The organism is Blastopirellula marina (assembly GCF_002967765.1).
GTDB classification, from domain to species: domain Bacteria; phylum Planctomycetota; class Planctomycetia; order Pirellulales; family Pirellulaceae; genus Bremerella; species Bremerella marina_A.
In genome coordinates, this window is record NZ_PUHY01000012.1 from 461,372 (window position 1) to 519,042 (window position 57,671).

Consider the following 57,671-nt stretch of genomic DNA (forward strand, 5'->3'; position numbering starts at 1 on the left):
CAGATTCCGGGGAATTATAATAACCCACCCTTCCACGATGGCAAAATCTTCCTAGATTATCAATATTGCCACTAAATTTCGCAATTGGCGTTAGCGGTGGCATCAGGCCGATCTAGGGAAGGTAAGTGTCGACCGATATAAAACAACAGTCAATCTTTCGCGATCGCTTCAGGAAAGCCAAGCCAACGGATGCCGTCCTCAATCGAAATTGTGATTACCGGAACCGGGATTGTCAGTCCCATCGGAATTGGCAATGAGGCCGTGTGGGATAGCCTTGTCCAGGGTAAATCTGGCATCGCTCCCCTAACGGAATTTACTGCGCCGGAGTATCCCGTCTCGTTTGGGGGTGAGCTCAAGGACTTTGACGGCAAGAAGTACGTCAAGCCGCGCAAGGCCTTGAAGGTGATGTGCCGCGAGATTCAAACCGGCTTCGCCGCCGCTGCCTTGGCGATGGATCAAGCTCAGCTTCAGCCAGGCAGTATCGATCCTGATCGACTCGGTGTCGTTTACGGCAGCGAAATGCTGTATAGCGATTTCGAAGATCTGCGAGCCGCCTACGAACAGTGCGTCGAGGAAGGCTGGTACAAGCACGATCGCTGGGGCCCTTCCGCGATGAGCGAAACCAATCCGCTCTGGATGCTTAAGTACCTGCCGAATATGCCCGCCTGCCATGTTGGAATCTACTACGACGGCAGGGGGCACAACAACACGATTTGCCTGGAAGAATGTAGCTCGCTGGGAGCCATATCCGAGGCTCTTTCTCACTTACGACGTGGCACGATGGACTGCATGATCACCGGTGCAACCGGCTCGCGGCTCAACATTAACGTGCTCATGTATCGTGGTGACTCGTTGCTCTCGCACCGCAACGACGCTCCCGAGAAGGCCTCGCGACCATTCGACCAAGATCGCGACGGCATGGTCAGCAGCGAAGGCGCAGCCGCATTCGTGCTCGAGCCTCGTGAGAAGGCCGAAGCACGAGGTGCTCAGATTTTGGGGCGTGTCCTGGGTGCTGCTTCGACATTTGGTCGCATTACGGAAGAAGCCGTCGTCTCGCCGACCGCAGTCAAAGCATGCCTCGAAACCACACTTCGCGATGCTGGCATCACCGCCGACGATATCGCTTGCGTATTCGCCCACGGGACGAGCATAGCGGCTGACGATCGCCTGGAAGCTGAAGGAATTCATGCGGCTTTGCCCGGCGTACCAGTCGCTGCCATGAAGAGCTACTATGGTCACACTGGCGCAGCTGGTGGAGCTCTGGATGCAGCCATGGCCGTTCTGTCTCACCAACATGGTCAAGTGCCTCCTACGCTGAACTACGAGACGCCTGATCCGGCCTGTGAGATCCCCGTAATCCATGGTCAGCCACTGTCCATCGAGAAGCCAGTGATTCTCGTCCTCAGCCAGACTCGCCGGGGGCAATGCACCTGCGTGGCAATCGCACGATAGCATTTCGCACAGCCGGAAATTAAACTGTCGCGTGCGTGATCGACGCGTGATGTTCTTTCTGAGGTTGTGTGGAACAACGACGATGCTCAAAGGGTGTGGTCTGGCGTTGCTACTGCTGGCTGGCTTGGTCGGTGGTTACATGTTCTGGTTCGATCAGTATTTCAAACGCCCTGAAGGGCTCATCTTTGGCGGTATCGCCGGGCTGGTCGTTTTTTTCTGCGTAGGTGCCTTGGAAAATGCTTGGCGAGCATGGAGCGATTGGACACTTGTTTCTCGCGCCCAGTTTGGTTCGCAAATGTATCACGGCTACAAGACCGCCGTCACTGGTCGCATTCGACCGGAAGGAGAACCGCTGACCGCACCTTTCTCGGGCAAGCCGTGCGTGATCTGCGAATATGACATCGCACGCCCACAGCCAAAGACCTCGGACGGCAGCAACGACACCACAGGTTCCGACTATGCCGGGTTCATGATGACTCCTTCAAAGATTGATACATCGACGGGCGAAGTCCGCTTGTTGGGGTATCCTTCGCTGGAAAACATGAAAGAACAAAATATCTTGTCGATGGACGCGGTCGCGAATGCTCGCCGGTTTATGGACAACACGACCTTCGAGGACCGATCGGGCTTGAAGATGATTTCGATCATGTCGGTCTTCTCCGAGCTATGGGCGGATGATGACGGCAAAGTCGAGAAGCACATGTGCTTGCGCAGCGTCCCTGCCGACGAGATCCTTCCCGCAGGTTTGGAAAACGACGTGGCTTCGCTTCACCAAGCCATCGCTGAAGAAGAACAGCGAGAACGGGAGGACGAGGCGGAGGATGAAGACGAGCAGTTCGACGAGGGGCGAGTTTTCATCGCCAACCCCAAACTTACCGAGAAGCGAGTCGATGTTGGGGAAGCTGTTGTCGTAATTGGCATCTACGACGAAATGCGACGAGGACTGTTACCTCCTCCAGGTTCGCTAATTCCAAATCGACTCATGATCGGTACTTCGGAAGACATAGAGTCCCGCCTACGTACCAGCATGCTCGGCCTCTCGATCGGTGGCATTCTCTTCTTGCTGCTGGTCCATGCGGCGTTCTATTTTGCCCTTCAACTTCCTGATGCACGTAGACCACCGCCAGGAGACAACAAGGCGGCATTGCAACAACAATTCATTGGTAAGCTGAATCATTCGCTTTTATAATCGTGGCGGTTGTTTTCTTCGTCTGTTCGTTGTGTGGGATTATTCATGGAGACCTCGCCGTTTCAATCTCCCACAACAACCGAGGCCTGTCTCGAATCGATATCACCTTGCGACGAGCGACTTCTGCGGATCGCCAGCAATCAGCGTTGGCTGTTTCTATTGCTGGGGCTTCGCCTTCTTTCAGCGATGTTGGCGATGGCCTTGTATGAATCACCTTCACTGCGTGAAGCGATTTTTGGTGAGTCCTACGGTTTTGCCGTCGCGAACCTCTTTCGCGGATTGCTTTACTTTCTAATGATCGCGTCGATCATCGCTTGCTACGCTCTGTCGCGACAATTCTTACCTCGGCCACCGTCCATCTTGATTGCCCTGACGCAGTTCTTCCCACCTTACTCGTTCCTGCCTCAGTTTCTGCTAATTGCGATTGCGTTTCGTGCTTTGAAGCAACACGGCCTGAAGCCGGGCTGGTTCGGCCTGAGCGAATCGTCGATACATTCGCAACTCGCCGCTAGGGAATCTTCGGAGACATTGTTCCTATGATCGATACGCGTGAGCTCGAATCGCCATTTCGCACGCCGGCTGCGGATGACGATGCCACGATTCGGGAATTGATCGGGGAATCAACTTTCGAGCTGACGCAACGCATCACTCCGTTAAATTATGCACTTCTCATCCAACTAGGAAGCTGGGGTGGCTTAATCGTACTAGCCGGTATCGCTCGATTTCAGATCGATCAGGAGCACTTTGCAATGCTCTTTCCTGCGATCTGCTTGGGGATTGTTGTTCTCATTTACGCCTACGGAATGTGGTGTTTGTTTCGAGTAAGCGCCCCGCTTCAATGGCCTTGGCATCAAACGCTTCTCATCTGTGGACTGGGGATGATTCCCTTGCTGGGGACTATTGTCCTGTGGCAGGTCACGAACAATCTTCGAACCATGCTGACACTTGCTGGCGTTCCTTTCAAAGAAGTCTGGCCTGATTGGAAGCAGCTTCATCGAATTGCTGCCGAGCGCGAGGAACTTGCCGGACGAGACTCACTCGCTGCGATCCCGCTCAGCGAATGGTACCACCTTGTCTTCTGCGACAACGTTGACGAAGTTACGAAGATTGAACACTCCGCTAATCCAATCCCTTGGATCGCGGTACCGAGTTCCTTAGAGGACCCTGCGAAATTGAAGGCAACCGTTACCGATCGAACGGCAGATAGCCGCAGTCGAATTCTGGCCGCTCGCCAATTGCTCTCCATTTCAGACGAAGAAGTACCCGAGGAAATCTTGGGCATTGTGTTCGAGGCAACACACAAAGAAGGAATGTATGTCGTTGCCATCTATTCTGATGGCGGCATGGTCAGTTTACGGGGCCAGTCCGAGTTTCGAGTGCTACCTCCTGGTAGCGAAGGCCTCGCTGCTCAAGTTCAAGACGTGTTCGCTCAAGTCATGAAGGTGCGTGAATCCTTTGCGCCTCACTATCTGGCCCGTCCCAGGCGTCCATCGCCCAGTGAAGCGCGCATAACGCTATTAACGGCTCAAGGAACACGACTCTCGCAAGCGTCGTGGAAACTCTTCTACAAGCATCCAGCGACGCGAATCGTGGCCGACGCAGCGGTGATATTGGTTGATCAACTCTACGGTTTTGATCCTCCACGTAAGGATCCCGAAAGCGACTTACTGACCGGACAATCGACCGACATTCCTCAGATTTGGCCAGCCGTTTATCAACATCGAGCATCCGTTCAAATGGCGATCGTAATCAATACTGTCGCCACGCTTGCGACGCTTCTATCAGGCTTCATCGTGGTAGCCATCTTCTATTTCGGCGTTATCCTGTTCTGCAGTTATGCTGTTTACCGTCTCATGAAATCGATTGGCGAAACCTCGCGAGGCATTATCTACGCGATTCTTCAACTCGTACCTGTCGTCAACATTTTCGTGCTTGGACTGGCGCACTACCACTCAGATCGGCTCCTCCAACAGAACAGTCGTCGTGATGATGTATGATAGCGATCCCCAGCCTCACCATAGCCACAGTTCCCGGATAGAAGATCTACCAACACCGCTCGCGTCGTTGCGAAGGGATCGTCGTTTGGCGATTTGGGCCTGTGTCAGCTTACTTTTGGTATACGGCTTGACGTTTTTCATGGGATCTTTGCTAGGCGAGATCCTTGTAGGAGACCTCCCTTCACCTGACTGGGTCGATCCGGTTTACTTGGGACTCTTTTGGTTTCTTGTACCAACCCTGCCGGTAGCCCATTTGTTCGGGAGCATCGCTGGTTATCGCCTTACCCGGCACTGGCACGCAGTTTTCGCTTCGCTTTTGATCGCGGTTCTTTCCGGCATTCCTGGTGTGTCAGTTTTTATCCTCCTGTGGTTGATCCTTCGAGTTCCTCAAAAACCACGGACCGAATATTAAGAGTTATCGAAGCCCCGACCGTACTAATAGACTTGCCTTTCAGCTGAAAATAGACTGGCAGCGGTTAAAGCAACCAAGTTCGTTTCTACTCGCTTCGATCTCGTGGGAGTCTTGCTCATGATCCGTCGGTTCTTGCTTCTCGCATTACTAGCCTGCTTGCCCGTTAGCTCCCTTTTCGCTGCCGAGAAGTCGAAGCACGTCTTGCTGCTCGGAATCGACGGTTGTCGCTTCGACGCACTGACGAAAGCGAAGACACCGAATCTTGATAAGTTGATGGCCAAGGGCAGCTACTCTCCCACCACGCTCATTCTGGGCGATCGGTATCAGAAGAACGATACCGTAAGTGGTCCTGGCTGGGGAAGCATCGTGACCGGTGTATGGGCTGACAAGCACAACGTGCAAGACAACGGCTTCAAGGAACCTCATTTCGACAAGTTCCCTCACTTCTTTCATTACGTGAAGAAACGCATGCCGGACGCGAAAACGCTTTCAATCATTAATTGGTCGCCGATCAAGACTTTCATGGTTTCGTCAGCCGATATTTCCATCGACACGACCAGCATCCCCAAGGCATATAAAATGTGGGATGACGCCGCGGCCGCTTACGCCGTTGATTTAATCGATAAGGAGAAGCCAACAGCGATGATGCTTTACTTTGGCGAGGTGGACGAAACGGGCCACGCTCACGGTTTCCATCCGACGGTGCCGCAGTACATCGAAGCGATCGAACATGTCGACTCGCTCGTCGGTAAGGTTCTCGAAGCGATCGACAAGCAAAACGACCAAGCGTGGCTGATCGCCGTCACCAGCGACCACGGTGGACTAGGCACCGGCCATGGGGGCGGACATGATAAACCGGAGATTCTAAACAGTTTCCTGATCGTCAGTGGCCCGGCGGCTGAGAAGGGGAAGTTCGACGAGCAGGTTTACATTGTCGATGCGGTACCGACCTTGTTAACTTACTTAGGCGTTGAAATTGACGACGCCTGGCAGTTGGACGGGCACGCAGTTGGTTTGAAACGCGAAGATAAGTAACGCATCGCGCCGAGATAAACATGCATGACGAAGACTCTCCCTATCGTTCGCCTACTCTCGATTCATCCGGCGAGCAAATGGACGAGCGCGTTGTCACGCTGACTTGGCTTCTTGGTTGGGTGCAGGTCGCGTTGTTTGTCTACATTTTAGCTTATGGTGCAATTTTTCTGGCGAGCCAGTTTCTTGCGCCGTTGGCCAACTCGGTAAACAATCTGGCACCAGATCCTTTTCGGGAAGCGACTTTAAAATGGTTTATTGTCCCCGTGGTACTTATCTTGAATCCCGCTGCTGTCTTGTTCGGTGGGACGGCCGTGTTCTTACTCTGGCGGCAATGGGAGAACTGGCAGGGGGCCACGATCGTAGCGCTGCTTTCACTGATCCCGCTTCTTTCCTTGCTGGTGCTCGCCTATTCTTTATGGCGCGGTTCTCAGGAGATTCGTAAGCTTCAGCGGCAAGAACCTACCAAAGAAAAAGCCACCGGCTAACCCGGTGGCTTTTCAATTTCTGATTTGGCAAAACCAAGCGTTACCACTTCAAACCGAACTTGGAACCTTCGCTCTGGTCGTTGGTGATACCACCCTTGAGCGGCTGGTTCGAGTTCTTCTTGACCGAGACTTCGCGATCGATGTCGCCTTCGAAGTCGTCCTTCTTGCGACCCCCTTGGCGGGCGTCGGCCGGTGGTGGCTGGGTCGCTTTAATCGACAAGCTAATACGACGCTTGGCTTGATCAATGCTGAGGACCTTCACTTCAACTTCTTCGCCCACTTTCAACACCGACGAAACACGACTGATGCGGCTGTAGCTAACTTCGCTAACGTGGACCAGGCCTTCGATGCCTGGGGCGATTTCAACAAACGCACCGAATTCCATCAGCTTGGTCACCTTGCCAGAGATCACCTTACCGACAGCAAATTCGCTGGCCACCTTTTGCCATGGATTTTCCATCGTGTCACGAATCGAGAGGCCGATCTTGCCAGTCTCGGGATCCATCTTGGTGACCTTCACCTTAACGATCTGGCCTTCTGCCAAGACGTCGGAAGGATGCTTCACGCGGTCCCAGCTGATCTGGCTGACATGCACCAAACCGTCCACGCCACCCAAGTCGACGAAGGCACCGAAATCTTGGATGCGGGTCACCTTACCGTCACGGATCTGGCCGACCGTCAAACTGCCCAGCAGTTCCTTCTTGTTATCTTCCTGTAGTTTCTCTTCAACGGCCCGAGCGCTGAGCACCAGGTTGCGTTTCTCGGGGTTGGCTTCCGTCACCAAGCACTGCAGCTTGCGCCCGAGGAAGTCTTCCAACTTGTCGACGTGATAGGTCGCAGCTTGGCTGGCTGGAATAAATCCACGCACGGTGCCAACGGCACATTCGAGGCCACCTTTGTTGACACCATCAACCACGGCATCAACGACAACCCCTTCGCGGATGTCACCCCAGTCTTGAACACTGATCGACGAACCAGGGATGCCGACTTCGTACAAACGTTGACCGGACTGGAAGTTGCCAATCGAGACTTCCATCTTGTCACCCACTGCTGGTGGAGCGACGAAGTTGCGAATTGATGCAATTCCTTGATTACCGCCAGGCAGATCGAAGAAGACGTCTTCGCGATGCACGCGAATAACTACGGCATTCACGCGTGATCCTTCCTCCAGCGGAGAAGCGGACGGCGCGGTGGCCTGCGGCCCCATTACGTCGTCGAGTGAGCGATCACCCATCGCAGCGGCAATCTCTGCTTCGATGTCGTCCATCGTTTCACGACGATTGGGAACATGAACCTTGCCACCCTCTACCGGCAGGCGATAGTCTGGCTCGCCCGCTTCTGCTTCCGAAGCTTCCGCCAGCGTTTCACTCAGATCAGCCGGGATCTTGGTTGGATCGTCCCCGTCTTCCTGTGGTCGAGCTGGACGAACCGGTTTTTTTGGCTTTGGCGGCTGCGGCTTCGCGGGCTGCTGCGGGGCATCTCGCTGCGAGCCGATCAGCACTTTCTTGCGATCGCCATCGTCCGTGCTGTCCGAGGAAGGCTCGGTAGCGGAGGGCTCTGGGGTTGCAGGAGTGGATTGGCCTTCTGCCGAAGCTTCGGGATTCTGCTGGGTGGGGTCCGCGGAAGCGGGATCCTTTTGAGGATCGGTCGACATGGGTAACGCCTTGGACGAGATACGAAAAATCGAAAGCGGATGTAACTATTAGCGCCCTCCAGGTCACCATTAGTTTGGAAGGCGAAACATCTGAGTTTATCAGCCAAAAAACGGCCTGAACAGGGAATCTAGCCGCCATCGACCGTGGTAGCCGAATTTTCGATTTGCAGGTCGCTAGCTGAGAAAAACTTGTTAAGCTTGGTATACGGAAAATTCCGTAGTTTCCTGGTTTTCCTGACTTCCCCATAATTGCATGACGATTGATCAATATCCAACAGTAATCGCAGAACTCCTCCAGAACGCTCAACCCATACCATTGGGGCCCGGCAATCCGGTCAAGGACGTTTACAGCCAGTTGAAATCACTCAGCGTAAACTCCTTGAGCGAAAGGACTTTGATGGATCAAGTGATGGCTGAAGCCTGCCTAAGCGGCCTTTGGCTACGTTTCAATTACCTGGACGAATCGCACACGATTAGCCAGGATTTGCACGACAGCACTGGCAGCTATTGGCACGGAATCATGCACCGCCGCGAGCCAGATTACTCCAACGCAAAGTATTGGTTCCGTCGGACAGGGCATCATCCAGCGATGGAAACCCTGGCCGAAAAAGCTAATTCACTTGCCGCGGAAGAAGAATTGGATCGGGCAACCGAGTTCCTGACAGAGGGGACTTGGGATCCCATGGCGATGGTAGACGCCTGCCAGGCAGTGGCACGCGGAAATTGCGCCAAAAAGGAATTACTCGAAAAGGTTGCCCTCCTAGAGTGGGAAACCTTATTCGATTATTGCTATTCCCGAGCATTTTAGCGCGGAACGACCGAAACAAGGCACAGAGAAGCAGGCTGACTCGTCTAATCCTTATCTTATCGACAGCCTCGAACCTGAAGAGAATAAAATGCTCCGTTACGACTTTGAAGACAGCATGGGCTATTGGGTGTTTAGCGTTGCTCACCTAATGACGCGTGCGATGAACGACGAGCTCGGTAAGCTTGGAATCACTTACCGCCAATGGGAAGTCCTTTGCTGGCTTTCTTACATGGGTGAGATCACGCAAAGCGAATTAGCCGACCATATGCGCATTGAGGCACCTACTTTGGTCGGTGTGATCGATCGCATGGAACGCGATGGCTGGATTGTTCGCGAGACCGACCCCACCGATCGTCGTAAAAAGATTATTCGGGCTACCGAGAAGGTAGAACCGATGTGGGAGCAAATGGTCGACTGTGCCAAAGACGTCCGTGCGAAAGCGCTACGGGACGTGGCTCCTGAGGATGTGAAGAAGACCAAAGAAATCTTAAAAATGATCCGCAGCAACTTGCTGTCAGAGCTTCCCGGCCACATCCCGCCCGAACCGATCGGCCAGAAACAGCCCTCAGAAGCAGGCTCGAATCCGTAAACAAGCCTACACAAGGTCTTTGATCGCACATCGCAATTAGCCACGGGGTTCTTCGACTGTCGGGGGTCCCTGTGAACGTGTAGCGGAAGGGATTTCTCTTTCCTTACGACCGCACGGTGCGATCATTGATTATGCTGTAGGTACGCGAAACGGAGCGTATCGCGATTTTATTGGCGAACCGCCCTGGCTGTTTTTCCCTGTCTCTTGATGACCACACATCGACTTCACACTCAGCACCAGCGAACTTTCGAAGGAAATCGTTTCGTCTATCCTGTCCTTTCCCGCCGTAGCAAAGGGCTGTCGATTGGCGTCAATTTGAATCCTGACAAGATCTGTAACTTCGATTGCATCTATTGTCAGGTCGATCGACGCACTGAGAGCGAGGTTCGCTTCGTTGAAAGCGAACGGTATTTTTCCGAGCTAGAGGAAATGCTCGATCTGTGTGCCTCCGGCGAGATCTTCCAGACGGCAAAGTTTTCGGAAACGCCTCAGCACTTGCGACGCGTGAACGACATCGCGTTTAGCGGTGACGGCGAGCCGACAACCTATAAAAACTTCGATGAGCTGATCGCTCGGTCAGCGGAAATCAAACGTCGACATCGATTAGACGACGTGAAGATGGTACTGATCACCAATGCCACAATGTTCCATCGCGAGCACGTTCAGCGAGGACTGGCCACTTTGGATGCGAACCAAGGTGAGATCTGGGCGAAACTTGATGCCGGAACCGAAAAGTATTACCGCACGATCGAACGCACAAAGATTCCTTTCCAACGCGTGCTCGACAATCTTCTGCTCGCGGCGAAGGTTCGACCGATTGTGATTCAGTCGATGTTCCTCAAACTGCTCGGACAAAGCCCATCTGCGGAGGAAATCTCGGCCTTCTGCGATCGTTTGACCGAGATCGTTGATGGCGGAGGAGAGATCAAGCTGGTCCAGGTTTATACCGTGGCCCGCAAGCCAGCTGAATCGATCGTCTCGCCACTGGAAGATCGAGAAGTGGACGCAATCGCAGAACAAGTTCGCGAACGTACCGGTCTTGCTGCGGAAGTTTATTACGGCAGTTCGGACTATTGATCGGCAACCACCATGGCCTCGCAACAAAAACAAGCAACCTACCTGATTGGCGGTATCATCGCCGCCTTGGCATTGTGGGGCGTCTACCTTGCGATCGGTTCCTATTTGGGCTTGGCGGAAGGCACGCGCCAGTTTGACTTGCGACGCGGTTTGATTGTCTTCACGTTCATGGGCGGGTTCCTCCTCTTCTGGGGAGCGTTGCTGTGGCATCGAAGCCGCAACATGCCTTCGGATGACGAATGACCCCCTAGCGGTTCGGGCTGGCTTCTTTGATTTACTTTCCTAGAATGTCGGCAGAAGGTCCACGTAGCCAACCCTTGCAGTGAAGGATCGGAATATGTCCGAAACAAAGATTCGCATCCGAGATAACGGCCCGTTCTTGGTGGAAGGTCCCATCACGTTGGAAGATGCCGACGGCAACTCTTACACGATCGATAAGCCGACCATCGCCCTTTGCCGTTGTGGTGCCTCCGACAACAAGCCCTTTTGTGATGGGAAGCACAAACACTGCGGCTTCGCTTCTGAAGAGCGCGCCGCAGCCGAATAATGCGAAAGGGGGAACCAAGTTGGTTCCCCCTTTTTTATTCTCATCGCAGATGAATCACCGTCACAGATCGGCAAGCTCAGCTTTGTAACATTACACTTCGAACTGCGCTACCAGCGTTTGTAATTCGTGGGAAATGCCCCCTAGAATTCCGCTGCAACTCTTCGTTTGTCCGGCTCCATTCGAGACTTGTATCGAGCTTCGATCGACGGAGTTGACCGATCGAGCAATCTCTTCTCCGGCCAAGGCCGATTCGTTAACCGATTGCGTCACTTGCTGGACGACCGTGTTTGCCTGTGCCACGTTGTTGGCAATCTCTTGCGTCGTCGCTGACTGCTCTTCTACCGCAGAGGCCACATTTTGCGAAAGATGGTTCAGTTTTTCGATCACCACACTGATGTCATCGATCGACAGCACCGACTCCGACGATGCTTGTTGAATGCTATTCACCCGTCGCTCGATGTCGCCGGTGGCATTGCTGGTTTGCCGAGCGAGTGCTTTGACTTCTTCGGCAACCACGGCAAAGCCTTTCCCAGCCTCGCCAGCACGAGCCGCTTCGATGGTGGCATTAAGAGCCAAGAGATTGGTCTGTTCAGCGATGTCCTGAATCAGTTCGATTACGCCACCAATTTCGTTCGCAGCGACGTTCAATTCATTAAGACGATTTCGACTGGAATCGGCTAAACGATTGGCTTCCGAAGCGACGTGATTGGCTTCTTCCATGCTTTCAGCGATTTGCGTGATACTAACCGACATCTCTTCCACCGCACTTGCAACCGATTCCATATTCGTGGACATCTGACTTGCCGCGGTGGCCATGCTTTGCATGTTAGTCGACAACTCTTCGGCAGCCGCAGCGGCGGTTGTTGATTGCGTCTTCGTATCGCACGAAACTTGCGACATGTTGTCGGCCGTTGTATTCATCTCCTGAGCCGAATCGGCAAGTGACTTGCTGTTAGCCAACAGGGCAGTCATTGCCTTCTGCAGATTCTCGACCATGGCATTCACGGAATTCGACATTTTGCCGATTTCGTCCTGGCTGGTGACTTGCAGTCGCTGACGCAGATCCCCTTCCGAAACTAAACCTAAAATGGTCATCACCCGACGGATTGGAAGAACGATCGCCCGACTTTGCAAGACTGCGATCACCAAACCGATCAGCAGCGCCCCCACACTGACAACGGCAACTATGATGAGTGTTGCCTGGTTCGATGCTTCAAGTTTAGGACCGAGCGTGTCTTGTTCCGTCGTAATGGAACTGTTGAGTTGATTGGCCAATCCGGCGACCTGAGGTCCTAGGACGTCGAGACGGTCGTCCACGAGAGATCGCTCTTCCGTTAAAGCAGCTGCCATTTGGCCGTAAGCTTGCTGGTAGGAATCGCTCCGCGACTTGGTTTCTGCGAGCAATTCTCGGCGTTTTGGATTCTGCAATTGTGAATCGAGCTCGCTAAGATCGGAACTTAGCTTCTGAAAGCAGTCTTGCGTCGCTTCGTTGAACTTCTGATCGATCGTGTTCAAAAACTTGTAAACATTCAAGCGAACGAGCATCAGGTCGTTTAACGTTACGGCGGCTACATTCACAGCTTCCGCGTCTCCGTCGGCACGTGCACTCTCCATGATTTGCGACAGCCGATTGACCATTTCTGGGCCAAGCACATCAAGGCTGTTCTTCTGCTTATCGTCACGCGTTTGTCGACATGCAACGATCGAAGCGAACGCATCGTAATAGCCCTGAATGGCCGTGCCCATTTCGTTCAAGATCTGCTGTCGGTCTGGGTCGTTGATGCGTTGGTCAGCATCGCGAAGCAAACCATCGATCTCTCCTCGCACATCGTTAAATCTGGCAATCTGAACCGAGTCGCCAGAAACGTCGAAGTTCTTCGCCGTCATCCGTAGCTGCATCATACGGTTGGTGACATCGGAGCAGAAATTTGAGTCACGGGCCAGCTTGCGATACTGCTGAAAGCCGGTTGCCGAGCCAGTGAGCCCATTCCATGAAACACCAGCGGATACCGCCATCAATAGTAATACGATCGCAAACCCTGCGATCGTCTTCTGCATGATACTGAGTCGATTCAACATCGTACGAATCCAGTCTGAGCTTGAAACAGGTTTGTTCGCATCTTTATTGGCAACCTGCCGTCTAGATTTTTCAGATGATGGTTCTGACGGTGCAGTGCGATGCGTCGTTCTGCAAAGCTAGGTCGATACGGGTGACCGCACCCCGAATATGCGGCTAACCGCACAGCTCACAAGTGCTGTATTCGAGGTGATTTCGACAAAGACACGGCATTTCGACGGACAAGCCCTATGACCGCAATAAGCAAGAAAACCCCCTAATTTTGCCTGTTAATCATAGCTTTCTGTCGTCGTCAATCTGGCGAAGATGCTTTCCAAATGCCACGGAGAACATCGACACGCCGCCGACAAGTTATCCCCAGTGCTCACGAGTCGAAAGAGAGTTTTTGTGAGGGCCTAACTTGTTGCAGGGCAATTGGTTCTCGTCTGCACGCTAGCAAAAATTGTGCTACCTGCTCCGCAGTCGGTGGAACCTTGCCCAGGGCTGTGCGTAGAATTCGTGCCGCTTTGAAATTGCCCCATATCGCTGCAAGAAGATTTGCGTGATGTACGGGGAAACCCTTGGATAACGTTTCGAGAGGATAGGAAGCCAACTCCGCATGGAAGAACCAACAGTCGATCAAGCTACCGAAGAAACTCAAGCACCCGTCTCGTCCCCAGAGGAAAAAGCTGCGTCCGACTTCCCCTTGAGCGACGAGCTGTTAGCCAAGCTGGAAGAGGCCTCGGCACCTTATCTGGGGCAGTGGAATACGCTGATCAGCACGACGAACTGGGATAAGGGGATGATCATCCACAAGTGGCGTACTTCGCTACAAGAAGCAGGCGCACCAGCTGCTGAGTATGCGGACGAGGCATGGGCTCGGCGTGTGGGTGGCGTTACTGGGCAACATGTCGGCCGCCTGCGTCGTGTGTTCGAGCGTTTCGGCGATAACTATCCCACGTACAACGGCCTATATTGGAGCCACTTCCAGGCCGCTATCGAGTGGGACGATGCCGAAATGTGGCTGGAAGGGGCCGTCGAGAACACCTGGTCGGTCGCCTCGATGCGAAATCAACGCTGGGAGACGATGGGCAAGCTCGATAACGAGCGTCCTGACGAGAAGGACATTATCTCCGCCGAGGTAGACGAGGACTTTGAACCAGCTCAAGGGCAGGATGGCGAAGTCCGAGGCAGTATCGACGAGATGGACGCTCCCACCGGTCCCACGCACGAAGGCCCCGATTTCGGCGATGAAGAGCAGGGTGCCCAGGCACGCGAATCGAGCGGTGTGGCCGAAGGAGAAGTTGGAGACGTCTCGTCGCCACCTTCGCTGATCAAGCCATTCGCCGAGATTGGTAACCTACCGGACGACGTGCTGGACGCTTTTGAGGCATTCAAGCTCGCCGTCATTCGCCATCGTGCCGCCGGCTGGGAAGAAATCAGCCAGGAAGACATGATCAGTTGCCTCGAGTCGCTAAAGGTTTTGGTCAACGCTCCGAGCGGCGAGCCAGACAAACCGAAACAACGCGCCGAAGGGGAATCGGCTCCCTTCTAATGCTTGTTCGATCGAGCCAGATCAAGCGTGGGTCTCTCCCACACCCAAGACGGGAGAGACCTAACAAGAACACCTGCCTGTAGCAATTAATCCGCATCTGCCGTCATTGCGGCTTAATTAGTTTACCCAAGCTGGTAACCTATCGCTTGCCACAGGGTCGGACGCGACCAAGGCTTCCAACAAACACTCGTCTTTGTTGTTGGAAACGTCGCATGTCCTACGTACTCGTATTCGCTGGTTTACTGGCAACCACGCTCTATCTCGACCTCAGCTTTGTCTTTTCCGCCGGGATCATTCTCGCCGGGATGACCATCTGGGCCGTGCTTCTTAACCGTAAGCTGCCGATCCCAAAATGGTAATGAGGTTCTAGTCCTCTTCTTTTAGCCAAGCCAGCAGAACCTCTCGCTTGGAACTGACCTTCGCTTTCACACCACGATTAACAGCGACGGTTTCCCAAAAGAAGTCAATATTCTCGGTCCGATCTTGGACGGCGATTCGCAAGCCTGAGCTGAACGTCTTGCCCATGGCAACGCCCAAATTGTAACGCTGCATCGGCTGGGGCGCCGAATCGCACCCTTGGACGTCTACCAAAACGCGACGTTGCTTGAGCCGTTTACAGTCTGCCTCGACGCGGTCAATGAGCCCCATCCACTCTTCATTGTCAGGCGAACCGGTTACGACATATTCGAGATAATCAGGATGTTCTATTTCGTCGAGTTGAAACAAGTCTGAACTCCAATTCCGTGGCGAGTTACTCAGCGTGTGTCTGGATGATCGTTAGTCAGGTAGTTCGCCATCTTAATCACCCTCGGACAGCCACGCGACGAGCGCTGCACGATTCTTGTCGACTTTGATCATCGCACCGCGATTGGTAGCCACGGTTTCAAAGAAGGAGTCTTCGTGCGCGACTGGGGACTGAATGGCGATTCGCACCGAGACACCGAACGCTTCGGCGGTACGAAGGGCCATACGATAGATGACCATTCCTTCGACGCGTTCACTAGGATCTTGAGCAGGTCGCTGAACGAGAATTCGAGTCTTCCCAGTTTGCTCGACGGTCGCCACCATCGACTTCAGGAATTGGGACCAATATGCCTCGTCATGTTTACCATCGGGGACAACGAACTCGAGGTAGTGGGAATGCTCGATCAATTGGGGAAGTTGCGACATGATGAAACAGCAGCAGTGATCTAGATGATCGTCGATAGAGGGAATTCGTTTACACAGCTACCGCTGTTAGTGACTAAGCGCAACCGTCGCCTTGCAGCAACCAGGCGATCAACTCAGCTCGGTTTTCGCCTGAGCGTGCTAATGCACCGCGATTGGTCGCAACGGTTTCCCAGAAATTGTCGTCGATCGTTGTCGGGTGAAGCACGGCCACGCGAGCTCGAACGCTGAGCGATTCTCCCGTTCGAATTCCCATCCGATAGCGTACCATCGAGTCTGGCAAGGTAGTTAGGCCAGAGGCATCGACGAAGACTCTGGCTTTGCCACTACGCTGCAGTTCTTCCACGATGCGTTGCAACAATTCAATCCACTGGCTCTCCGATGGATCGCCTGATGTAACGAATTCTAAGTAGTCGGCATGCTCTACGATGTCGAATGTAACCGTCGACATAGTCCGGTTCTCGCCCAACAATGGATGACGCGACAAGTGTTTTTGGTGGCGGCGATTTACGACGAAATGGACGACGAGAATCAATCATCCAACCACGTTCAATCATTGCACGTTTTGCGAATACTACCAATAAAAAACCAAGGCAAACTCGCAATTAGTGCACGGGAACCCACGCGTTGGAGCTGGACGGAAACTTTCCAAGCAAAAGACACTGCCAAAAGAACGTGAACACCGATCGCGGCAACCGCAGTCCAAATTACCGTGACCGTTGTTGGATCGATCGGCGTAACGAGTTACTTCGCTAGCCGACCAATAAGCAACCTAACCAAGGGCGAATAGCTCTGGGCCGCACTCTTGTGTAACGACTTCACCGAAGAGTGTGTGAGCATGGCAATCGTAAACAACCACCGGAAGAATCTTGCCGATTTGACGCGGATTGCCATCGAATACGACAATCCGATCGCAGTGCGTTCGACCAATCAGCTGCGTGGCGTGGGTGTTCTCGTTTCCTTCGCTATTTTTCAGCGCGGTCTTACTCGGCCCTTCAACCAGCACATGGACCGTATCACCAATGAGCTTCTGATTGTCTTCCAAGCTGATACGATTCTGAATCGCAAGCAGGTCATTATTACGCTGTTGCTTCACGTGACGTGGGACGTCGTCGATAAACAGATCAGCCCCGCGTGTCCCTTCTCGTTCGCTATATTTAAAAATGAAGCTATTCTTAAAGCGGCATTCTTCCACCAACTCGACGGTCTTCTGGAATTCTTCGTCGGTCTCGCCACAGAAGCCAACAATGAAGTCGCTGCTGACAGCGTAACCCGGAACGATCTCACGAATGCGGGCCATCATGTCACGATAATCCGCGACGGTATATCCCCGCTTCATCCGCTTCAGAACTTCGTCCGAACCACTTTGCAGCGGCACATGTAAGTAGGGCGAAACCTTGCTCAGGTCGCGTACCGCTTCCAACAATTCCCGCGTCATGTCCTTGGGATAGTTGGTGACGAATTTGATCCGCTCGAGTCCTTCAATCTCTTGCAGCTCGGCCAACAGATCGGCAAGTCGCCACAACTTGCCACTGGCATCGGTCGCTTTGTAGCTATTCACGGTTTGGCCGACGAGCGTGATCTCGACCGTGCCATGCTCGGCCAAGTGGCGGCTTTCGCGAATGATATCCTCAGGCGAACGCCCTTGCTCAGGGCCTCGCACACTTGGCACGATACAGTAAGTGCAAAACTTATCGCAGCCGATCTGAATCCGCACGTAGGCCTGAAACGGCGTCGGGCGCATCTCAGGATCTCGCAGCGGATCGAAGCTTTCGTGGCTACGCGTGATCTGATCGCGTGTCCCGTCTTTACGCCCCAGGCTGACTTCAATTTGCTTTCCTTCACCGGCAGCGATCTTGTCGATCATGGAAGGAATCTGATGCAACTGGCCAGGCCCCACGATCAGGTCGACATACGGAGCGCGGGTAAAGATCTTGTGCTGGTGATTCTGGGCCATGCAGCCCATGACACCGATAATCTTCTCAGGATGCTGCTTCTTCAGATCACGCAAAACGCCCAGATGACTATAGGTCTTGTTTTCGGCTTGTTCACGCACGCTACACGTGTTGAAAAGCAGCGTATCAGCTTCGTCCGGAGAATTCGTCAGAACATAGCCTTGCTTGCGCAGCGTAGCTACAACCAGCTCGCTATCGAGCATGTTCATCTGACAACCGACGGTTTCAATGTAAAGACGTTTTTCCATGCGGACGAATCAATCGACGAGGGTTAAGCCAGGTCAGTATGACTAGGCGGCCTCTTTCTGTTTCTGCTTGATGAATTCTTCAAATTGCTGCTGCTGGGCGAGTTCGCGGGCCTTCCGATCATCCTCGACCTGCTGCTTGAGAACCTTCTCGCGCTGCTTGCGGAATTCCTCTTGAAATTGCCGCACCAGGCGACCCCGTCGCGCTTGCATCAGCCGCACCAATCCCATGATGGCGAAGTAGGAGGCGACCGCAAATAGAACGATGTCCCAGCGACTCACAGCATATAATCCCGCATCCGTGCAGAAAACCAACGGTGTATCTTAAACAACGACCGCCGTTGAGGGCGAGAGGGATTTTCTGGCGTATGCTGGCATTTCACAGGGAAATTGTCGAATTTCGGGCCATTTTAGACGTCATTTCAAGGCCCACCGAACCGGCTACAGCTGAGATTCTGAGAGGAACGCATCCCCCACCTTCGGTTGATAGCCACGGACGAACTCTGCGGCTTCCATCACCTTCTTTCCGGCAGGCTGAAGCTTATGGACAACGATTCGTCCGCCGTTCGCGGCGATCTGAAGCTGATCCGCGGTGGCTGCAGCGATGCATCCCGGTTTAACGGAAGCATCGGCGGGTGTACTCAGCAGCGAGATCTCAGCCAAAATCAACCGTAGCGGCGGCTTGTCTCCGCGAGATAAGTGGGTGTAACAGCCCGGCCATGGCTGAAAGGCACGAAACTGGTTGTAGATCTGTTGGGCCGACATGGTCCAATCGATATCGGCGTCGGTCTTCTTCAGCCGTGGTGCTTTAGAAACGAGGCTCGGATCTTGCGGTTCCCCCACTAGCGATTCACCGCCGTTTTCTTCCAGTAGGGCGATCGACTCAAGCACAGCTGGCACGCCCAACAGCGCGAGACGCGGTTCTAGTTCGACGGCTGTTTCGGTCGGCTCGATGGGCGTGCGGACGACCTTCAAGCATGGTCCGCCATCGAGCTTGGGCGTCATGTGAATCACGGTCACGCCGGTTTCTTCATCACCGTTGTAGACTGCCCAGTTCACTGGTGCCGCCCCGCGATATTTCGGCAAGATCGAACCATGCAAATTAATCCCACCCAACTTTGCCAGGGCAAGCGATTCGTTTGAAAGGATCTGTCCGTAGTCGCAGACCACCAACAAATCGGCTTCCTGCTCACGTAGAATCGCCCGTGCATCGTCGGTATTGATGCTTTCAGGATCGTAGATCGGCAGGCCATGCTTCGTGGCCACGTCCCGCATCGGTGTCGGTGGGGCAGGGCGTTTGCCGCGCGTCGGACGTAGCGGTTGCGTGAATAGGCAAACCACTTCGTGGTCGCTCTCGATCAGGGCTTCAAACGTGGGAACAGCGAACGGACCGGTTCCCATCATGACGATTCGCATGCCGGTTTCTTCTAAGCGTATTTCGCTTCAATGTCGTTCTGGAACGCAGTGATCTCTTGGTCGGTCGGCAGTTTTCCTTCGGAACGAAGTCGCTCGAAGGTAAGCTCGAACTGGTCGACCTCGGGCTGAATCTGGTAAAGCGAGTCGTCGTCCATTCGTTCGATGAACATAATACCGTCCAAGTGGTCAGTCTCGTGCTGCACGCAGCGAGCGAACATGCCGCTGACCTTTTGCTCAAACTTCTCGCCGTTGGGCATGTAAGCGCTGAACAGGACTTCCGCAGGTCGCAATACCGGACCATAAACGCCAGGCAAGCTCAAACACCCCTCTTCCGCTTCATCGGCGCCCGTTGTGCGACTGATGGTCGGGTTGATGAAGACCAGTTCTTCCCCTTCTCCTTTGGCGCCAGCCAGATTCATGACGAAGAATCGGAGCGGGATCCCAACCTGATTCGCGGCCAAGCCGATACCGCGCGCGGCGTACATCAAATCGAACATCTCGGCAATCATGCCGCGAAGTTCCGCATCGACGCGTTTAACAGGCTTCGACTTATAGTTAAGGGTCGGGTGAGGGTAATGAATGATCTGCAACGTAACGGTCCTAAGAGCCGAGCTAACAACGAATTGAGCCCGCCCCAATCGTCCCCTAGCGAGGCGGGTAATCGCTTCATTATAGAAAGAATGGCCGACTGGTCGACAGGCGACCTCATCCAGATCAAGCGGGCCGGCTTCGCCCATGCACCGGATAGACGCGGGGTTCTTCCGTTTCTTCGAGCTCCGATTCGATGGCAGACGGTGACTCGGAATTCTCTGTCTCCATTGAGGCTTCCTCTTGGTCGCCGTCGTCATCCTTCTTGCTGCGAGCCTTATGATCTGGCCGGAAAACGCGTCCTAAGGGACCAGCCAACAAAGCTGGCAAAAAGAGCAGGTCACCCACCAGGGCCACAGCCAACAGCGAAACCATCAAGTAGCCAAATCGCTGCGTCGGTGTAAACGTGCTAAAGGCAAACACGGCCAAGCCGAGACCACCAATGATGGTCGTCTGGAACATGGCCAAAGCACAGCGACTGTAGGCTTCTTTAATCGCCCGGGCACGTGAATAGCCTTCGTCGAGGCCCCAGCGGAACCAAGTAAGGAAATGAACCGTATCGTCAACCGCCACCCCCATAGCCACGCTCGCAGTCATCATCGTCCCAATGTCGACTTCCATGCCGGTCCACGACATGTAGCCAAACACAACGCAAATGGGGAAGACATTCGGCAACATCGAGATCAACCCAGCTCGCAGGCTCTTTAGCACCAGCGACATCACCAAAGCGATCAAGGCAAACGCCCAGACAGTGCTCTCAATCAAGTTCGAAAGAAGCGTTCGTGCGGCTTTGTAAACGACAGGCACCACGCCGGTGTAAACCAGCGAAACCGGAGGCCGCTGCGGATCGTACATTCGCGGGATGTCTTGGCCGTTGTACTCGTGATCGGTAACGTCGAAGGTTCCCTTCATGGACTTACTCATCGCGTCCATGTCATACATTTCGTTCGGTTCGACCAACACGATGTAGTCGCAGTTCTTCTCGATGTAAGCGAGCCGATCCTGAGTATGGTAATTGGGATCGTGATCGATCAGTTTGACGCGGGCATTGGTAAGAAGGTCACGCAAGGTCTCGGAGAATACTTTCGTCGCGTCGAGATGGTCGTATCGGCTGTGTTCATCTTTGCCAATCTCGGAGGCTTCTTCCGCATTCTCTTGGGAAGCATAATTCACGCCCAGCAAGCCTACCTTGGCATTCACATAACCACGGCCATCTCGATCTTTGTCGAGTTGTTTGAGAATTCGATCACGTGCCAAATAGGCATCCATGATCGGTTCGGTGACTTGCTTCAAGTCATCTACGAAATTGCCGTAATCGATGTTCTCGAGAGCACCAAGTCGCAGGCTAACTCGCCACAGTTCGGCTCCGTTTTCCTTGTCAACGCGTAAGTAGTCGGAGCCAACAAACTCGTTGAACGAAGCTTCCAAGCGGCGACTGTAAGCTCCCCGCTCTAAGAAAGACGCGGTGCTGCTACCAGCGGCTGGAAGTTCTGGTGCAAAGGTGAGGGCCGACGTCGGCGGGCCGACTACCTCGGCTCCGTCTGGTCCGAGGTACTCCTCAACGACACTAGCGACACGGCCAGCCATTTCCATTCGTTCCAGGAACGAATAGCGGAACTTCGGTTCCAACTTATCTGTTGCAGCCTCCGCCTTTGGATTCAACGGCGTGTGGTCGCTGCCTTCCGCTGGTTCATCGTAATACAGCAATTCCGGTTCAATTCTTACAACAAGCTCCATCGGCACCAACTTGCCGAGATTCTCTTCGAGCCAGGCATAGTCTTTGATGATGCGCGCGTCATCGTCGAACATCTTCAGCAGCTGAACCGACGTCTTTAAGTACTGCAATCCAAACGCGAAGAAAAGGAAGATGCACATGCAGCTGACGGCAACCTTCACGTTGTTGTTGATGATGAAGTCGCCGATGCGATCGCCAAGTCCACGTATCCATAAACCAGTTGCCGAAGGCTCTTTCGGTTTGAAGTCGTTGCCTTTCTTTGGCGCCGGATCGGGAGGCCACATCTGCAACGCAGCCGGCAGATAAGTGAATAGCAAGAACAACGTTGCCAACACACCCAATGCCGAGAATATGCCGAACTTGTGAATCGGCGTAATGCTACTGGTCGCCAGCGAACCGAGACCAACCGCCGTGGTGACGGCCGCGATGGTACACGGATACCAACCATGCGCGATGGTCAACTCAGGTGCGTTGCGAAGCGTTCCATTTTCCTTCACGACGTCACGGTAGTAGTTCACAATATGAATGGCGCCGGATAGGCCCAATACGTACACCACAGCCGGCATCGACATCATCACTGCATCGGTCGTCGGATCAAGCCACCAGATAAACGTCCCCGCAGTCCACCACACTAAAGACAAGCTGGTCACGGCGCTAATACCGCCAACGAAGAAGACCATGATCGTCAGCTTGATGCTACGAAGACAGAAGTAAGAGAGCCCAAGACCCAATACCACACTGAACGAGACCAGGCGGGCCAGGGTGCGTTCCCCTTCTTCGTCGATCGAAACGTTGTCGACCGGTGGTCCACCAAGACGCAACTTATCGAGCGGAACGCCTGCCTGTTTGGCGAGCTCTTCCAATTGTCCCATCGGTCGGCCCAGCACGCCGTGCCCCATGGTACGCCGCAGGTCCATCTTGCCAGCTTCGGTCAGCGTGACAATCAGGCAAGTCTGTTTACCGTCCGGACCAAAGAGAGTACCGGTCAAGCGATCGAGTGCCTTCTTCCTGGCGTCCGCTAACTCTTGCGGTGTCGGATCCTCGTCGCGAACCAAAGTGCCGCCTGGTGAAGCCAAGGTCGCCAACACATCGGGACCTGTCGTCACCGATTTGAATAGACGAGCCTGAAGTCGGCGTGGGTTATCGTAGTAGTATTTATCGACCTTTTTGACGTAGTCGCCGTTGATGGAGTTGCCACCATAGAAGACTCGTTCGCTTAGACGGCCAAGTGCGCCTAGGACCGTGCTTTTGCCGTCCCATTTGTAGATCTCGCCGTTGGGAAGCAGATAAAACCACTGATTCCCTTTGCCCAGGAACCACTTTTCGTCTTCGCCACCCCAGTTGCGATAGTCTTCCTGATCGTCGCCGGGCGTATCGGGGTAGTAGAGCGCTAACTCATCACCGATGAAGTCTGGCTGAAAGTGATCTTGCGGTTCGCCCTTCTTCTGGGCGTCGGCCGATGGCTCTGGCACGAGCAAACGGGCTAAGTAATTCAGCGATTGATCATCTTCGGTACAGCCTTCCCAACTGATGAGAACGAACTGTTCCCCCATGAAGTGATCGCGAAACCAATCGAGCTCTGAGGTCTCGGCAAAATCGTCGGGAAGCCAGTCTTTGACATCGTTCTTCATTTGCTCCAACGAGAGCCGGGCTCCACGTAAAGCAAACGGGACGAGAAAGAAGATCCCACATAGGACCCAGATGGCATATCGCTCGAAAAATGTTGGACGACGCATTTGCATCAAATTTCGCTCGTTGAGAATCCTGAAGCGGTCGGGAACCACGCAGCGGTCGCTAACGCTTGCTCACCAATCCGCAAATGCCTTGCCGGTACGCAGAGGAAATCGGGTTCATTCCTTTGATCATCGGGAACTACAAACCGACCGAAATCCCAAATTGTGCTGCAGCCGACACAAATGGCGAAAATCAGGCCACTTTCTGCGCGCTAAACCGTTTAAAGCTACAGTTTTCTTCAAAATCAGTCTACCGCAGGCGCATTTACCCCATCCTGCGCATTCCCACCAATTGCCAGTTGAGGGAGATTCGCTAGCCCTTCTCTGCCGAGAAAGACAAGAATCCTAACACTCGCTTCGGTAGAATACGGCGAACCCTGAAACGATTCTTTGATTTTCACCCCCCTGTAAGGAGCACTCGATGACGACACCACTAGAGTCGCTTATTCAAACTGGCACCAAAGTCTGGCTCGATTCGATTGATCCCCAGTTAGTCGATTCCAATTACAAGTTGGGAGTAAGCGGGGCCACCTCGAATCCAGTGATCGTCTCAGGTTTGATTGATTCCGGCAAATACAACGAGTGGATCGAAGAACTGACGTCGCAGGGTAAGGACAAGGACGATATCGCCTGGACGATCACCGATCGCTTGGTTCAGCGAGCCCAGGACGTCTTCCTGCCGGTTTGGGAACGAACCGAAGGCAACGACGGTTACGTGAGCTTCGAGCTTGATCCGTTGCTGGAAGACCCTGAGCTGAATATGCCCCACGAAGAACGTGTGGCAAAATACATCGAACTGGGTAAATACTGGGGACTCGGTCGCCCTAATCGAATGATTAAGGTGCCTGCGACTCCGGCCGGAATCGACGCTCTGGAAGAGCTTTGTGCTGCCGGCATTACGCTAAACGTGACGCTCTGCTTCACCATGCGACAGTATCATGCGGCTCGCGAAGCGGTTTGGCGTGGTGCTCAGCGACGTGATTCGCTCGATGGTTTCAAAAGTGTCTACTCGATCTTCGTTTCTCGCGTCGATGTTTACAGCGAAAAGCACCTGCCCGATTTAAGCGATGCTGCCCAGGGACAACTCGGGATCGTGAACGCTAAGAACATCTGGCGCGATAATGCCGAATTCTGGGCCGATAAGAATCTGAAGCTGCAACAAGAGCTGATCTTTGCCTCGACGGGCACCAAATTGCCGGAAGATCCACCATGGAAGTATGTTGCTGCCTTCGCAGGAGATGGCATCGAAACGAATCCTCCGAAGACAAACGATCAAGTTCAGGAAAGTGGCAAGTCGTTTGATCGTCAGATCGATCAGATGCCTTCGCAAGAGGTTCTCGACGAACTTAAAGCCAAGGTCGATTACGCCGACCTAGAGAAGGTCCTGATGGACGAAGGGATCGCCAAGTTTGCCGATCCACAGAAGGCCCTGCTCTCGTTGATCGAGTCAAAGAAAGCGGCAGTCTAAACCCAAGACGGCATGCGTTTGGTTTACGGACGCTTCCTTACACGGATATATTTCGCGTGAGGAAGCGTTTTTTTATGGTCTTAGCATCAGGCCGGTAGATAGCCTTGTTTACGGAACCACTGCCAGGCATCCTCGATCGTTTGATCAAGTGGCCGGTTTTTGTAACCGAGTTCGGCCTTCGCTTTGTTACTCGAATAGAAGTGGAAGAGCGATCCCATTTTGATCGCGGCCGAATTGACTTCCCCTTCTTTACCTTCCATTGTTGCCCACGTATCACTGAGGTAACCTACGGCACCCGCGATGTACGGTCCCAACTTTCGCCAGGGAGGCCGTCGGCCGGTGAGGTTCGCAATTCGAGTCCAGAGGTCGAAGTAGCTGAGATTCTCGCCACCCAGGATGTAGTTTTCTCCGACACGTCCTTGTTCAATCGCGTTAATACATGCCTGGGCGACATCGCGCACATCGCACGTGGTTCCGCCACCACTTGGTGCTAACGGCGGCTGTTTCTTAATTACTGATATCAGCATTCGTCCCGAGGATGGTTTCCAATCCCACGGTCCGAACATCAGACCTGGATTCACGATCACCGCATTGAGCCCTTCAGCAACCAGCTTTTGAAGTTCCTCCTCCGCTTCCCGTTTCGTCACCACGTAGGGGCAGGGGGTCTTTCCCTCGCGCGGCGTTTCTTCATTGGCCGGAGCATCTTCTTGGCCGACTCCCAAGGCATCGACCGACGAGACATGGACGAGACGGATGTTATGCTTGAGCGCTGCCAAGCCAACGATTCGCGTTCCTTCTACGTTGGTCTGCCGCATCGCTTTTTCTTTCGTCCAACCAATGTGGACCATCGCAGCGGAGTGAATGATGGCATCGGCTCCCATCGCGGCGGTGCGAACGTTGTCTTCGTCTTTGATATCTCCCTGTACTACTTCGATATCAAGGCCCGCCAAGCTTTTGTCAGCGCGCGGATCACGAACCATCACCCGCACCTTCTTCCCTTGCTGAAGCAGCATGCGAACGACGTTGTTTCCGACGAATCCTGTTGCTCCTGTGACGAGTACCCGCACTGTTTTCCTCCGTCTGCGCTAACTACGCAATCTTCGCTGTTTCAATCTTTTATTTATCCTGCTTCAACTACGGCAGTTAAACAACAGGTCGGCAGCAGCTACTCCGAGCTTAAGTCTTGGCGGCTCTTGCGATTATCGGCATCTGGAACACTTCCCTGTAACGTCTGGCCGAAGCAAATGCTCAGCAGCGAGACGGATCGCCGCATCTTGATCACGGTCTAGCCGCTCTTTCTTCAATGCATACGCAACGCCTCAAGAGCGGCACCACACCCCACCGTACGTGATCCCGCCAAAGCAACTAACCCCTCCAAAATACCTGTTCTTGTTTTTTTGTAAAAAATTAGAAAACCATGTGAAAAGCCTCTATCATGTCAGCCTACGGCGCCATCTTCTTCGTTTCTTCATGGCGGCCAAACCAACTGGACCTCATCCAATTAATACCCGTTGGAGGAATCTTCCCATGTTCGCGCTTCGTTGGACACGCTCGTCCAAACCACCCCGCTCCGGCTTCACGCTGGTCGAATTGCTCGTTGTGATCGCCATCATCGGCGTTCTGATCGCCTTACTTCTGCCGGCTGTGCAACAAGCTCGAGAGGCGGCTCGGCGGATGCAATGCACCAACAATCTGAAACAGACGACGTTGGCCATGCACAATTATCACGATACTTGGGGGCAATTCCCTTACCCAGGGATGATTGCCAACAAACTCGGTTGGAGCGTTTCGATTCTGGCTCAACTGGAACAATCGGCCATCGCTGACAACATCGACTATACCGCGGGTGACCACCGGGTAGCGGGACGGCTGATGTACGGTCCGACAAAAATCGACGCTTACCTTTGCCCCAGTGCGCCGAGTTCTGAGGAATTCTCACCACGCAGCGACGAGGAATATGGCGGCAAGAAGTCGTACGCGATCCACTACTTCGGAATCCTCGGTCCCTGGGGTGTGAATCCCCAATCGAACACCAACTACGAATGCCAGAACACGTCGACCGCATTTGGAGGAGACTGTACTGAAGGAATTCTGTGGCAACACACCTCCGACATGAGCGACATTCTGGATGGGCTTTCCAACACTTACATGTTTGGCGAGAACTCGTGGAAGGATATGCCCTATCGTCGAGCTTGGCTACGTGCGAAATACTCGGACTCACGGGGGCAGCTGTATTTGATCTCCAAGAATATTCAACACCCGGTCAATAGCGGAAATGCCACCAAGTGGAACTCGGTTGCGTTTGGCAGCGAGCACCCAGGCGGAGCAAGCTTCTCACGGGCAGACGGCTCGGTCACCTTCGTGCCAGAAACGATTAACTTCTCGGTCTATCAAGCGGGAGCAAGCAAAGCAGGTGGCGAGGCTTTGCTCTCGAACTAACACGTGCCGAAAGTCGTCCTGATTACCAAACTGCTTTTCTTAAAGGGCATGACATGCTTTCTGCGCGTAACTGTTTCGCGTTCTTGCTCCTTTGCTGGGCCCCAATTGCCGTTGGCTGTGGAGCAAGCGATGACTTGAAGACTTATCCCATTTCTGGAACGGTGATGTATAAAGACAAACCGGTTCCTGCAGGATCGATCACGTTGATACCGGATGCTCGCGAAGGGAATGGCGGGATTGCGATTTCGCTGGACATCGTTGACGGCAAGTTCGATTCAGAACTTGCCGAGCGAGGGCACATGGGAGGATCCCATATCGTCAACATCGTCGGTCTGGATGGAAACGGCGACGGCGATCTCTTCCCGCAAGGCCAGATGCTATTTCCTGATTACCAGACGACGCTCGATCTTCCCGAGGAAGCGTCAACTCAGGAAATTGTTATTCCATCCGATCTGAAAATGCAAAAATACCGGGCACGTAGCGGAGAGATCTAAGCTCCGTTTCCAACCGCGCATGAAAAAAGACGCACTCGATTCCTCGAGTGCGTCTTCCCGCTATCGCGGATTGCGTGGAATCTTATCGCCCCGGGTTAGCAGGACAATGTTTCCGCATTACTCGCTATCCTTGGCGTCAGCTTCGTTGAAAGCGGTCTTCACGTTTTCACGAACGTTTTCGTCGCCCAGTTCCGAGTAGTAATGATCCGAGGTCACCTTCGGGGCAGCTCCGATAATGGTCTTATCGGCCTGTACCACAGCGGTGTACTGGTTGTCGGCAGTCTTAGTGATTTTCACCTTGTCGGTAGGAACAGCGGTGTACTTTTCGCCAATTCCAACCACACCACCGGTACCGATGATCATGTACTCAGCTTTGCATTCATCTTTGTGCGTGAACACGATGTCTTCAACAGCACCGACCGACTCATTGTCCGTACCGGTTGCATTCAGACCGTCAATTTCCGAAACCAAGTACATGTTACCTGGCGACATCTTCTCGGCGTTCGAAGCCTTGAAGTACTTACCGTTACGGTCAGCGAAAGCTTCAACCGTTAGGTCACTAGCGTGCTCGAGATTCAAAGCTGGAGCATTCGACAGGTCTTCGGCCGTCATCGGCAGGCTCAATTTCAGCGTCTTTTCGTCGCCGTCCTTGACCCATTTCATGTCGAACGACTTAACGGGTACGGCATGTTCGGTTTCACCGACACCGGCAACACCGCCACTACCAGCGATCAAGTAGACAACTTTACCGTCTTTGGTCATGACGATGTCATTGACGGAACCAATCGTATCTTCCTGATTGCTACCATAAATGCTGGCGCCAATCACTTGGCTGGCGGCAACGCGATCGCCTTGCTGTTTCTGATCGTGCTTGACTGCCGTGGAAGCCGATTTATCGACGGTTGTCTTAGTCGCGTTATCGTCGGCGACAGCCGGCATGACCAAAGCAGCGACAAGACACAAACCTAAAAAACGTGTAACTAACATTTAATAATCTCCTAAAGAACCTGAGGGGTTGTTTCGTCTCGCTGGGTGTAAGTCGCAACCGCCATGCCGACTTTGCCAGACCGCCCCAAAAAACTTGAAAGCATTTCGTAAGTCCTTGTTTTTCTAAGGGCATCAATAAGAAAAGCTCTCATCCATCCATCATCATGGGCGAATGAGAGCTCTTGTCGTCCAGGACGTCTGATCGTTCGCCGGACACCTTGCTCGTTAAGCCGTCAGAAGCGTTCTGCCGGCGGTCTGGACTAAGCCGACTCCGGGTCCTGCGAGTACACAAGCAGGCTGTACGGGCTGATCGAAAGCGTTCCAGAATGCGTCATTCCATCATGCGGCTCGTCAGTGGCTGCTAGCTCCGCAATCGTCGAGGAGACAAACGTAGCGTTGTAAACTGACGCGGCACTATTAAAGCGCAATTTCCAATTTCCACCGGTCGGCATTCCGATGGTGTAGTTTTCAATGGCTTCGTGCGAGAAGTTCACCACGACGACTACATCATCCCCAGGGCCATGATCGAGCCAACGTTGATAAGCGAGCAGTTTCCGCTCGTCGTTTCGGTGGTAAACCATCACCTCTTGGCCTGTTAACCCTTTGGTGACACCGAATCGATTGAGTCGATGATGGATCAAATCGCGGTATAGCAGCACCACACCAGGAAATTCCTCGATTCGGCTCCAATCCAGTGGGTCGGTATCTTGGAACCAACCATCTTGAAGGAACTCTTGGCCTTGGAAGAGCATCGGTATTCCAGGCGATGTTAGCATCACGCCGGCCGCCAAGGTCGAACGATGACGAGCATAACCGTCCGCGGGACTTTCCGGGGCGATTTCGGAAGGAAGACGCTGTTTACCGTTAGCAACCTCGTCGTGTGACTCAGTATAAATCACACGTTCAAACGAGTTGATGTTGTATCGATAAGTGATGGCATGAACCAACTTATCCATGTCGCGGCCAACATCGTTAGGCTGCTTTGCAACTTCGCGAATCGGATGAACAAACTCAGCATCCCACTGACTCGAGAAGTGAGCGCCACCTTCGCCAGCACTTTTCGTGATGTAGGCGTTGGTTCGCAAATCCTCAGCAATTAATAGTGTTCCCGGCTTATTTGCTCGGATATCGTGGTTGATCCACTGAGCCAGGCTCCAACCTTCTGGGATTTCATCATTTCCGTCGACACTCCGCATATAAAGTGTCATGTCATATCGCAAACCGTCGACGTGGTAATCATTCACCCACATCATGGCGTTGTCGTAAATGAACTGACGCACTTCACCCCGCCCGTAATCGGGACGTGTGTCACCCCAAGGGGTTTTACTTCGCCAGTCGTTGTAGAAATAGATTCCCCCCTTGCCGTTCTCTTGCCACAGATCGAATTGCCAGATGTCGAGGTCGCTTGGTCCGAAGTGGTTGTAAACCACGTCCTGAACCACACCGATCCCGCGTTCATGGGCGGCTTTCACGAACTTCTTCAGCCCGCGAGGTCCTCCGTACGTACTTTCCACGGCAAAGATCTGGGCTGGGTTGTAACCCCAACTGATGTTGCCAGCAAACTCGCACAACGGCATCAATTGCACGACGTTCACTCCCAGGTGAACCAAGTGATCGAGACGCTGAATCGCATCGGAAAAGGTACCGACAGTATCTTCGTCGGTTCGATTGAACGTCCCTAGATGCATCTCATAGATCACAAGCTCGTTCCAGGGAGGTAGTTGGTAATTGTCGTCTCCCCAGTCGAACTCCTGGTTATGAATCACACTGTTCCCGACGGAGTTGGTAACTTCCCGAGCCCTGGGATCCATGCGACTAACTTCCTGGTCGCCACATTGCAGGAGGTAGCGATATTCGTCTCCTGCTTTGGCCTCAGGGATGTCGGTATACCACATCCCACCTTCTTCCTGGACCAAGGGAGATGCTTTCGGATCCCAATCGTTGAAGGTGCCGACAATACGAACGCCGTCAGCATGGGGAGCCCATAGCCGGAAAGCGACTCCATTATCGTGCGGCATGGGTCCCATACCGGGGTGGACCGTAGGCCGAGAGATCGCAGAAGTTGAAACGGTAGCCATCGTGTATATTCCTGGTTAGTTGGGCCTCGGCTTAAGAAATTATTCGTTCGATTCGAATGATCGAACGGCAATCATCCGCGTAAACCGCGATTGCCTGACAGCTATCCCGAGTTGATAGCACGTGTATTTGCCATAAGAGAAAAAGGACACCGTGGACGCCGACTCGAAATCGGGGGTTCTCAAGCCGACTATCCACGGGCCACTTGCCTGCTTCCTGGAAATTTTCACAGACTGTCACGGTCGCTACTTCCGTGGACGGATGAAAATTCCGTAAGTAGGCCTAATCGGCTGTCCACATCAGTATTGACCGGTCGTAGTCAAAAGCATTGGGCATGCCAAAACGACCTAACCAGTCAGAAAACGGTACAAAACAGCCGACGATCCCCCACCCGGCAGGTAAAATAGGAAAGAAAGACACCCTAGAGCCCCACTCTCTGGGGCAGGTCAAGTTAGCTTGTCAAAACATTGATGGTCGGAAATCAAGCTTGTCGCGACCGGATTGGCTGGATACAAACCAGTTTTCAAAACCTCTTAACCTTTCTACCGTTATGGCTCAAAACACGGCACAACTTGAATCGATCCAGCCAGCCGATCAAACGGCTTGGGTGAAGTCGCGACGGACGATGCCAGCGTGGCTGATGTCCTTGCTCATTCACATGCTGATCGGAACGCTTCTGATTTTGACCGTGCAAACCGTCAGCAAGGGAATCAGCGACGAGCCCGCCCGAAAAGGAACCATCGCGTTGGCGAATCGATCGGCCGATACGACCGAATACGAAACCAACGAAAACACCGCGAATGCCAACGGCACGCAGACGGCAGATGCCCAGGCAGCCGAGCAAGCAGTGGACAATGCGTTACCGTCCCTCGATCTGCCCCCGAGCGACCTTGGCAACCTGCTTCCACGCGGGGACGAAGCGATTGGTGGCCAGGAATCCAACGGTCTTCCATCGGCGGGCAGCCAAATGGAAGGTGGCGCTCCTTCCAAGGGTGGACTCGGCAACGAAGGAACCACGAGCGTTTTTGGTGCAGAAGGAAAAGGGACCAAGTTTGTTTACGTCTTCGATCGCAGTGGCAGTATGAATGGGGCTCCCCTTGCCGCGGCAAAGGCGGAGTTGCTCAAGAGCTTGAACGATCTCGACAAGTTGCATCAATTTGCGATCATTTTTTACAACCAAGAGCCGTTTGTGTTCAGTCCGCGTGGTGATCGACCGCAGTTAGTATTCGCCGACGAACAAGGAAAGAACCTGGCCCGCCAGTTCGTCGGCGGCGTGATCGCCAACGGCGGCACCAAGCATGTCGATGCCTTGAAGATCGCGTTGAAGATGAATCCGGACGTCGTCTTTTTTCTCACTGACGCCGACCAGCCCACTCTCCTTCCACACGAATTGGAAGAAATTCATCGCTTGAACCGGGGAATCTCGATCCATGCCATCGAATTTGGCTACGGCAAGTACGATGGGCGTCGCAACTTTCTGGTAAAACTAGCGGAAGGAAATGACGGGAAACATGTCTACGTCGACATTTCCGGTCTTCGCGCTTCACCTTCTTATTAATCACGAACAGGAAGCTCCGTTGCGTCGCCGCGCGATTCGTTGCATGTTGCTACTAACTTGCCTTCTCACGACTTGGGGAAGGGTAGCAGGTACCTGCGCTGCCGACGATATCGTTACCTTGATTCCGAAATCGTCCGGAGACAACCCAACTCAGGTCCGTGGAACCGTCGTCGACTTTTCCGGGCAATCGTTGGTTTTGCAAACCGCAACCGGTCAAACAAGCATTCCGTCGAACAAAGTCCAATCCGTTCAAACTGACTACAGTCCGAGCTATCAACAAGGGCTGAAACACTTATCTGCCGGTCAAACCAGCCAAGCCATCCGCAGCTTTCAAGCGGCGGTTGCGGCCGAATCGCGGCCATGGGTGCGTCGTGAAATCTTGGCCAACGCCGCAATCGCACTGCAGAATGCAGGCCGCATCGTCGACGCTGGAAATACGTTTCTCAAGATCGTCGAAGAGGATCCTCAAACCATTCATGTGGAAGCGATTCCTTTAGCTTGGTTTAGCCTGCCTCCCGATTTCGAACGTGACCGAGCTGCTCGAATCTGGCTGGAAATGCCGTCACCATACGCGCAGCTATTGGGCGCCAGTTGGCTGTTAGGAACGTCAGATCGATCGAAAGCCATCGAGACACTGGGGAACCTTCGTCGCAGCAAACTTCCTTCAATCGCATTGCTTGCTGAGGCCCAGCTATGGCAGACGAAGATCGTTACGGCGGGCGCCGATGATGTCAGCCGATGGGAGAAGCAGTTGGCTGCCGGCATCCTACGCGGGGCAGCCTTAGCAGGGCCTACTTTGGTCGTGGGCAAGGCCTGGCGACAATTGGATAATGACGAGCAAGCAGCCCTCACACTGATGCGTCCCCCGATCCTCTACCCAACCCATCGTCCGGTAGCCGCCGAAAGCCTGCTTCAAGCGGGGCGATCACTCGAGCGAAGTGGCAAATTCGAGGATGCCCAACGCGTGGTGAACGAGGTGTTGCGAGATTACGGCGATCAACCAGCGCGGCAGGAAGCGGAACAAACTCTCAAACGACTGGCCAACTCAGGTAGCAACTAGGAGGCAACCTTGGCGAATTTGACTCGAATCGGAATCTGGTGTGCTTGCCTGGCTGTGCTGGCGATTGGCATGCTTGCACCAGGACAAGCTTGGTTCTCTGCAGCCGGACCAGTGCCAGCCGTCGCTCAGGATACTTCCGCCGCCGAAACACCGAACAACACTCCAGCATCGGCTCCGCAAAAGACGGGCTTTGTTGATATCGTCCTAAGCGGCGGGATCACTGGCGGTTTGATCCTGATTTTCCTTTTGGCACTTTCGATGACGGCAGCCTACCTTGTTTTCGAACATGTCATGACCATCCGAAAAACCGAGATCATGCCTCCAGAGCTCGGCGACACGGTGCGCGAGCTTCTCTTGCAAGGCAAGGTGCAAGATGCCGAACGCGTTTGCCGCGAACGCCCTAGCTTTCTTTCCTTCGTCCTGTTGAGTGGCATTGCTGAACTTGACGGGGGTTGGAGCGCCGTTGAGAAAGCCTTGGAGGATGCCACCGCCGAACAATCGGCTCGGCTCTTCCGCAAAATCGAATACTTAGCTGTAATTGGCAACATCGCCCCGATGGTGGGTCTGCTGGGTACAGTTACCGGGATGATCTTCGCCTTCCAGCAAGTCGCCGCCACTCAAGGTGCAGCCGGAGCAGGCGACCTGGCGGAAGGCATTTATCAAGCGCTTGTCACTACGGTGGGTGGGCTGCTTGTGGCGATTCCATCGCTCGGAGCGTTCGCGATCTTTCGCAACTGGGTCGACGAATTAGTCGCTGAAGCGGCCTACGTCGCGCAGCAGGTTTTTACTCCACTAAAACGTCGGAAACGACAAGCCGCGGCTCAAGCTACGAGGAGCTAAACGCGTGCGTGTACCGAGCAACCTCAAGTCGGGGCAGGCCGAATTCAACATGACGCCGATGATCGACGTCGTGTTTCTGCTGATCATTTTCTTCCTGGTTTCCAGTCACCTGGCCAAGCAGGAAGCGCAGATGCCGCTACCGCTGCCGACCGCAGAAAGTGGACAAGAGATTATCGACGATCAACAGCCCCGAGTCGTGGTTAACATCGGGGCAGATGGCTCGATGTCGCTGGCCGGTCATCGTGTTCCGCCTGATCAACTCAAAGAACGCTTGCTGGTCGAACGAGAACGAAGTGGCGATTCGCTCGAAGTCCGTATTCGCTGCGATCGCCAAACACCTTTCGCCAACGTGAAGCCAGTGATGCTGGCCGCCACGCAAGCGGGAATCTGGAACGTGGCCTTCTCGGTGATTCGCCCGGAGGACGCCGTTCGATGAAACGACCAAGCCCTTACCGAGATCGCCAGCCACTGCAAGTCGCGATGACGCCGATGATCGACGTCGTGTTCCTGCTGCTGATTTTCTTTTTGTGGACCGCCAGCTTTCAGATTGTCGAGTATGCGTTACCGAGCAGCATCACGCCACCAAACGAAATCGGAACCGAAGCGAAGCGACCATTAGAAGTCGAAGACTTCGACGAGGTCGTGGTGCGAATTACCGGACAACCTGGCGCGTTCACCTACACAATTAACAAATCCAGCACACAAGACTTGGGCGAGGTAGAAAGTCGGCTGGCCGCGCTCGCCTCAATTAAGAACGATGTTCCGCTAATCATCGATCCAGACGAAGTCGTTCCGGTAGGACGGGTGATTGATGTGTACGATCTATCTCGCCGTTTAAACTTTCAACAAATCCAATTCGCCGTCGAACCAGGTTGATTCGCGTTTCGCAGCATGAACATTCGTCTCTTCATTTCGATTTGCCTGATCTTAATCGCTTCCAGTAGCGTGTCGGCGCAATCTTCGCTGGAAGACGATCGTAAGATGATCCAGGGCCTGCTCGATCGTCAACTATTCGAGCTCGCCGAACGTTACGCTGCCCAGCGAATCGTCGCGGTCAATGGATTTCCTCAGGCCCAAGCCGAAATGGCGGCCGAACTAGTCCGAGCGTACACTCTGCATGCATTGAACGCGCGTTCTGCTGAACAAGAACGTTGGTGGAATTCAGCTACGGCAGTGCTGCCTCAGTTTACCAAGCAGTTTCCCGACCAGCCGGCCGTCGTACTCGTGGAAGTACAAGACGCTCTCTCGCAACTGGCTCGGGTGCGACTGCTACGCCAAGAAGGAGAGGTTCTTGGCGACAGCGAGAAATCCCAGGAAGCCCAACGCCAAGCCCTAGAAACACTGCAGCGATTCGAGAAGCTTGAAGAGCATGTCAACGATCTCCTTCGCCAGTCACATACTTCCGGCAAATCGTCCGGGCTCACTTCCGATCAATTACTTGCCTTATCGCGACGTGTCACGCTAAATGCCATTTCAGCGTTGGAAGAGCAGGGACTTGCTTATCCGGCCGACTCGCTCGATCGCACAAACAGCATGGCTCTTGCCGTGCAAAAGGTCGAACCACTCACCAAGCTACGTCCCGAAACGGGCGTGCTGTGGCCATCTCTCCTGCTGGAGATCCGCGCTCTGCGGTGGTTGGGGCGTCTCGATCAAGCGGAAGCGAAGGCGGCACGCTTGATCGAACTCGCACCGCCAACGCAGGTCACGCTTGCAGCCAAGGCCGAGATTGTGCGGGCCAAGCTGGATCGAGGCGAATTACAACAAGCCCTACAACTAATCAACCAAGGACGCGAACTCGAAGGAGAAACGTCCCCCGAACTTGATTTCGCTTGTTTCGAGACTTACTTGGCCCTTTGGAAAGCCGCAGAGCAAGCGAAACAGTCCGATAAAATCCAACAGTGGCAAGATCGCTCGGCGGCGGTCGTGAAGCAGCTCGACCAATTATATGGTCCTTATTGGGCTCGCCGCGCCGAACAGCAACTAACCGGCAGCGCAACCTCTGGCGGGACTCAAAATATCGATCTTCTTCGCCGAACCGCAGAAGGTTATGTCCGCAAGAAGGAGTGGAACGAAGCGATCCGAACCTACGATCTGGCTGTCGCCGCCGCGCGCGAGTCGCTCGATTCGACTGGTGAGTACGAAATGCGTCTGGCAGCCGCTGCCGTCGCGATTCAGGCCGGTGATCAAGCCAAAGGAGTCAAGCGACTTCGGGAAGCAGCTCTCGCGTTTCCGTCCGCCGATGATGCTTCGTTGCGTCATCTAACGGCCGCCTACTATCAATCGATGATCGCTCGCAAGTCGAACCCACCTGACCTCGAGCCGTACATCGCGCTCTTGAAAGAGAATCTTCAACGTTGGCCTTCAGGCGAGCCGGGCAATCAGGCGGCGATGTGGTTGGGGCAAATCGAATTTAGTCGAGGCAATTATCGCGATGCCACCGAAGCCTACCTGCGTGTCCCCCCCACTTCACATCATTTTGCTTTGGCTGTCGACGGTGTCCGGCAGTCGTCTCTGAAGTGGTTTCAAGACGCGGTAACCAGAGATCAGCTCGTCCAGCAAGACGTACAGAAAGTCATCGACTACTTCGAGCAGATTGTCTTGCGTGGACAATCTGCAAACGAGGAGTGGACCCCCACCATGCGAGCTTCCGCAGAGGCCGCCGCGCAATTGTGGCTTAACTACGGCCGCAACGGCTACGATAACGCCCGAGCCATCCTGGAAGTCGCCCAGCGAAGCAATCCAGAGGCATCGGACGGATGGCACAGCCGCCTCGAGTCACTCCAGGTAATTGCCTTGGCTGGCTTAGGAAAGCTAAACGAAGCCAAAGCAAGACTTCAGAAATCGCAAGACGATAACCCGATGTCCTTGTTCGAGGTTTTACAAGCGCTCGGACAAATGTCCGGCTCGGCTTCGCCCCAAGTCCGTAGTCAGATCGCAGATCTCGAATTGACGTTGATCGGCATGCTGCGACCTAACCTAGGTCAACTGGACGAACAGACACGCGAAGTAATTGCCATCCAAGAGGCTCAGGCATTAGCCAACAGTGGCAAACTCGAAGCGGGGATTCAAGCGTATCAGCAAATCGCCCAACAGAAGCCCAATGACGCGGATATTCAGATGGGCTTGGCCCGCATGTTATCGCGCGGCAAAACGGCGGCTCTGCAAGAGAAAGCGTTGATGGCGTGGCGAGAGGTCAGCCGCAAGAGCAAGTCGGAGTCGCCAAACTGGTATGAGGCCAAGCTGGAAATTGCCCGTTGCCATCTAAGACTTGGCAATCCCGAAGAGGCGAAGCAGGTGGTGCGTTACCTTCAGGCGCTCTACCCAGACATGGGCGGTCCGGAGATGAAAGCTCGGTTTGTACAATTGATGCAACAAGTGACGCGTCCCTAGTTAGACGAATGCTCGCAATAGTTGACTAGCCACCGAAAGGATTCGACGACTTGATCGGGCGGGAGACATGAACACCCAGCACAATCGCGATCGAAGCACCGAAGAAGATCAACATGGTTTGGATTTCGAGCATCTGTCTTGTTCTTTGCGAAAAACGGTTCCTAAAGGTGAAGTGCTGGGACTTATAAATTCATTCCCCGTGCCAAAACTAGAAATGGATCGCCTGAACCTCGATATTCACGGAGAATGCCCGCAAATACGGTCCTAAACGTCAAACCTTGCCAGAAACGGCGGGTGGCAGAAAGGGGCGTGGTTGTCGCTTCGATAACATCATTCGCGTGTTGAGAAACTACGGCAAGAATCGCCTAGAAAATTCGCCTAGCGACAGCAGTGATAGCAATCGCCAAAAGTAGCGGCGCATAAAGAAAGCCGAACTCGCTGGTCGCAAGTTCGGCTTCTTCTTAAATCGTTCGGATGGACGATTAGGTTTCGGTTTGCGGAGGAGCAGCCGGAGTCGGTGCGGTGTCCGAAGGCGAAACTGGGTGCTCTTCGTAGCTGCCGGGCACGTAGCCTTCTTCAGTGATGACGGAACCGCCTTGAGCGGCGCCGTAGCTGCCAGTTTGATAAGGAGCACCACCGTAGCAGTTACCGCTTGGGCAGCTGCCGGTGTGGCCGTTCCAAGCCTTGCGGTGATGGATACCCAAGTGCCAGCCGTAGTTCAAATCTTGCTGCATGTGGTAGTTCCATGGACCACGCACGTTATAAACACCGAACTGACGCGTATCGCTCGGGTAGTAAGGCGTGATACCAAGGCTCGCTGGGCTGCCAGTGATACCGCCGGCATTTGCGCGACCGAACTGGTGATAAACTGGTGTCATGCGGCTGCTGGGCACACCCCAGCTGTAGTTCGTTTGCATGTTGGCGGTTGGCGGAACCACCATCGCGACTGGCGATTGGTAGTTCTGATAGGCGTAGCCACCGTGCCAAGGCAAGTTCGAAGCATGCTCCGCCATCGCATTGTTGCTGGCGCTGCGCCCCCAAAGCCATCCGGCTTCGGCCGTCTGCACGCTGCTAACGGTCAGCCCGACGAGGAGTGCGAGAATCAGTCGTGTCTGGGTCATCGTCATTAATTCCTACGTGAAGCGAGGGTCGCTGCTCTGTGGGCAGAGCGTGCGCAGCTCTTTAGAAGAACGGGTTGTAAGGTTTCAGCCAAGTCTTGCCGCCGTACCACTTCACGTTCGTACGGTTGAATCCTTGACCACCGTTGTAGTAGTGATAGTACGTGCGGTGATGGCGATACAAGAATTCGTGCGGATCCAACGGTGGGTACGTGATGTACGTACGACCGGCGATCGGCGGCGTGGTCATCGGCGAGGGGTACATTTCAGCCGGGTAGCCGTAGTACTGATCCGGTACGTAGTACTGGTTCATGATGTCCGGATATACCGGAGGACTAGCGTATTCGTTGGCTTGGGCCGTCGAACCGATGGATAGCGTTGCCGCGGTCAATGCCAAGGCAAACAAACAAGTTGTAGCAATGCGTTTCATCCGATTGATAGCTCCTGCCGTGGTTCGGCAACGGGACAACCACGTACGCAAACGTGGATGGGTTAGCTTCGCAAGTTCCTAATGCCGGGAAACTGGTCCAAACCGTCGCCTATGGGTACTTCGGCAATCTGCGCGGATCAGATAAGTCCAGACCTTCCGTCGTAGGTTAAATCGGCTGTTCCGAAGAAGCTGGTGAAACTTTCTGATGCTGTCGCTCCAAAAACCCCTAATCTTCCGAGTATGACAGTCACCCCCAAATTCCAGATTCTGCCGCTATCCCCGCAATCGGCAAACTTTACTACAATCGGCGGCTTGGTCTTCGCCCTATCCCCTCGCTCTTTTTCCGCGAGATGGCTAGGGTGAAGAGGAGAAGCTGATCCTTGATCGTTCCCGTACCCCTAACAAGAACGGGATCGAACTCCATCCATTGCCCAGGAGACCCCACGTTGTCGGAAGGCGCCACCTCTACAGCGAACGGAACCGCGACCCGCAAGAAGAAGTCAGCCCCACGTCGCGCGACGGCCGAAACCATGGCCAAGAAGCAGCGCGACATTTCAGTGAGCGAGTTCTTTGCCAAGAACCGCCACATGTTGGGGTTCGACAATCCGCGTAAGGCGCTGCTGACGACCATCAAGGAAGCGGTCGACAACTCACTCGATGCCTGTGAAGAAGCAGGCATCTTGCCCGAGATCTGGGTGCATGTCGAACAAACCGGTGAAAGTCGCTATAAGGCTTCGATTCAGGATAACGGGCCTGGCATTCTCAAAAAGCAGATCCCGCTGATTTTCGGCAAGCTGCTGTATGGCTCGAAATTCCATCGCTTGCGCATGAGCCGCGGCCAACAAGGTATTGGGATTAGCGCTGCCGGGATGTACGCCATTTTGACAACCGGCAAGCCGATCAAGATCGTCAGTAAGACCGGCAAGAAGAAGCCCGCGCATTACTACGAACTGCGAATCGACACCAAGGTCAACAAGCCGGAAATCCTCAACGGCAAAGGGGACGGAGAAGACATCCCCCCTGGTGAAAAAGGGGAGCAATACATCCAAGACCAAGGCATCGAGTGGGTCACCCATCACGAGCCAGAGTCCCCTGGCGAGGCACCCAAGCCAATCGCCCACGGCACACGCGTCACGCTTGATCTCGAAGCAAAGTACCAGCGTGGTAAAGGGAGCGTCGACGAATACCTCGAGCAGACGGCCATTGCGAACCCGCACGTCACGCTGCACTACATCGACCCCAGCGGGACTCAGCGAAGTTATCGCCGCTCGTCCGATATCCTTCCGCCTGAAGCCACCGAAATCAAACCGCATCCATACGGTGTCGAGCTTGGCCGGCTTGTTTCGATGTGTAAGGAATCAACCGAAAGTAGCTTGTCTGGTTTTCTGACCACCTCGTTCTCGCGCGTCAGCCCAAGCATCGCGAAGCAGATTTGCGACAAAGCTAAGCTCAGTACGAGGATGCGGGTCAAGCGTATCGATCGCGATCACGCTGAGCAGCTTTACGCTGCGATTCAAGACACCAAGATCAGCAACCCGACCACGGACTGTATTGTACCGATCGGGGAAGATCAGCTTTTGAAAGGCCTACACAGCGTGGTTCCGGCCGAGTTCTACGCAGCCGCAACCCGTCCGCCGGCCGTTTATCGCGGTAACCCCTTCCAAATCGAAGTTGCCCTGGCTTACGGTGGCAACGTCGAAACGCAGAAGATCACCAAAGACCTGCTGCGGGAGCTGCTATACGAAACCGATGCCCGCACGGTCCGCCAGTTCTTAATCCTGACATTCAACGGTTTGGGGCCGGACGCCGCCGACAAGATCCTAAAGGAATCAAAGCTCGGCACACGAAAGAGCCCTAACAAGTTGAAGCCGAAGGAAATCGACATCCTCTTCGACGCAATGCAGAACGTCAACGTGAACGAAGGACAGTCGATGAACGTCTATCGGTATGCCAATCGCGTGCCGCTGCAGTTCCAACATGGCGATTGCGCGATCACCAAAACGATTGCCCAAACCAATTGGCGGTCGTATGGTCTCTCGCAATCGCGCGGCAACTTGCCCAGTGGCCCAGTCACAATCATGGTCCACATCGCGAGTGTGTGGGTGCCGTTCACGAACCAAGCCAAGGAGGCAGTCGCCAGCTACGACGACATTCAAAAAGAAATGCGTCTGGCCCTGCAAACCGTCGGGCGAAAGCTGGGCATGTTCCTCCGTCGCCGGATGAAAGTGAAACAGCAGGCCGATCGACGCAGCATCTTCCGCCGCTACCTGGGCGAAGTCGCTCAGGCCGTGAGTGACATCAACGGAACCCAGAAAGACGACATCTACGAAAAGCTGCTGGAAGTCGCCAAAAAGAAGACTGCGGAAGCCGATATGGTGTTCGACGAAAGCGGCAAAGCCGTAGATCCGAACTCGGCGAATTACGGCGGCGGCGTTTTGATTGTCGACAAAGATGACGATGAAATGCTGGCCGACATGATCAACCGTCCGGTCGAAGCCGAAACCAATGGCAAATCACAACAGGAAGAACTGTTTGACAATGACGGAGATGAAGAAGACTAAGTGCTTCTTCATCTCGTCGAGTTGTATTCGCTGGGCGATCCTATACGTTATCCACCGTCGGATGCTCATACCCTTCGCGATACTCGCGGGCCAACATCTTGTTGGCTTCGTCGTCGCCGATGACCTGATGTTTATCAGCATCCCACGTCAAACTACGGCCTAGTTCCAGCGACATGTTGGCCAGGATGCAGCTGGCGGTCGAGATGTGTCCTTGCTCGATATCGGCGACCGGCTTGGTGCGGTTTTCGATGGCTTGAAGGAAGTCGCGCTGGTGAGCCCGGTTGGCGGCGGCGACGTGCTGTTCCAAGTCTTTTTCGTGCTGATCTTCCGGGTACTTATCCCACTCGGTCTTCGGGGCGCCGGTCAGGGTTGGCTCGCGACGGCCCTTGGGGAAGAACTCGTACTTGTTCACGCTGGCCTTGAGCGTTCCCTTATCGCCGTAAAGGAAGACCGCCCACGGATAGTCTCGATCGGGGGCATCTCCGTAAGCACGATGTGTCCAAACAACATCCAATTCAGGGAAGTCGAACGTTGCCACTTGCGTATCTGGGACGTTCCCTGAGGCGTCCTTCCAGACGTACGTCCCCCCACGGCTGTTGACGGAAGTGGGCCAACCAAGGTCTAGCATCCATCGAACCGTGTCCAACATGTGGATGCACATGTCCCCCATGATGCCGTTACCGAACTCCTTAAACATTCTCCAGCTGCGGGGGTGCATCACCGGGTTGAACGGAAGTTTCGGTGCCGGCCCGGTCCACATGTCGAAGTCGAGATATTCTGGCGGCGGGCAATTCTCAGCCGTCGCATTACGGCCCATACCGTAGTAACAACAAATTTCGGCGTGACCGATCGTTCCAAGCAAACCTTCGTTGACGACTTTGTCCCGAGCTTCGATCAGATGGGCTGTACTCCGCCGCTGCGTGCCAACTTGAACGACGCGATCGTACTTACGAGCCGCCGCCACCATGGCTTGGCCTTCGACGATATCTCGGCTGATCGGCTTCTGCGTGTAAACGTCGGCGCCGGCACGCACTGCCTCGATCATCGCCAAAGCATGCCAATGGTCAGGCGTGCCAACCAGGCAGATATCGAGGTCCTTTTCCTTGAGCATTTCTCGGAAGTCACCAAACTGTCGAGGTTGCTTGCCCGACTTCTGGCGAGAAGCGACAATCTCAGCCGCGCCTTGTCGCATCTGCGTATCCACATCGCAGATCGAGACGACCTCGACCGGGGCGACCTGGATCAATCGCAAGAGATCGCACTTGCCGTACCAGCCACAACCGATCAGCCCGACTCGCTTCGGCTTGATGTCCTGCAAATCTTGGGCGAAAGTCATCCGCGGCAGAGAAGCGATCGTGGTGACGGCAGCAGCGGTCGTAAGAAACTTGCGACGATCCATGTTGGGGCTCCTGAAGAGAAGGGGGAACAAGTAGGGTGCCGTCCATTCTAGTACCTCGCCAGAGCGATTTCTTCTCTGCCAGCCTGAATTTCGGGCGAAGTCAGGGACGGGTTGGGATTGGTTCGCCCCCCAAGAACGGGTTACGATTAGACTTAGGCGGCCCGATTAACTTAGCAACTGACGACGAAGCCTCTCTTCACACGATAGGCACCCAAGGAGTGCACGCATGGCCAAAGTGGTCGAATCGATAGACCGTTTCAACAATTCCGTGCGAACGTTATTGATCTTGCTGCTGCTGATCGCCTTCTCGACGGTTTCGTATTACGGCTATTCGATCTACAACGAAAAAGAGATCGCCCTAGCCGCTAAGGATAAGGAGATCGAGGAGAAGAACCTCAAAATTGGCGAGTTGGAAGAAGAAATCGACCAGCTCGCATTACGACTAAAGCTGCTTAAGATCGATCGTCGCGTTGCCCGCATGAAGGTGATCAGCCAAAAGAAGCCTGATGGGGCAGATCGCGTGCAAACGATCCTCCAGTTCGTTGAACTTGATCAGCATGGCACGCCTCTCTCGCAGCCGCAGAATTTCACGATTGACGGCGAGATGGTTTACATCAACGGCAAGGTGGTGAAGTTCAACGACGAATTGGTCGAATCGGCCGATCCCCTTCGTTCAACCTCGATCTGCTTGCTGCAAAAGATCTACGGCGAACATCAAACACCAGCCCAAGGATTCGCCATCGACAAAGATGGCGAGCGCCCGGAAGTGTACGGCGTGCATGAAAAGCCGACCGAATTCGAGTCCAAGCTATGGAATAACTTCTGGGAAATCGCCAACGACCCCGAGAAAGCGGACGAATATGGTGTCCGCTCGGCCAACGAGGAGTCACCTGGGATGAAGGTGAAGCAGGGCAAACAGTACGAAATCGAAATCCGCAGCAGTGGCGGCCTAACCATCAAGGTTTTACCCGACGAAGTCGACATCTAACTTCGCAAGGTCCCCTCTTTCCTTAGGGGCGAGGGGACAAGCGTTTTTTTTGCAGGCCTTGATGGGACACGCTTCAATATGCCACTAGCCAGCGGTTAAACCATTGCGGACGTTCTCTGGCGTCTTTCCTTCCAGGCAATCGATCACCTGGCGGGCAACGCGTCCTCGCATGTTCTCCAGCGACTCGACACTCACAAAGGCTGCATGGGGCGTGACGATCACGCGTGGATCGTTGTAAGGCGCGATCGTAAGATCACAAGGTTCTGGATCTTGAACGTCGAGTGCCGCTCCAGCCAGCTGACCAGCTTCAAGAGCGACCGCTAAAGCGTCGTGATCGACAATCGCACCGCGAGCCGTGTTGATCAAGTAGGCGGTCGGCTTCATCTTACGGAACTGCTCGGTAGCAAACGACTTCCGCGTTTCTGGCGTCGCTGGGATCAACAGCGAGATGTAGTCCGATTCCGCAAGCAGGCGGTCCATTTCGACCGTTTCGACACCTTCCATCGTCTTGCCGCTGCGACTGGTCGCCAAGACGTTCAAACCGAGGCACTTTGCCTTCCTGGCGAGTATCTCGCCGATATTGCCCAAGCCCACGATTCCCAGCGTTTGCCCTTCCATTCGCCGCATCATTGGGCCCGCTTGCAGATCGTACTTACCGCTCATCGTGTCATGGTGGTACATCGCCACCTTCCGAGCGCAGGCAAAGATCAACGCCAGCGTATGTTCAGCAACCTCCGTCAAGCAGTAATCCGGCGTGTTCGTCACCAAAATACCCTGCTTGGTGCAGTAATCCATGTCGATATTGTCGAGACCGATCCCCAGTCGAGCGACGATCTTTACATTCGGCGAAGCGGAGATCACTTTCTCGGTGACTTGTGCCCAGTTGGTCATGATGGCGTCGACCTGGTGCTCTTTGGCGAGCGCCACCAGCGAATCTTCGTCTTTTTCGCTGGCAATGATCAATTCCGCCCCGCCATCGGACAGGGTCTGCTTCTCGATTTCCAAATCTTCCCAAGCAAAGTCGGTCAGCAAAACACAATATTTCGACATGATTTCTCTCGGTGGGGGTTCGCTCGGAAGACCGAATCTCAGGTCTGGGATGCACGAAAGCCCTAATAATAAAGGCCCTCGTCCCTTGGGTGAACCCTTGGCAAGCTGGCAGGGGCAACGCTTAGATTAGGGTGCGTACCCCCAACGTTATCGTCCCGATGGGTTGTTTCCTCTACCCGCCACCCTCGCGTGCCCTTCTCCCCAGGTGGTACGTTCTCTAAAATCGATGGATTCGATTCTATTTCGTCGCGATGAGAACCCACGGATGTCTTTCCATGCCGGTTGCCGATATCGAAGTCAAAGGGGCCCGCGAACACAATCTGCGCGACGTCACGCTGACGTTACCCCGCAACAAACTGATCTGCCTGACTGGGGTCAGTGGTAGCGGAAAAAGTTCGCTCGCTTTCGATACTATCTACGCGGAAGGGCAACGGCGTTATGTCGAAAGCCTGTCTAGCTATGCGCGGCAGTTCATGGGGCAGATGCCCAAACCTGACGTCGACTTCATCGGCGGTCTAACGCCCAGCATCTCGATCTCGCAGAAGACAACCAGCAACAATCCTCGTAGTACGGTCGGCACGATCACCGAGATTTACGACTACTTGCGCGTGATCTTCTCGCGAGTGGGGCAAGGATTCTGCAGCGAGTGCGGTAAGAAGCTGACGGCCCAAACACGGGAACAGATACTCGAACGTATCATCCAGCAAGAGGAAGGGACCGCATTCTCGGTGCTAGCCCCGCTGGTTCGTGGGCAGAAGGGTGAATTCAAGGATCTGTTCATCGATCTCTTGAAACAAGGATTCGTCCGAGCTCGTGTCGACGGCGAGATCATCCAGCTCAACGACGAATTGCAGCTCGATCGCCAAATGCGGCACAACATCGAGTTGGTGATCGATCGCTTGACCATCAAGGAAGGTATCCGTGGTCGCCTGGCCGAAGCCGTAGAACTGGCGCTCAAGATGGGGGAAGGCAGCCTCATCGTGGCACCCCGCAATGAAGATGCCCCGGAAGACGCCGCGCCCAAGAAGCGAGCCAAGAGTCGCCGCAGCAAGACCGCCGTGGCAGGGGACATGATGTTCTCGGTCGATTATGCCTGCGTCGATTGTGGGATCTCCTACTCACCGCCGACGCCGCAGTTGTTCAGTTTTAACTCGCCTCAAGGGATGTGCCCGACCTGCGATGGTCTGGGCAAAGTCTACACGTTCGATCCAGAACTGTTGGTCCCAGATGTGACGCTGTCGTTCAAGCAAGGGGCGATCGAACTGCTGGGCAAGTGGAAAGAGCTCGGCCGTTGGAAGCGACACATCTACCAGGGTGTCGCCGATACGATGGAGCGCAAATACAACCTTGGCAAAGGCGCTTTGCTGGAAACCGCCTGGCGAGATATGCTGAAGGAGCACCACGATTATCTGCTGTGGGGTACTGGCGACGAGCACATCACGTTCACCTGGCGTGGTGGCAACAGCCCGCAAATGTACGGCGGCACGTACGGCGGGATTGTACCTGACTTGCTTGAAAAGTACCGTAATACGAACTCCAAGCCGCAGCAGAGGCAGCTAGAGAAGTACATGGCAACGGTTATCTGCCCGCAATGCCATGGCGAGCGTCTCAATCCGCAGGCTCGTAGCGTGAAAGTGACCACGTCGAACAAACAATTCGGCGATCATAAGGCGCTCTCGCTTCCAGAGGTCAGCCAGCTGTCGATTCAAGAAGCACGCGACTTCTTCGAGGAGCTCGACCTCGACACACTTTCACAAAAGATCGCGGAAGAAGCAATTAAGGAAGTTCGCGGACGGCTTGGCTTCTTGCAAAACGTTGGTCTCGAATACCTAACGCTCGATCGAACCGCGCCCACGCTTAGCGGTGGTGAATCGCAACGAATTCGACTCGCCGGGCAAATCGGCTGTGGCCTAGTCGGCGTGACTTACATCCTGGACGAACCGTCGATCGGTTTGCATCCTCGTGACAACGACCGCTTGCTGGCTACCCTCAACGACCTGCGTGATCTGGGCAACACGGTTCTCGTGGTCGAGCACGACGAAGATACCATGCGCGTCGCCGACCATATTATCGACTTCGGACCTGGGGCCGGGGTGCGCGGTGGGTACGTCGTCGCTCAGGGAACCGCCAAACAGCTGGAAGCTGCCGAAGAAAGCGTCACCGGACGCTTCCTTTCCGGGAAAGATAAGATCGATATCCCTGAGCAGCGACGACCGATCGGGGAAAAGAAGATCCGTATCGTCGGTGCCGCCCAGAACAACTTGAAGAATATCACCGCTGAGATTCCCCTCGGTGGTTTTGTCTGCATCACTGGGGCCAGTGGTAGCGGTAAGAGTTCGCTGATCAACGGTATTTTAGTCGAAGCGTTACGACGCGATCTTAACGGTGGCTTGGGTGAACCTGGCGAGCATGAGCGAATTGAAGGGATCGAACATCTCGACAAGATGATCGCCATCGATCAATCGCCGATTGGCCGCACACCTCGTAGCAATCCAGCGACTTACATCAAGGTATTCGACGAAATTCGCGATCTGTTCGCGCAGCTGCCTGAGTCTCGAATGCGAGGCTATAAACCGGGCCGATTCAGCTTTAACGTCGACGGCGGCCGCTGCAGTGCTTGTGAAGGGAACGGCGCTAACAAACTGGAAATGGACTTCCTCGCCGATATTTGGGTCACCTGTCCCGTCTGCGAAGGGCACCGTTTCAACCGCGAAACACTGGAGATCCTCTTCAAAGGCAAATCGATCGCCGACATCCTGGAAATGGATGTTCAAGACGCGCTGAAGACATTTGAAAACGTCCCCAAGGTCGCCCAGAAACTGCAAACCCTGCACGATGTTGGGCTCGATTACATCAAGCTTGGTCAGCCATCTCCGACCCTTTCTGGTGGTGAAGCCCAGCGCATCAAGCTGGCCAAAGAACTTTCCAAACGCAGCACTGGCAAAACGCTGTACTTGTTAGACGAACCAACCACCGGTCTGCACTTCGCCGACACGAAGATGCTGCTGAAGGTGTTGCACAACTTTGCCGATGCCGGCAACACGGTCTTGGTGGTTGAACACAACTTGGACGTCATTAAGACGGCCGATTGGGTCGTCGATCTTGGTCCCGATGGTGGCGTCAACGGTGGAACGATCGTCGCTCAAGGGACACCGGAAGATGTCGCCGCGGTCAAAGAATCTCATACAGGGCAAGCACTCGAACCTCTCTTGAAGGGAGAGACAAGCCGCGCCGTGGCCGAGATCAAACGGGCTGCTCGCGAGTCGCAACAGACGACAAAGGCCCAAGCCAAGCGAATTGACGTTCGCGGCGCGAAGATGCACAACTTGAAGGACGTGAGCGTTGGCATCGATCGCGACAAGATGACCGTCTTCTGCGGACCAAGTGGTAGCGGTAAGAGCTCGCTGGCCATGGATACGATCTACGCGGAAGGACAGCGTCGCTATGTCGAAAGCTTGAGCGCATACGCTCGACAGTTCGTCGGGCAAATGCAGAAGCCAAAGGTCGATCATATCGAGGGGCTTTCGCCGGCGATCGCGATCGAGCAGAAAAACCTCGGCAAGTCGCCACGCTCGACCGTCGGTACTGTGACGGAGATCTACGACTATCTTCGCGTACTAATGAGCCGATTGGGTGAGCCCCATTGTCCCGATTGCGATGTCCCCATCAAGACGCAAACCTCGACCCAGATCACCGATAAGGTGCTGCAAGAAGAGGAGGGGACGAAATTGTTCCTCCTGGCGCCTCGACATCTCGATACGGGGCAGCAATATTCCGACTTATGGGAAGAATTACGAGCCGCCGGCTATCAGCGAATTCGCGTCGATGGAGTCGTCCACACGCTTGATCGACCGCCGAAGATTGACCGTCGCCGCAAGCATGATGTCGAGGTCGTCGTCGACCGAATTGCTGTTCGCGCCGATGCTCGACCACGTATCGCAGACAGCGTCGAGATCGCGCTCAGCCAATCAGGCGGTGTTCTGGTAATTGCCTACGCCGAAGAAGGCGTTCCAGAAGCACACTGGCGAACCAAACGTTTGAGTCAGAAGCTATCGTGCGAATCGTGCGATCGAAGCTTCGAGCCTCTTTCGCCACACAACTTCTCGTTCAACAGCTACCTTGGCTGGTGCCCTGATTGCGAAGGGTTGGGTACGCAAACCGGTGCCGATCCAACGGCGTTGCTTAGCGATCCGAAACGGAGTCTGGCCGAGGGTGCGTTGCGGCTGTGGCCCGATTTGAAAACCGCCACCGCGCGGAAGATGTTGGACGCGATTTGTACCAAAAACAAGATCCCCAGCGACGTTCCGTTCGAACAGCTCGGGGCTCGCCAGCGACGCATTATCTTGCATGGCACCGGCGACACCACCTATGAAGTTTTTGCCGACGAGAAGAAAACGCAGCTTGAGTTCCGTTTTCAATTCAAGGGTTTATATCCTGCACTCGAGGACGCGTCGCGACTCAGCCCGGCGTTCCGGGGTCAATTGGAGTCGCTGGTCGCAGAAGTGGAATGCACGACCTGCGATGGCTCGCGTTTACGAGACGATGCCTCGGCCGTTCGCTTCCGTAAGAAGACGATGCGTGACATCACAAGTATGCCACTTGCCGAACTACTCGAATTCTTCCAATCGGCAAAGCTCAAGAAACGGGAACAAAAGATCGCTGGCGAAATCGTTCGAGAAATCGAAGGACGTGTCGAGTTCCTGTTGGACGTCGGCCTGGAATACCTTTCGTTAAAACGTACAGCGCCGACCCTTTCCGCTGGTGAAGCTCAGCGTATTCGTTTGGCCAGCCAATTGGGTAGCGGTCTGTGCGGTGTACTATATGTACTCGACGAACCAACGATCGGACTCCATCCCCGCGACAATCGCCGACTTCTAAAGGCGCTCCATCGCCTCCGTGATCTGGGCAATACGTTGCTGGTGGTCGAACACGATCAGGAAGTGATTGAAGGAAGCGATCGGCTGATCGACTTCGGCCCGGAAGCTGGCCGCAACGGGGGTACGATCGTCGCGGAAGGTACGCCGAAACAAATCGCGAAGTCATCGACTTCGGTCACGGGACCTTTCATCTCAGGCAAGCAGGCCATCTTCGCCCCAACCAATCGTCGGATGATGTCGATCTCGGCCAATACCGATGAAGACGTCATCTCCGATTTCAGTAGCCCCAGTGGCGAATGGCTCGAGGTCGTAGGGGCCAGTCACCGAAATCTGCGAAACGTCAACGTTCAGATTCCACTCGGCGCTTTCGTCGCCATTGGCGGTCCGAGTGGTTCCGGTAAGAGCACATTGGTTCAGGATATTCTTTACAACACGCTTGCACGGCGACTTCATCGGGCGTCAACAATTCCTGGTGCCCACGATGCTCTTCGCGGTATCGAGAACGTCAACAAAGTGATTCGCGTCGATCAACAGCCGATCGGCAACAGCCCGAGCTCGAATCCGGCAACTTACACCGGCGTGTTTGACTTGATCCGCGACTTGTTCGCGCAACTTCCTGACGCCAAACTGCGCGGCTACACGTCGCGTCGCTTCAGCTTCAACGTTGAGGGGGGACGCTGCGAGGACTGCTCTGGCATGGGGCAGAAGTGTATCGAGATGCACTTCCTCCCAGACGTCTGGGTCACCTGCGAAACTTGCGACGGCAAACGCTACAACGAAGAAACCTTGGCCGTTAAATTCCACGGCAAGTCGATCTCCGAAGTGCTTGAGATGTCGTGTGGTCAGGCCGTCCAGCTGTTCGAGAACATCCCCAAGATTCGCCGCATTCTACAGACGCTATGCGATGTGGGCCTCGACTACGTCACTCTTGGACAATCGGCTCCGACCCTTTCCGGTGGTGAAGCTCAACGTGTGAAGCTGGCCAGCGAGTTGGCTCGGCCAGATACCGGTCGCACGCTTTACCTGCTCGACGAACCATCGACCGGGCTTCACTTCGAGGATCTGAAGAAGCTGCTCGACGTGTTTAACCGACTTGTCGACCTCGGCAACACGGTGATCGTGATTGAGCACAACTTGGACATTCTGAAGCAATCCGATTGGCTCATCGAAATGGGGCCCGAAGCTGGCCAAGCTGGCGGTCAAGTCGTCACCGTGGGAACACCGGAAGACGTCGTCGCTTACGCCAAAGGCTTTCAGAAGCTGGCCAAAAAGCAGAAGAGCGAAGAGTCGACATTGGTCGACGAGAAGGGAATGACCTGGCTTCGCAGCCATACCGGCGAAGCGTTGGCACCGATCTTGGAAGCGGCACCTCGCGAAGAACGAAAGCTGTACGATCCCAATGCGGTCGATGCCGAACGAGAAGGGGACCTCGATATCGACGATGTTGGCGCGCAGATTCAAATGCCGTGGGAAATCGACGGTCGCCGCTGGCACACCAAGGAACGGGTTGGACGCGACGGCCAGCCGTGTAACTGGGAAGGTAAGGTGCTCGCCGAAGTGGTTGACCGAATCCAGGCAACCGACTGCTTCAGCGACCCCAATTGGAACTCGCGCACCATCGTGGAGATCGCTGCCAAGAAGAAATCGGATGGTTGGTTCTTCCACGCGATCACTGGTGAAAGCTGGTTGCTGAAGATGAAGTTCCGCGTGATGAAGGGGACTTTCAACAAGTACGAGCTTCCGCAAGAGCTTGATCTGAAAACACTCAACCAACTCGACGAATTACCGATCTACAGCAACGATCCACGCGTCAAAGTCAAAAACCTGCGTGGTCCATTCCAGGAGATCGAGATCCGGGCCCATAGCTGGTCCGAGATCAACAAGCCGGAATTCTGGAAGTTTGTCGACGACGCGATCGTCGGATTCCAGAAATATGAGGCGACCGTGAGCAACGATGTCGAAAGCCACATGCCCTGGAAAAAGCTGGGCGAGAAGTGGCACCTATCTCGCAAAGGTTTCCCGCCGGGCAAAAAAGTTGCCTGGGATCAAACTGTGCTCGAAGAAGTAATCGAACTGCTCAAGGACGTTGCCCCACAAGGCGAGATCTTATGGAACAATCAGATGCTGATCAACATGATGATCCCTGGGAAGCGTTCTGCTTGGGCAGTGGTTTCGACCAAGAAACCAGAGCATGTTCGCCTAGAGCTGAAGTCATCCCAAGCGTCCACTACGCAGGGAAGAGTCGCCGAATTAGGTCACGAACCTGACGTCGACCACTCGCGCGGCAGCGAAGAAGTCGTCCGCCTCCACTTCCGCAGCGAGTCGGATTTGCGCAAAGGCGATTTGCGGGCGTTCCTGGAAGAGAAGTTAGCCGGCGAATCGAACTCCGGCCAACGTTCGCTCCTTTAACGCGAGATTAACAATGCGTTGATTCCCATTGAACCTTCGCATCTCCTCGGTGGGAAAATAGAATTCGATGACTTACACTTCGGCCTGCTATTCCATTCGAGCCGGCTTGGAAAATTAATTGTGCAATCTAGTAATACCGGTCAGCGATTGATCGATCTTCGTAACTTGGTTCGTGCATTCATGGTGCGCTGATTTTCCCGTGTTTTCGCCTCCAAAATCGGCATTTGACGTCATTCGGGAAACCGCTATTAATTGAGTATCTAGGGCGGTCGTAAGCCAGTCTCTTCTGGCACAGGTTCTTTCCGATCCTTCCTAACAACTTAGGAGAAGATGCGATATGACGAAGCCAACTGTGGCGATTCTGGGAGCGAGTGCTGAGCGTTCTAAGTATGGGAACAAATCAGTTCGAGCCCATCTGCAAAACGGGTACGATGTTTTTCCCGTAAACCCCAAGGGTGGGCAGATCGAGGGCTTGAAGGTCTACACTTCGCTACACGACATCCCGGTCGAACAGTTGGATCGCATCAGCGTTTATGTTCCGCCGCAAGTGGGCATGAAGATGGTCGGTTCCATTGCCTCGAAACCGGCGAAGCAGGTCTTCTTCAACCCTGGCAGCGAAAGCGAAGAACTACTAGAAGCCGCGCGGCAACGCGGTATCGACCCAATCCAAGCTTGCAGCATTGTGGACGTAGGGGTGACGCCTGCTATGATGGACTAACCAACATGGTTCCTCCTTTGGGAAACCGCAGAAGGTGGCCGAGAAACGGACTCTCAGCCACCTTCATTTTTTTGCGCTCAGCGAAAGGTAGAACACTCACAGAATGCATCCACCTCGGCGAATACTTACGCCGCCTGCTTTTCTTCATCGGAAGAAGGTGCCCCTGGAGTGGTTCGCTTAAACCAGCCCTCACCAATCACGCGTAGGGCGACACGATCTTCTAAATTCGGACGGAAGATCGTCAGCAGCATCAACGGCATGTACCACGCGATATAGGTCGTCCCATCGTTGGCGTGCCAGAACTGGGCAGCCACCATCAAACCGGCCGTGCAACTAAGCAGCGTTCCTAAGTTCTTTTGAGCTGGCCAGATCGCGAAGGCAATCGACATCACCGCGAAGGCAGCCAGTACCGGAATGCGATAGGCATTGGAGTTGAAATAGTAATTCCAGAAGCCTGTGTAACCTTCGTCGCGCGGTAGCCACAAGCCAAACATGGCACGGAATTGATGCATATAAGATTCGAAGTCGGAAGACGTGAATACCAGCGAAAGCGCCAAGAGCACCAGCGTCGAGACCACGCCAATTAAGAAGCGTCCACGCCCCCGTTCCCAGTAATAGCTGAACCAGAGCGGCAGCAGGAACAAAGGATAGTACAGCGTTCCGATGGCGAACCCCATGAACACGCCCGATAACAGTGGGGTGCGATAGAAGTAAATCGCCCAAACCAGCATCGCGGCTGGCAGGACGTGATCGATTCGCCCTGTGTTCACGGCGGCGTAAGGGAGCAGGAAGTAGAACATCGCTGCTCCTACCCCCATGCGGATACTGTCGAAATGACGATAACCAACCAGAACCATCCCGGCCAACAAAGCGATATTCGCCAGAATCGCCATCACCTTCGCGACAACGATTGTGATCTTGTCACGGGTCTCTAGGTCGGTCGATTCTGGCTGCGCCATACGGTAGGTTGGAATTCGGGGCACCATCAGCAACATTCGGTAGCCAGGTCCGTAATGCCGCAGCGACTCTTCGACTTCTTTGGGAGAACTCTTTGATGCCTCGCGTACCCCACGTAAATCGGCATCCGATGGACGCCCTACGACGATGTTGGTCATCAAGAAGATGAATAGCGCGCAAGTGATGAATACCATCCCGCCGATTGTGAGATTCGGTTCCAGCATCGGTCGACGCACCATCGTGGGATCTATAAATAAACGAATACAGATCAATCCACTGACGCAGAAAAGCCAAACGTAGCCAGCCTTCTCCAGCGTGCGGCCAATTTGCAGCAATTCCTGCCGCGATGGTTTCTCGGGGTCTTCCTCGACTGGTGGCGCAGCCTCTGGCGCCAGCGCAACCTCGGCGTCACCATCTAATTTGGGAATCAACGGCGAAACATCGGCAGCTACGGCCGGAACTACCGTGGCACGATCAATGCTTTGCTGACCGAAATAGACCATCAAGAGCCCAGGAGCCAGCGAGATGATCAAAAGAACGTCCAGATTGCGGACACTCCAGACTCGGTTGAACTTGAAGTACAGACCGATCACCAGCAGCGACGACAGGTAAGCCCAAGTCGTCGGGTTGACGCTTTCGTACTGAAATAGAATTTCGCGCATCGGCCGACTGGAGTCTGGTGCGACGTTGCTCCCCATCCCCGAAGCTCATGTCCCTGAAAGAAGTATTCATCCCCGTCGCCTCGTCTACGCGATCAAATGCGTGCGATTTGGCGGACGCCCTGTCAGGCAAGCAACTCAACGGCACTGGAGCGAATCAATTTGATTCCGGCAGTCGAGGAAATTGGGAAGACCGTCTTTCAGAGGGGTAGGCTGGATGGGAATTTGTCAACGTTCATTATCAACGATTCGAATGGTAGTTTCCAAGCCCAGCCGATGATTCTTGGCCGGCGTATGACAAGAACTTCGACTACCACGCGAAGTGATCATAACTTCAAGAAGAATACGCATTTCCGTTAAAAACACAAGCACCAAAATACCTTCACAGACTCGTCACTGGGCTGAAATTTGATCCGGAAATGGTCACCACCACTGCGAACATCGGCTTGCCACAAACTTATCTCTGGTACGTTAGGGAGAAAGCACGTACGATGTCGGGTGGTTAGGGCACTGACGCCCACTTTAGGTAAGATCCGCCCCAACAAGCGTGTCGCTTCAGGGCAAACCAACCAACGTGGGCAGGATTTTGCTCGTAACGGATTACCTTCGGGCCATCCAATTCGTCCCCTTTGCTGGATACCTCTTGAGGAACTATTTCATGAAGGTCGATTCGACAACACGTTTCTGGTTGGCAAGTTTCGGGGTGGGAAGCGTCATGACGGCGTTCGCGATCCTGGGAATGACCGTCGGCCTCAACTGGCAGAGCCCGGCCAGAGTAATCCCGGTCAACGCAAGCACCGCTGCCACAAGCGAAACGATGTGTGCCGCCACCGGTCGCGTTGATGAGGAAATGGAAGGCCTCTTCACGCTGGATGCCCTCACCGGTGACCTTCAATGTGCCGTCATCAACAGCCAAACCGCGAAATTCGCAGGTCTTTTCCGTACCAATGTCGTCAACGACTTGGGACTGGATGCGACGAAAAAGCCCTCTTATCTATTACTAACAGGAAATGCCGCTTTCCGTGCGACGACAGGCAACTCGCGTCCGGCGGACTGCGTGGCATACGTGGTGGATTCTACGAGCGGGCGTTTCGCAGCCTATGGACTCGGTTGGAATCGAAACATTTCGGCTCGTGGTGCCCAACAGTCCGGCGCTTTGGTGCTACTAGATAAGGGAACTGCACGAAACGTCGTCATTCGCGACTAATCCACAGCCAGGTAGTTATTCGGCATATACTCGGTCCATCGGTCATTAGTGGGCTGTATGGAACAATCGAGCCTCTCGAAGCCCGCGGCTTTGCCAGCGGGCTTTTTCTATCTAGATTCCCAGAATTCCCCGAGGAAAACAGGATCGACGGTAATTCAGCCGGTTGTCGAGAGAAAGCCTCCCGTCGTAAACTTGAACTGTCGCGAATCTGTTTTGATTCGCCTGAAATCTGTTGGTTGGATTTGCATGAAGATTTGTATCAACGAAGAGTCACGCGAGGTGCCTGATGGGGCAACTGTGGCCGATATCGTCGAGACCCTCTCGATCAATCCCAAATTCGTGGCCGTCGAAGTCAACTTAGAGCTTATTCCGCGTGACGAGCACGCCACACATATGTTGGCTGACGGGGATCAATTGGAAGTTGTCACCCTCGTAGGAGGTGGTTAATGAGTCTCGCCGAAACGAGTACCTCCGATGCCCCGCTTGTCTTGGGCACGCATACGCTACGAAGCCGCTTGATTGTCGGTACGGGAAAATACGACACGCTTGATTTGATGCGGCAATCGCTTGATGCATCAGGCAGCGAGTGCGTTACGGTCGCGGTTCGTCGTGAACGCCTTTATGATCCAACCGGTCGCAACTTGTTGGACTACATCGACTTCCACCGCTATACACTGCTGCCTAACACGGCCGGTTGTTACAACGCCCGCGATGCGGTGCGAACCGCCAAGCTCGGTCGCGAGATTCTCCTTGGTCTAGAAAATCCAGGAGCAGATTGGGTCAAGCTGGAAGTGTTGGCCGACACAAAGACATTGCTTCCCGATCCGGTCGAGACCCTGCTGGCATGCGAGCAACTCGTCGAGCTTGGTTTTCAAGTGCTCTGCTATACGACCGATGATCCAGTAATCGCCAAACGCCTGAAGCAAGTCGGTGCGACCGCCGTGATGCCTGCCGGAAGCCCGATTGGCTCGGGGCAGGGGATCTTGAACCCGAACAACATCCGCATCTGTCTTGAATACCTGAAAGGGGAAGATCCCGACTATCCGGTGATTGTCGACGCTGGTGTTGGCACGGCGAGCGACGTGGCATTTGCGATGGAACTTGGCGTGGATGGCGTGCTGCTGAATACAGCAATCGCTCACGCCAAGGATCCGGTTCGGATGGCTCACGCTATGCGTCATGCTACCGAAGCAGGTCGACTCGCCTACCACTCGGGACGAATCCCGCGTCGTTTGTACGCATCGGCAAGCAGCCCGGAAGATGGCGTGATTGGACGCACGGCAACTTAGTT

General features: G+C 54.3%; 47 protein-coding genes. 29 read left to right on the forward strand and 18 right to left on the reverse strand.

Annotated elements, in window-relative coordinates:
• Positions 1-189 precede the first annotated feature (189 nt).
• The 6 genes from C5Y83_RS18225 to C5Y83_RS18255 all read left to right on the forward strand — a co-directional run bounded on the left by C5Y83_RS18225 (position 190) and on the right by C5Y83_RS18255 (position 6,570).
• On the forward strand, positions 190-1,452 hold the full coding sequence (locus tag C5Y83_RS18225) for a beta-ketoacyl-[acyl-carrier-protein] synthase family protein (RefSeq protein WP_105331186.1): 1,263 nt from the start codon (positions 190-192) through the stop codon (positions 1,450-1,452).
• Positions 1,453-1,534: 82 nt separating this feature from the next.
• Positions 1,535-2,641 carry a hypothetical protein gene (locus C5Y83_RS18230; RefSeq protein WP_105331187.1) on the forward strand — a complete coding sequence of 369 codons (1,107 nt, stop codon included), beginning with the start codon at positions 1,535-1,537 and terminating at the stop codon, positions 2,639-2,641.
• A 45-nt stretch (positions 2,642-2,686) separates the two neighbouring features.
• Positions 2,687-3,181 (forward strand): hypothetical protein, encoded by a 495-nt coding sequence (locus tag C5Y83_RS18235; protein ID WP_105331188.1) that lies wholly within the window; start codon positions 2,687-2,689, stop codon positions 3,179-3,181.
• Positions 3,178-4,638, forward strand: a complete 1,461-nt coding sequence (locus C5Y83_RS18240; protein ID WP_105331189.1) for a hypothetical protein — start codon at positions 3,178-3,180, stop codon at positions 4,636-4,638. The genes C5Y83_RS18235 and C5Y83_RS18240 overlap by 4 nt, the downstream gene beginning before the upstream one ends.
• A 529-nt stretch (positions 4,639-5,167) precedes the next feature.
• Complete coding sequence (locus C5Y83_RS18250) at positions 5,168-6,085, forward strand: alkaline phosphatase family protein (protein ID WP_105331191.1); 918 nt, start codon at positions 5,168-5,170, stop codon at positions 6,083-6,085.
• A 77-nt stretch (positions 6,086-6,162) separates the two neighbouring features.
• Positions 6,163-6,570: a hypothetical protein gene (locus tag C5Y83_RS18255; RefSeq protein ID WP_146117822.1), complete on the forward strand. Its 408-nt coding sequence runs from the start codon at positions 6,163-6,165 to the stop codon at positions 6,568-6,570.
• Between the two features lie 40 nt (positions 6,571-6,610).
• Here C5Y83_RS18255 and C5Y83_RS18260 read toward each other — a convergent pair whose 3' ends face one another.
• Complete coding sequence (locus C5Y83_RS18260; protein WP_105331193.1) at positions 6,611-8,224, reverse strand: 30S ribosomal protein S1; 1,614 nt, start codon at positions 8,222-8,224, stop codon at positions 6,611-6,613.
• A gap of 409 nt (positions 8,225-8,633) precedes the next feature.
• Here C5Y83_RS18260 and C5Y83_RS18265 point away from each other — a divergent pair, with 409 nt between their 5' ends.
• From C5Y83_RS18265 to C5Y83_RS18285, 5 genes are all read left to right on the forward strand, one after another.
• Positions 8,634-9,032 carry a hypothetical protein gene (locus C5Y83_RS18265; protein WP_146117823.1) on the forward strand — a complete coding sequence of 133 codons (399 nt, stop codon included), beginning with the start codon at positions 8,634-8,636 and terminating at the stop codon, positions 9,030-9,032.
• An 88-nt stretch (positions 9,033-9,120) separates the two neighbouring features.
• Positions 9,121-9,621, forward strand: coding sequence for a MarR family winged helix-turn-helix transcriptional regulator (locus C5Y83_RS18270; protein ID WP_105331195.1), 501 nt, complete (start codon positions 9,121-9,123; stop codon positions 9,619-9,621).
• Between the two features lie 207 nt (positions 9,622-9,828).
• Positions 9,829-10,698 carry a radical SAM protein gene (locus C5Y83_RS18275; RefSeq protein WP_105331196.1) on the forward strand — a complete coding sequence of 290 codons (870 nt, stop codon included), beginning with the start codon at positions 9,829-9,831 and terminating at the stop codon, positions 10,696-10,698.
• 12 nt (positions 10,699-10,710) lie between these two features.
• Positions 10,711-10,941: a hypothetical protein gene (locus C5Y83_RS18280; protein WP_105331197.1), complete on the forward strand. Its 231-nt coding sequence runs from the start codon at positions 10,711-10,713 to the stop codon at positions 10,939-10,941.
• Between the two features lie 94 nt (positions 10,942-11,035).
• Positions 11,036-11,245 (forward strand): CDGSH iron-sulfur domain-containing protein, encoded by a 210-nt coding sequence (locus C5Y83_RS18285; RefSeq protein WP_105331198.1) that lies wholly within the window; start codon positions 11,036-11,038, stop codon positions 11,243-11,245.
• 90 nt (positions 11,246-11,335) lie between these two features.
• On the opposite strand, the gene C5Y83_RS18290 is transcribed toward C5Y83_RS18285, so the two are convergent.
• Positions 11,336-13,324, reverse strand: a complete 1,989-nt coding sequence (locus C5Y83_RS18290) for a methyl-accepting chemotaxis protein (protein WP_105331199.1) — start codon at positions 13,322-13,324, stop codon at positions 11,336-11,338.
• A gap of 596 nt (positions 13,325-13,920) precedes the next feature.
• Between C5Y83_RS18290 and C5Y83_RS18295 the strand changes: the two genes are divergently transcribed.
• Together C5Y83_RS18295 and C5Y83_RS29450 are read left to right on the forward strand one after the other, a co-directional pair.
• Positions 13,921-14,856 carry a hypothetical protein gene (locus tag C5Y83_RS18295; RefSeq protein WP_105331200.1) on the forward strand — a complete coding sequence of 312 codons (936 nt, stop codon included), beginning with the start codon at positions 13,921-13,923 and terminating at the stop codon, positions 14,854-14,856.
• Between the two features lie 212 nt (positions 14,857-15,068).
• On the forward strand, positions 15,069-15,215 hold the full coding sequence (locus tag C5Y83_RS29450; RefSeq protein WP_158262406.1) for a hypothetical protein: 147 nt from the start codon (positions 15,069-15,071) through the stop codon (positions 15,213-15,215).
• Positions 15,216-15,222: 7 nt separating this feature from the next.
• On the opposite strand, the gene C5Y83_RS18300 is transcribed toward C5Y83_RS29450, so the two are convergent.
• The 8 genes from C5Y83_RS18300 to C5Y83_RS29455 form a co-directional block, all read right to left on the reverse strand.
• Positions 15,223-15,582 (reverse strand): hypothetical protein, encoded by a 360-nt coding sequence (locus tag C5Y83_RS18300; protein WP_105331201.1) that lies wholly within the window; start codon positions 15,580-15,582, stop codon positions 15,223-15,225.
• A gap of 72 nt (positions 15,583-15,654) precedes the next feature.
• Positions 15,655-16,026, reverse strand: a complete 372-nt coding sequence (locus C5Y83_RS18305; RefSeq protein WP_105331202.1) for a hypothetical protein — start codon at positions 16,024-16,026, stop codon at positions 15,655-15,657.
• 73 nt (positions 16,027-16,099) lie between these two features.
• Complete coding sequence (locus tag C5Y83_RS18310; RefSeq protein ID WP_105331203.1) at positions 16,100-16,474, reverse strand: hypothetical protein; 375 nt, start codon at positions 16,472-16,474, stop codon at positions 16,100-16,102.
• A gap of 321 nt (positions 16,475-16,795) precedes the next feature.
• On the reverse strand, positions 16,796-18,226 hold the full coding sequence (gene miaB, locus C5Y83_RS18315; protein WP_105331204.1) for a tRNA (N6-isopentenyl adenosine(37)-C2)-methylthiotransferase MiaB: 1,431 nt from the start codon (positions 18,224-18,226) through the stop codon (positions 16,796-16,798).
• A 42-nt stretch (positions 18,227-18,268) separates the two neighbouring features.
• Entirely contained in the window at positions 18,269-18,505 is a 237-nt protein-coding gene (locus C5Y83_RS18320) for a hypothetical protein (protein WP_105331205.1), read from the reverse strand.
• A 159-nt stretch (positions 18,506-18,664) separates the two neighbouring features.
• Positions 18,665-19,639 (reverse strand): methionyl-tRNA formyltransferase, encoded by a 975-nt coding sequence (gene fmt / locus C5Y83_RS18325; protein WP_105331206.1) that lies wholly within the window; start codon positions 19,637-19,639, stop codon positions 18,665-18,667.
• An 11-nt stretch (positions 19,640-19,650) separates the two neighbouring features.
• Complete coding sequence (gene def, locus C5Y83_RS18330; protein WP_233207275.1) at positions 19,651-20,229, reverse strand: peptide deformylase; 579 nt, start codon at positions 20,227-20,229, stop codon at positions 19,651-19,653.
• Positions 20,230-20,353: 124 nt separating this feature from the next.
• The gene (locus C5Y83_RS29455) at positions 20,354-23,704 is read right to left on the reverse strand and encodes an efflux RND transporter permease subunit (RefSeq protein ID WP_158262407.1); all 3,351 of its coding nucleotides are present in this window, start codon (positions 23,702-23,704) and stop codon (positions 20,354-20,356) included.
• Positions 23,705-24,116: 412 nt separating this feature from the next.
• Between C5Y83_RS29455 and C5Y83_RS18340 the strand changes: the two genes are divergently transcribed.
• Positions 24,117-25,163, forward strand: a complete 1,047-nt coding sequence (locus C5Y83_RS18340) for a transaldolase family protein (protein WP_105331208.1) — start codon at positions 24,117-24,119, stop codon at positions 25,161-25,163.
• An 86-nt stretch (positions 25,164-25,249) separates the two neighbouring features.
• On the opposite strand, the gene C5Y83_RS18345 is transcribed toward C5Y83_RS18340, so the two are convergent.
• Complete coding sequence (locus C5Y83_RS18345) at positions 25,250-26,230, reverse strand: NAD-dependent epimerase/dehydratase family protein (RefSeq protein WP_105331209.1); 981 nt, start codon at positions 26,228-26,230, stop codon at positions 25,250-25,252.
• A gap of 460 nt (positions 26,231-26,690) precedes the next feature.
• Between C5Y83_RS18345 and C5Y83_RS18350 the strand changes: the two genes are divergently transcribed.
• On the forward strand, positions 26,691-27,602 hold the full coding sequence (locus C5Y83_RS18350; protein ID WP_105331210.1) for a DUF1559 domain-containing protein: 912 nt from the start codon (positions 26,691-26,693) through the stop codon (positions 27,600-27,602).
• 53 nt (positions 27,603-27,655) lie between these two features.
• Positions 27,656-28,096 carry a hypothetical protein gene (locus tag C5Y83_RS18355; RefSeq protein WP_105331211.1) on the forward strand — a complete coding sequence of 147 codons (441 nt, stop codon included), beginning with the start codon at positions 27,656-27,658 and terminating at the stop codon, positions 28,094-28,096.
• A 117-nt stretch (positions 28,097-28,213) separates the two neighbouring features.
• On the opposite strand, the gene C5Y83_RS18360 is transcribed toward C5Y83_RS18355, so the two are convergent.
• Together C5Y83_RS18360 and C5Y83_RS18365 are read right to left on the reverse strand one after the other, a co-directional pair.
• Positions 28,214-29,083: a PRC-barrel domain-containing protein gene (locus C5Y83_RS18360; RefSeq protein ID WP_105331212.1), complete on the reverse strand. Its 870-nt coding sequence runs from the start codon at positions 29,081-29,083 to the stop codon at positions 28,214-28,216.
• Positions 29,084-29,343: 260 nt separating this feature from the next.
• Complete coding sequence (locus tag C5Y83_RS18365; protein WP_105331213.1) at positions 29,344-31,161, reverse strand: alpha-amylase family glycosyl hydrolase; 1,818 nt, start codon at positions 31,159-31,161, stop codon at positions 29,344-29,346.
• Positions 31,162-31,646: 485 nt separating this feature from the next.
• Between C5Y83_RS18365 and C5Y83_RS18370 the strand changes: the two genes are divergently transcribed.
• The 6 genes from C5Y83_RS18370 to C5Y83_RS18395 are packed head-to-tail and all read left to right on the forward strand — an operon-like array spanning position 31,647 to position 38,007.
• Entirely contained in the window at positions 31,647-32,717 is a 1,071-nt protein-coding gene (locus C5Y83_RS18370) for a hypothetical protein (RefSeq protein ID WP_105331214.1), read from the forward strand.
• Positions 32,671-33,777 carry a tetratricopeptide repeat protein gene (locus tag C5Y83_RS18375; RefSeq protein ID WP_105331215.1) on the forward strand — a complete coding sequence of 369 codons (1,107 nt, stop codon included), beginning with the start codon at positions 32,671-32,673 and terminating at the stop codon, positions 33,775-33,777. Before C5Y83_RS18370 ends, C5Y83_RS18375 begins: the two co-directional genes overlap by 47 nt.
• A 9-nt stretch (positions 33,778-33,786) precedes the next feature.
• Positions 33,787-34,617 (forward strand): MotA/TolQ/ExbB proton channel family protein, encoded by an 831-nt coding sequence (locus C5Y83_RS18380; protein WP_105331216.1) that lies wholly within the window; start codon positions 33,787-33,789, stop codon positions 34,615-34,617.
• A gap of 4 nt (positions 34,618-34,621) precedes the next feature.
• The gene (locus tag C5Y83_RS18385; protein ID WP_105331217.1) at positions 34,622-35,053 is read left to right on the forward strand and encodes an ExbD/TolR family protein; all 432 of its coding nucleotides are present in this window, start codon (positions 34,622-34,624) and stop codon (positions 35,051-35,053) included.
• On the forward strand, positions 35,050-35,493 hold the full coding sequence (locus tag C5Y83_RS18390; protein WP_105331218.1) for an ExbD/TolR family protein: 444 nt from the start codon (positions 35,050-35,052) through the stop codon (positions 35,491-35,493). Before C5Y83_RS18385 ends, C5Y83_RS18390 begins: the two co-directional genes overlap by 4 nt.
• A gap of 15 nt (positions 35,494-35,508) precedes the next feature.
• Positions 35,509-38,007, forward strand: a complete 2,499-nt coding sequence (locus tag C5Y83_RS18395; protein ID WP_105331219.1) for a hypothetical protein — start codon at positions 35,509-35,511, stop codon at positions 38,005-38,007.
• 482 nt (positions 38,008-38,489) lie between these two features.
• On the opposite strand, the gene C5Y83_RS18400 is transcribed toward C5Y83_RS18395, so the two are convergent.
• On the reverse strand, positions 38,490-39,128 hold the full coding sequence (locus tag C5Y83_RS18400; protein WP_105331220.1) for a hypothetical protein: 639 nt from the start codon (positions 39,126-39,128) through the stop codon (positions 38,490-38,492).
• 61 nt (positions 39,129-39,189) lie between these two features.
• A complete protein-coding gene (locus C5Y83_RS18405; RefSeq protein WP_105331221.1) occupies positions 39,190-39,555 on the reverse strand; it encodes a hypothetical protein in 366 nt (121 codons plus the stop codon).
• Between the two features lie 446 nt (positions 39,556-40,001).
• Between C5Y83_RS18405 and C5Y83_RS18410 the strand changes: the two genes are divergently transcribed.
• Positions 40,002-42,116 (forward strand): ATP-binding protein, encoded by a 2,115-nt coding sequence (locus tag C5Y83_RS18410; RefSeq protein ID WP_233207276.1) that lies wholly within the window; start codon positions 40,002-40,004, stop codon positions 42,114-42,116.
• Positions 42,117-42,156: 40 nt separating this feature from the next.
• On the opposite strand, the gene C5Y83_RS18415 is transcribed toward C5Y83_RS18410, so the two are convergent.
• Positions 42,157-43,515: a Gfo/Idh/MocA family protein gene (locus tag C5Y83_RS18415; RefSeq protein WP_105331222.1), complete on the reverse strand. Its 1,359-nt coding sequence runs from the start codon at positions 43,513-43,515 to the stop codon at positions 42,157-42,159.
• 226 nt (positions 43,516-43,741) lie between these two features.
• Between C5Y83_RS18415 and C5Y83_RS18420 the strand changes: the two genes are divergently transcribed.
• Entirely contained in the window at positions 43,742-44,503 is a 762-nt protein-coding gene (locus tag C5Y83_RS18420) for a hypothetical protein (RefSeq protein WP_105331223.1), read from the forward strand.
• An 84-nt stretch (positions 44,504-44,587) separates the two neighbouring features.
• Here the strand turns inward: C5Y83_RS18420 and C5Y83_RS18425 are convergent, their stop codons facing one another.
• Positions 44,588-45,553 (reverse strand): C-terminal binding protein, encoded by a 966-nt coding sequence (locus C5Y83_RS18425; RefSeq protein ID WP_105331224.1) that lies wholly within the window; start codon positions 45,551-45,553, stop codon positions 44,588-44,590.
• Positions 45,554-45,828: 275 nt separating this feature from the next.
• Here C5Y83_RS18425 and uvrA point away from each other — a divergent pair, with 275 nt between their 5' ends.
• Both uvrA and C5Y83_RS18435 read left to right on the forward strand, forming a co-directional pair.
• Positions 45,829-52,839: an excinuclease ABC subunit UvrA gene (gene uvrA, locus C5Y83_RS18430; protein ID WP_105331225.1), complete on the forward strand. Its 7,011-nt coding sequence runs from the start codon at positions 45,829-45,831 to the stop codon at positions 52,837-52,839.
• 337 nt (positions 52,840-53,176) lie between these two features.
• A complete protein-coding gene (locus tag C5Y83_RS18435) occupies positions 53,177-53,557 on the forward strand; it encodes a CoA-binding protein (RefSeq protein WP_105331226.1) in 381 nt (126 codons plus the stop codon).
• Positions 53,558-53,682: 125 nt separating this feature from the next.
• Here C5Y83_RS18435 and C5Y83_RS18440 read toward each other — a convergent pair whose 3' ends face one another.
• Positions 53,683-55,176, reverse strand: a complete 1,494-nt coding sequence (locus C5Y83_RS18440; RefSeq protein ID WP_199195071.1) for a hypothetical protein — start codon at positions 55,174-55,176, stop codon at positions 53,683-53,685.
• A 655-nt stretch (positions 55,177-55,831) separates the two neighbouring features.
• On the opposite strand from C5Y83_RS18440, the gene C5Y83_RS18450 reads away from it, so the two are divergent.
• The 3 genes from C5Y83_RS18450 to C5Y83_RS18460 all read left to right on the forward strand — a co-directional run bounded on the left by C5Y83_RS18450 (position 55,832) and on the right by C5Y83_RS18460 (position 57,669).
• A complete protein-coding gene (locus tag C5Y83_RS18450) occupies positions 55,832-56,380 on the forward strand; it encodes a hypothetical protein (protein WP_105331228.1) in 549 nt (182 codons plus the stop codon).
• 246 nt (positions 56,381-56,626) lie between these two features.
• Positions 56,627-56,827, forward strand: coding sequence for a sulfur carrier protein ThiS (gene thiS / locus C5Y83_RS18455; RefSeq protein WP_105331907.1), 201 nt, complete (start codon positions 56,627-56,629; stop codon positions 56,825-56,827).
• The gene (locus tag C5Y83_RS18460) at positions 56,827-57,669 is read left to right on the forward strand and encodes a thiazole synthase (protein ID WP_105331229.1); all 843 of its coding nucleotides are present in this window, start codon (positions 56,827-56,829) and stop codon (positions 57,667-57,669) included. The genes thiS and C5Y83_RS18460 overlap by 1 nt, the downstream gene beginning before the upstream one ends.
• Positions 57,670-57,671: the final 2 nt, after the last annotated feature.

Excerpts from the sequence above, each read along its gene's own strand:
- C5Y83_RS18435 (WP_105331226.1), top strand. The coding sequence starts at position 53,177 with ATGACGAAGCCAACTGTGGCGATTCTGGGAGCGAGTGCTGAGCGTTCT.
- C5Y83_RS18395 (WP_105331219.1), top strand. The coding sequence starts at position 35,509 with ATGAACATTCGTCTCTTCATTTCGATTTGCCTGATCTTAATCGCTTCC.
- C5Y83_RS18305 (WP_105331202.1), bottom strand. The coding sequence starts at position 16,026 with ATGTCGCAACTTCCCCAATTGATCGAGCATTCCCACTACCTCGAGTTC.
- C5Y83_RS18340 (WP_105331208.1), top strand. The coding sequence starts at position 24,117 with ATGACGACACCACTAGAGTCGCTTATTCAAACTGGCACCAAAGTCTGG.
- fmt (WP_105331206.1), bottom strand. The coding sequence starts at position 19,639 with ATGCGAATCGTCATGATGGGAACCGGTCCGTTCGCTGTTCCCACGTTT.
- C5Y83_RS18365 (WP_105331213.1), bottom strand. The coding sequence starts at position 31,161 with ATGGCTACCGTTTCAACTTCTGCGATCTCTCGGCCTACGGTCCACCCC.
- C5Y83_RS18375 (WP_105331215.1), top strand. The coding sequence starts at position 32,671 with ATGTCTACGTCGACATTTCCGGTCTTCGCGCTTCACCTTCTTATTAAT.
- C5Y83_RS18255 (WP_146117822.1), top strand. The coding sequence starts at position 6,163 with ATGGACGAGCGCGTTGTCACGCTGACTTGGCTTCTTGGTTGGGTGCAG.
- C5Y83_RS18260 (WP_105331193.1), bottom strand. The coding sequence starts at position 8,224 with ATGTCGACCGATCCTCAAAAGGATCCCGCTTCCGCGGACCCCACCCAG.
- C5Y83_RS18230 (WP_105331187.1), top strand. The coding sequence starts at position 1,535 with ATGCTCAAAGGGTGTGGTCTGGCGTTGCTACTGCTGGCTGGCTTGGTC.
- C5Y83_RS18400 (WP_105331220.1), bottom strand. The coding sequence starts at position 39,128 with ATGACCCAGACACGACTGATTCTCGCACTCCTCGTCGGGCTGACCGTT.
- C5Y83_RS18450 (WP_105331228.1), top strand. The coding sequence starts at position 55,832 with ATGAAGGTCGATTCGACAACACGTTTCTGGTTGGCAAGTTTCGGGGTG.
- C5Y83_RS18270 (WP_105331195.1), top strand. The coding sequence starts at position 9,121 with ATGCTCCGTTACGACTTTGAAGACAGCATGGGCTATTGGGTGTTTAGC.
- C5Y83_RS18360 (WP_105331212.1), bottom strand. The coding sequence starts at position 29,083 with ATGTTAGTTACACGTTTTTTAGGTTTGTGTCTTGTCGCTGCTTTGGTC.
- C5Y83_RS18275 (WP_105331196.1), top strand. The coding sequence starts at position 9,829 with ATGACCACACATCGACTTCACACTCAGCACCAGCGAACTTTCGAAGGA.
- C5Y83_RS29450 (WP_158262406.1), top strand. The coding sequence starts at position 15,069 with ATGTCCTACGTACTCGTATTCGCTGGTTTACTGGCAACCACGCTCTAT.
- C5Y83_RS29455 (WP_158262407.1), bottom strand. The coding sequence starts at position 23,704 with ATGCAAATGCGTCGTCCAACATTTTTCGAGCGATATGCCATCTGGGTC.
- uvrA (WP_105331225.1), top strand. The coding sequence starts at position 45,829 with ATGCCGGTTGCCGATATCGAAGTCAAAGGGGCCCGCGAACACAATCTG.
- C5Y83_RS18240 (WP_105331189.1), top strand. The coding sequence starts at position 3,178 with ATGATCGATACGCGTGAGCTCGAATCGCCATTTCGCACGCCGGCTGCG.
- C5Y83_RS18295 (WP_105331200.1), top strand. The coding sequence starts at position 13,921 with ATGGAAGAACCAACAGTCGATCAAGCTACCGAAGAAACTCAAGCACCC.
- thiS (WP_105331907.1), top strand. The coding sequence starts at position 56,627 with ATGAAGATTTGTATCAACGAAGAGTCACGCGAGGTGCCTGATGGGGCA.
- C5Y83_RS18405 (WP_105331221.1), bottom strand. The coding sequence starts at position 39,555 with ATGAAACGCATTGCTACAACTTGTTTGTTTGCCTTGGCATTGACCGCG.
- C5Y83_RS18440 (WP_199195071.1), bottom strand. The coding sequence starts at position 55,176 with ATGCGCGAAATTCTATTTCAGTACGAAAGCGTCAACCCGACGACTTGG.
- C5Y83_RS18350 (WP_105331210.1), top strand. The coding sequence starts at position 26,691 with ATGTTCGCGCTTCGTTGGACACGCTCGTCCAAACCACCCCGCTCCGGC.
- C5Y83_RS18235 (WP_105331188.1), top strand. The coding sequence starts at position 2,687 with ATGGAGACCTCGCCGTTTCAATCTCCCACAACAACCGAGGCCTGTCTC.
- C5Y83_RS18415 (WP_105331222.1), bottom strand. The coding sequence starts at position 43,515 with ATGGATCGTCGCAAGTTTCTTACGACCGCTGCTGCCGTCACCACGATC.
- C5Y83_RS18420 (WP_105331223.1), top strand. The coding sequence starts at position 43,742 with ATGGCCAAAGTGGTCGAATCGATAGACCGTTTCAACAATTCCGTGCGA.
- C5Y83_RS18425 (WP_105331224.1), bottom strand. The coding sequence starts at position 45,553 with ATGTCGAAATATTGTGTTTTGCTGACCGACTTTGCTTGGGAAGATTTG.
- C5Y83_RS18250 (WP_105331191.1), top strand. The coding sequence starts at position 5,168 with ATGATCCGTCGGTTCTTGCTTCTCGCATTACTAGCCTGCTTGCCCGTT.
- C5Y83_RS18355 (WP_105331211.1), top strand. The coding sequence starts at position 27,656 with ATGCTTTCTGCGCGTAACTGTTTCGCGTTCTTGCTCCTTTGCTGGGCC.
- C5Y83_RS18390 (WP_105331218.1), top strand. The coding sequence starts at position 35,050 with ATGAAACGACCAAGCCCTTACCGAGATCGCCAGCCACTGCAAGTCGCG.
- C5Y83_RS18225 (WP_105331186.1), top strand. The coding sequence starts at position 190 with ATGCCGTCCTCAATCGAAATTGTGATTACCGGAACCGGGATTGTCAGT.
- miaB (WP_105331204.1), bottom strand. The coding sequence starts at position 18,226 with ATGGAAAAACGTCTTTACATTGAAACCGTCGGTTGTCAGATGAACATG.
- C5Y83_RS18310 (WP_105331203.1), bottom strand. The coding sequence starts at position 16,474 with ATGTCGACGGTTACATTCGACATCGTAGAGCATGCCGACTACTTAGAA.
- C5Y83_RS18265 (WP_146117823.1), top strand. The coding sequence starts at position 8,634 with ATGGCTGAAGCCTGCCTAAGCGGCCTTTGGCTACGTTTCAATTACCTG.
- C5Y83_RS18460 (WP_105331229.1), top strand. The coding sequence starts at position 56,827 with ATGAGTCTCGCCGAAACGAGTACCTCCGATGCCCCGCTTGTCTTGGGC.
- C5Y83_RS18285 (WP_105331198.1), top strand. The coding sequence starts at position 11,036 with ATGTCCGAAACAAAGATTCGCATCCGAGATAACGGCCCGTTCTTGGTG.
- C5Y83_RS18280 (WP_105331197.1), top strand. The coding sequence starts at position 10,711 with ATGGCCTCGCAACAAAAACAAGCAACCTACCTGATTGGCGGTATCATC.
- C5Y83_RS18290 (WP_105331199.1), bottom strand. The coding sequence starts at position 13,324 with ATGTTGAATCGACTCAGTATCATGCAGAAGACGATCGCAGGGTTTGCG.